Annotated in this window: 47 protein-coding genes and 1 other RNA gene (1 of these 48 running past the window's edge); 28 read left to right on the top strand and 20 right to left on the bottom strand. The window is 49.3% G+C overall.

All coding sequences use genetic code 11. From position 1 onward, the window contains the following. From BZG77_RS08945 to BZG77_RS08920, 6 genes are all read left to right on the top strand, one after another. On the top strand, positions 1–4,023 hold the 3' portion of the coding sequence (locus tag BZG77_RS08945) for an Ig-like domain-containing protein (RefSeq protein ID WP_443216238.1). 789 nt of this gene lie to the left of the window's left edge; the window shows 4,023 of its 4,812 coding nt (coding positions 790–4,812); the start codon falls outside the window, past its left edge; its stop codon occupies positions 4,021–4,023. Between the two features lie 93 nt (positions 4,024–4,116). Beyond that, positions 4,117–6,252: a type I secretion system permease/ATPase gene (locus BZG77_RS08940; protein WP_077646985.1), complete on the top strand. Its 2,136-nt coding sequence runs from the start codon at positions 4,117–4,119 to the stop codon at positions 6,250–6,252. After that, positions 6,249–7,643 (top strand): HlyD family type I secretion periplasmic adaptor subunit, encoded by a 1,395-nt coding sequence (locus BZG77_RS08935; RefSeq protein WP_077646980.1) that lies wholly within the window; start codon positions 6,249–6,251, stop codon positions 7,641–7,643. The genes BZG77_RS08940 and BZG77_RS08935 overlap by 4 nt, the downstream gene beginning before the upstream one ends. A gap of 25 nt (positions 7,644–7,668) precedes the next feature. After that, positions 7,669–9,060: a TolC family outer membrane protein gene (locus tag BZG77_RS08930; RefSeq protein WP_241844136.1), complete on the top strand. Its 1,392-nt coding sequence runs from the start codon at positions 7,669–7,671 to the stop codon at positions 9,058–9,060. Next, positions 9,057–9,659 (top strand): OmpA family protein, encoded by a 603-nt coding sequence (locus BZG77_RS08925; RefSeq protein ID WP_077646979.1) that lies wholly within the window; start codon positions 9,057–9,059, stop codon positions 9,657–9,659. The genes BZG77_RS08930 and BZG77_RS08925 overlap by 4 nt, the downstream gene beginning before the upstream one ends. Positions 9,660–9,696: 37 nt before the next feature. Continuing rightward, on the top strand, positions 9,697–11,625 hold the full coding sequence (locus tag BZG77_RS08920) for a bifunctional diguanylate cyclase/phosphodiesterase (RefSeq protein ID WP_077646978.1): 1,929 nt from the start codon (positions 9,697–9,699) through the stop codon (positions 11,623–11,625). A gap of 2 nt (positions 11,626–11,627) precedes the next feature. Here BZG77_RS08920 and rimI read toward each other — a convergent pair whose 3' ends face one another. Genes rimI through BZG77_RS08905 form a run of 3 tightly spaced genes read right to left on the bottom strand, consistent with a single transcriptional unit; the run spans position 11,628 to position 12,892 of the window. Next, positions 11,628–12,089 (bottom strand): ribosomal protein S18-alanine N-acetyltransferase, encoded by a 462-nt coding sequence (rimI, locus tag BZG77_RS08915; protein ID WP_077646977.1) that lies wholly within the window; start codon positions 12,087–12,089, stop codon positions 11,628–11,630. After that, positions 12,082–12,474, bottom strand: coding sequence for a DNA polymerase III subunit psi (locus tag BZG77_RS08910; protein WP_077646976.1), 393 nt, complete (start codon positions 12,472–12,474; stop codon positions 12,082–12,084). Before BZG77_RS08910 ends, rimI begins: the two co-directional genes overlap by 8 nt. Positions 12,475–12,490: 16 nt before the next feature. Then, entirely contained in the window at positions 12,491–12,892 is a 402-nt protein-coding gene (locus tag BZG77_RS08905; RefSeq protein ID WP_021023634.1) for a hypothetical protein, read from the bottom strand. A gap of 333 nt (positions 12,893–13,225) precedes the next feature. Between BZG77_RS08905 and BZG77_RS08900 the strand changes: the two genes are divergently transcribed. After that, a complete protein-coding gene (locus BZG77_RS08900) occupies positions 13,226–15,322 on the top strand; it encodes a sensor domain-containing protein (protein ID WP_077646975.1) in 2,097 nt (698 codons plus the stop codon). A gap of 79 nt (positions 15,323–15,401) precedes the next feature. On the opposite strand, the gene nlpI is transcribed toward BZG77_RS08900, so the two are convergent. Next, positions 15,402–16,280: a lipoprotein NlpI gene (gene nlpI, locus BZG77_RS08895; protein WP_077646974.1), complete on the bottom strand. Its 879-nt coding sequence runs from the start codon at positions 16,278–16,280 to the stop codon at positions 15,402–15,404. Positions 16,281–16,348: 68 nt separating this feature from the next. Beyond that, a complete protein-coding gene (gene pnp / locus BZG77_RS08890) occupies positions 16,349–18,496 on the bottom strand; it encodes a polyribonucleotide nucleotidyltransferase (RefSeq protein WP_077646973.1) in 2,148 nt (715 codons plus the stop codon). Positions 18,497–18,912: 416 nt separating this feature from the next. Here pnp and prfC point away from each other — a divergent pair, with 416 nt between their 5' ends. The 7 genes from prfC to deoB all read left to right on the top strand — a co-directional run bounded on the left by prfC (position 18,913) and on the right by deoB (position 27,025). Continuing rightward, positions 18,913–20,502: a peptide chain release factor 3 gene (prfC, locus tag BZG77_RS08885; protein ID WP_077646972.1), complete on the top strand. Its 1,590-nt coding sequence runs from the start codon at positions 18,913–18,915 to the stop codon at positions 20,500–20,502. Between the two features lie 158 nt (positions 20,503–20,660). Beyond that, positions 20,661–21,431, top strand: a complete 771-nt coding sequence (locus BZG77_RS08880) for a TatD family hydrolase (RefSeq protein WP_077646971.1) — start codon at positions 20,661–20,663, stop codon at positions 21,429–21,431. A 210-nt stretch (positions 21,432–21,641) separates the two neighbouring features. Further along, positions 21,642–22,928 carry a NupC/NupG family nucleoside CNT transporter gene (locus tag BZG77_RS08875; protein WP_077461821.1) on the top strand — a complete coding sequence of 429 codons (1,287 nt, stop codon included), beginning with the start codon at positions 21,642–21,644 and terminating at the stop codon, positions 22,926–22,928. Positions 22,929–23,061: 133 nt separating this feature from the next. Further along, a complete protein-coding gene (locus BZG77_RS08870) occupies positions 23,062–23,232 on the top strand; it encodes a XapX domain-containing protein (protein WP_021023640.1) in 171 nt (56 codons plus the stop codon). Positions 23,233–23,601: 369 nt separating this feature from the next. Beyond that, positions 23,602–24,378 (top strand): deoxyribose-phosphate aldolase, encoded by a 777-nt coding sequence (deoC, locus tag BZG77_RS08865; RefSeq protein WP_077646970.1) that lies wholly within the window; start codon positions 23,602–23,604, stop codon positions 24,376–24,378. Positions 24,379–24,461: 83 nt separating this feature from the next. Beyond that, positions 24,462–25,793 carry a thymidine phosphorylase gene (gene deoA / locus BZG77_RS08860; protein ID WP_077646969.1) on the top strand — a complete coding sequence of 444 codons (1,332 nt, stop codon included), beginning with the start codon at positions 24,462–24,464 and terminating at the stop codon, positions 25,791–25,793. Positions 25,794–25,804: 11 nt separating this feature from the next. Then, complete coding sequence (gene deoB, locus BZG77_RS08855; RefSeq protein ID WP_077577110.1) at positions 25,805–27,025, top strand: phosphopentomutase; 1,221 nt, start codon at positions 25,805–25,807, stop codon at positions 27,023–27,025. A gap of 98 nt (positions 27,026–27,123) precedes the next feature. On the opposite strand, the gene BZG77_RS08850 is transcribed toward deoB, so the two are convergent. After that, positions 27,124–27,717, bottom strand: a complete 594-nt coding sequence (locus tag BZG77_RS08850) for an AhpA/YtjB family protein (RefSeq protein WP_077646968.1) — start codon at positions 27,715–27,717, stop codon at positions 27,124–27,126. Positions 27,718–27,848: 131 nt separating this feature from the next. Between BZG77_RS08850 and serB the strand changes: the two genes are divergently transcribed. After that, positions 27,849–28,823, top strand: coding sequence for a phosphoserine phosphatase (gene serB, locus BZG77_RS08845; protein ID WP_077646967.1), 975 nt, complete (start codon positions 27,849–27,851; stop codon positions 28,821–28,823). On the opposite strand, the gene BZG77_RS08840 is transcribed toward serB, so the two are convergent. Continuing rightward, positions 28,820–31,177, bottom strand: a complete 2,358-nt coding sequence (locus BZG77_RS08840) for a PilZ domain-containing protein (RefSeq protein WP_077646966.1) — start codon at positions 31,175–31,177, stop codon at positions 28,820–28,822. The two genes, serB and BZG77_RS08840, sit on opposite strands and share 4 nt — an antisense overlap. Positions 31,178–31,300: 123 nt before the next feature. Here BZG77_RS08840 and radA point away from each other — a divergent pair, with 123 nt between their 5' ends. After that, positions 31,301–32,677: a DNA repair protein RadA gene (radA, locus tag BZG77_RS08835; protein ID WP_077577104.1), complete on the top strand. Its 1,377-nt coding sequence runs from the start codon at positions 31,301–31,303 to the stop codon at positions 32,675–32,677. On the opposite strand, the gene BZG77_RS08830 is transcribed toward radA, so the two are convergent. From BZG77_RS08830 to ettA, 3 genes are all read right to left on the bottom strand, one after another. After that, positions 32,672–33,697, bottom strand: a complete 1,026-nt coding sequence (locus tag BZG77_RS08830; RefSeq protein ID WP_077646965.1) for a peptidoglycan DD-metalloendopeptidase family protein — start codon at positions 33,695–33,697, stop codon at positions 32,672–32,674. The two genes, radA and BZG77_RS08830, sit on opposite strands and share 6 nt — an antisense overlap. Before the next feature lie 48 nt (positions 33,698–33,745). Then, entirely contained in the window at positions 33,746–34,126 is a 381-nt protein-coding gene (locus tag BZG77_RS08825; protein ID WP_021023649.1) for a PilZ domain-containing protein, read from the bottom strand. 209 nt (positions 34,127–34,335) lie between these two features. Further along, positions 34,336–36,003, bottom strand: coding sequence for an energy-dependent translational throttle protein EttA (gene ettA, locus BZG77_RS08820; protein WP_021023650.1), 1,668 nt, complete (start codon positions 36,001–36,003; stop codon positions 34,336–34,338). A gap of 207 nt (positions 36,004–36,210) precedes the next feature. Here ettA and sltY point away from each other — a divergent pair, with 207 nt between their 5' ends. Next, positions 36,211–38,217 carry a murein transglycosylase gene (gene sltY, locus BZG77_RS08815; RefSeq protein ID WP_077646964.1) on the top strand — a complete coding sequence of 669 codons (2,007 nt, stop codon included), beginning with the start codon at positions 36,211–36,213 and terminating at the stop codon, positions 38,215–38,217. Positions 38,218–38,258: 41 nt separating this feature from the next. Further along, positions 38,259–38,573, top strand: coding sequence for a trp operon repressor (gene trpR / locus BZG77_RS08810; protein ID WP_077646983.1), 315 nt, complete (start codon positions 38,259–38,261; stop codon positions 38,571–38,573). 71 nt (positions 38,574–38,644) lie between these two features. Here the strand turns inward: trpR and yjjX are convergent, their stop codons facing one another. Both yjjX and BZG77_RS08800 read right to left on the bottom strand, forming a co-directional pair. Further along, positions 38,645–39,160, bottom strand: coding sequence for an inosine/xanthosine triphosphatase (gene yjjX, locus BZG77_RS08805; protein ID WP_077646963.1), 516 nt, complete (start codon positions 39,158–39,160; stop codon positions 38,645–38,647). A gap of 5 nt (positions 39,161–39,165) precedes the next feature. After that, a complete protein-coding gene (locus tag BZG77_RS08800; RefSeq protein ID WP_077646962.1) occupies positions 39,166–40,005 on the bottom strand; it encodes a sterol desaturase family protein in 840 nt (279 codons plus the stop codon). A 270-nt stretch (positions 40,006–40,275) separates the two neighbouring features. Here BZG77_RS08800 and BZG77_RS08795 point away from each other — a divergent pair, with 270 nt between their 5' ends. Then, a complete protein-coding gene (locus BZG77_RS08795; RefSeq protein ID WP_077646961.1) occupies positions 40,276–41,520 on the top strand; it encodes a dicarboxylate/amino acid:cation symporter in 1,245 nt (414 codons plus the stop codon). A 45-nt stretch (positions 41,521–41,565) separates the two neighbouring features. Here BZG77_RS08795 and BZG77_RS08790 read toward each other — a convergent pair whose 3' ends face one another. From BZG77_RS08790 to smpB, 4 genes are all read right to left on the bottom strand, one after another. Next, complete coding sequence (locus BZG77_RS08790) at positions 41,566–42,624, bottom strand: alanine/ornithine racemase family PLP-dependent enzyme (protein WP_077646960.1); 1,059 nt, start codon at positions 42,622–42,624, stop codon at positions 41,566–41,568. Continuing rightward, positions 42,621–43,838: a DUF1611 domain-containing protein gene (locus tag BZG77_RS08785; RefSeq protein ID WP_077646959.1), complete on the bottom strand. Its 1,218-nt coding sequence runs from the start codon at positions 43,836–43,838 to the stop codon at positions 42,621–42,623. The genes BZG77_RS08790 and BZG77_RS08785 overlap by 4 nt, the downstream gene beginning before the upstream one ends. 195 nt (positions 43,839–44,033) lie before the next feature. Beyond that, positions 44,034–44,400, bottom strand: a transfer-messenger RNA (tmRNA) gene (gene ssrA, locus BZG77_RS08780). A gap of 46 nt (positions 44,401–44,446) precedes the next feature. Next, complete coding sequence (gene smpB, locus BZG77_RS08775) at positions 44,447–44,932, bottom strand: SsrA-binding protein SmpB (RefSeq protein ID WP_077461835.1); 486 nt, start codon at positions 44,930–44,932, stop codon at positions 44,447–44,449. A 154-nt stretch (positions 44,933–45,086) separates the two neighbouring features. Between smpB and BZG77_RS08770 the strand changes: the two genes are divergently transcribed. Beyond that, positions 45,087–45,518, top strand: coding sequence for an SRPBCC family protein (locus BZG77_RS08770; RefSeq protein WP_021024346.1), 432 nt, complete (start codon positions 45,087–45,089; stop codon positions 45,516–45,518). Then, the gene (locus tag BZG77_RS08765; RefSeq protein ID WP_077646958.1) at positions 45,511–45,858 is read left to right on the top strand and encodes an RnfH family protein; all 348 of its coding nucleotides are present in this window, start codon (positions 45,511–45,513) and stop codon (positions 45,856–45,858) included. Before BZG77_RS08770 ends, BZG77_RS08765 begins: the two co-directional genes overlap by 8 nt. Positions 45,859–45,956: 98 nt before the next feature. On the opposite strand, the gene bamE is transcribed toward BZG77_RS08765, so the two are convergent. From bamE to nadK, 3 genes are all read right to left on the bottom strand, one after another. Next, on the bottom strand, positions 45,957–46,313 hold the full coding sequence (bamE, locus tag BZG77_RS08760) for an outer membrane protein assembly factor BamE (RefSeq protein ID WP_077646957.1): 357 nt from the start codon (positions 46,311–46,313) through the stop codon (positions 45,957–45,959). Between the two features lie 242 nt (positions 46,314–46,555). Continuing rightward, the gene (recN, locus tag BZG77_RS08755; RefSeq protein ID WP_077646956.1) at positions 46,556–48,223 is read right to left on the bottom strand and encodes a DNA repair protein RecN; all 1,668 of its coding nucleotides are present in this window, start codon (positions 48,221–48,223) and stop codon (positions 46,556–46,558) included. A 192-nt stretch (positions 48,224–48,415) separates the two neighbouring features. After that, positions 48,416–49,297: an NAD(+) kinase gene (gene nadK, locus BZG77_RS08750; RefSeq protein WP_077646955.1), complete on the bottom strand. Its 882-nt coding sequence runs from the start codon at positions 49,295–49,297 to the stop codon at positions 48,416–48,418. A 171-nt stretch (positions 49,298–49,468) separates the two neighbouring features. Here nadK and grpE point away from each other — a divergent pair, with 171 nt between their 5' ends. From grpE to dnaJ, 3 genes are all read left to right on the top strand, one after another. Beyond that, entirely contained in the window at positions 49,469–50,113 is a 645-nt protein-coding gene (gene grpE, locus BZG77_RS08745; RefSeq protein WP_021024341.1) for a nucleotide exchange factor GrpE, read from the top strand. Positions 50,114–50,340: 227 nt separating this feature from the next. Then, on the top strand, positions 50,341–52,263 hold the full coding sequence (gene dnaK / locus BZG77_RS08740; RefSeq protein WP_021024340.1) for a molecular chaperone DnaK: 1,923 nt from the start codon (positions 50,341–50,343) through the stop codon (positions 52,261–52,263). A gap of 119 nt (positions 52,264–52,382) precedes the next feature. Next, positions 52,383–53,534 (top strand): molecular chaperone DnaJ, encoded by a 1,152-nt coding sequence (gene dnaJ, locus BZG77_RS08735; RefSeq protein ID WP_021024339.1) that lies wholly within the window; start codon positions 52,383–52,385, stop codon positions 53,532–53,534. Positions 53,535–53,583: 49 nt separating this feature from the next. Here the strand turns inward: dnaJ and BZG77_RS08730 are convergent, their stop codons facing one another. After that, complete coding sequence (locus tag BZG77_RS08730; RefSeq protein ID WP_077646982.1) at positions 53,584–54,081, bottom strand: type IV pilin protein; 498 nt, start codon at positions 54,079–54,081, stop codon at positions 53,584–53,586. Between the two features lie 99 nt (positions 54,082–54,180). Between BZG77_RS08730 and BZG77_RS08725 the strand changes: the two genes are divergently transcribed. Genes BZG77_RS08725 through BZG77_RS08715 form a run of 4 tightly spaced genes read left to right on the top strand, consistent with a single transcriptional unit; the run spans position 54,181 to position 57,253 of the window. Beyond that, complete coding sequence (locus BZG77_RS08725; RefSeq protein WP_077646954.1) at positions 54,181–54,765, top strand: pilus assembly FimT family protein; 585 nt, start codon at positions 54,181–54,183, stop codon at positions 54,763–54,765. Further along, positions 54,752–55,402, top strand: coding sequence for a PulJ/GspJ family protein (locus tag BZG77_RS08720; RefSeq protein ID WP_077646953.1), 651 nt, complete (start codon positions 54,752–54,754; stop codon positions 55,400–55,402). The genes BZG77_RS08725 and BZG77_RS08720 overlap by 14 nt, the downstream gene beginning before the upstream one ends. Then, entirely contained in the window at positions 55,399–56,817 is a 1,419-nt protein-coding gene (locus BZG77_RS14835) for a hypothetical protein (RefSeq protein ID WP_158011430.1), read from the top strand. The genes BZG77_RS08720 and BZG77_RS14835 overlap by 4 nt, the downstream gene beginning before the upstream one ends. Position 56,818: 1 nt before the next feature. Continuing rightward, positions 56,819–57,253, top strand: coding sequence for a type II secretion system protein (locus BZG77_RS08715; protein ID WP_158011429.1), 435 nt, complete (start codon positions 56,819–56,821; stop codon positions 57,251–57,253). Positions 57,254–57,671 lie beyond the last annotated feature (418 nt).

Raw genomic sequence — 57,671 nt, 5'->3', positions numbered from 1 at the left:
GAGGAAAGAACCGCGGGTGAAGTGAATGTCGAGGTCGCTCCAGAAGAAACGATCACAGCCCAAATCACGGATGCAGCGGCGACGAAGGACACCTTGACCATTAACGGTGAGACACACACCTTGACGGCTGAGGAAAGAACCGCGGGTGAAGTGAATGTCGAGGTCGCTCCAGAAGAAACGATCACAGCCCAAATCACGGATGCAGCGGGTAATGTCTCTGAAGAGGCGAGCGCAACAGCCCTTGAATCAGACACCGAGGTGCAAGCGCCGACGATCAGCATCGCAGGCGACACCAACGAAGACGGCGTGTACAACGCAGAGGAGCTTGGCGAAGACGGTACAGTCACCGCAAGCATCAGCTTGCCAGACGACTTCGACGCGACGAAGGACACCTTGACCATTAACGGTGAGACACACACCTTGACGGCTGAGGAAAGAACCGCGGGTGAAGTGAATGTCGAGGTCGCTCCAGAAGAAACGATCACAGCCCAAATCACGGATGCAGCGNCGACGAAGGACACCTTGACCATTAACGGTGAGACACACACCTTGACGGCTGAGGAAAGAACCGCGGGTGAAGTGAATGTCGAGGTCGCTCCAGAAGAAACGATCACAGCCCAAATCACGGATGCAGCGGGTAATGTCTCTGAAGAGGCGAGCGCAACAGCCCTTGAATCAGACACCGAGGTGCAAGCGCCGACGATCAAGGCGATTTGGGGGAATGACTCCAATACTGGGCTCAAAGTGGAGGCTGAGCCGAATACAGAGCTATCGTTTAAAGATCAAAATGGCGACGCTATCCGTGATAAAGATGGGGACATCCTCAAGGTCAGTGTTGATGAATCAGGCCAAGTGACATTGAATGGCGACAATTTGCCTGATGGCGAAGTGCTTCCGCTTGATATCGTGGTGGTATCGACCGATTCAGCTGGAAACAGCGCTGAGGCAACAGCCCCCGCGCAGCCCACGCTGACAATCGAAGACACGGGGAGCAGTGACCATGATAGGATAACCAATCAGGGTGAAGTGACTGTAAGCGGCATTGAGCCAGGTAATAAATGGTTTTATACCTTTGAGAATGCAGGAGATTACAAGCCGTTTGAGGGTAACACTGGTAACTTTATTGAAGGTGAGGGAACAACTTTCACGCTGCCAGAAGGCGAGTATGAGTGGTCAGATATTCGTGTCTATCAGCAAGACGAAAACGGCAATGTTAGTCCGCATCAATGGATGTGGCACCCGGGGGGAGTAGTCGATACGACAGCCCCAGAGCAAAATGATGGCTCGAATAGCATCACGTTCGATGATGATGTCGTTAATAGTGCAGTTCACAACGCTGTGACGCTCAGTGGTCAAGTAGAAAAGGGAGCAACGGTTGACAGTATTGTGATCACTAATAGTGCTGGAGGCAGCGGCAGCATTGGGTCGATTGGTGGCATAGATATTAATGACACCAATTCAGGTCGAAGCATCACTGTCGACAGTGGTGACATTAACGTGGATGGTAATGGCAAGGTAACGGTCACAGGCCAAGACCTGAGCGGCCTGGCCGATGGCGAGCTGACCGTGACCATGACGGTGACCGACAAAGCAGGGAATACGGGTCACGTGAGCAACAACGCCGACTACCTTGCTTCTGATGGACTAACGGTCTCGGCTTCCTTGTCTGAATTTGCCGGCGGTTCGCATCCAGCCGATGAATTAATAGCGCATGTTAAACAAGAGAATCCGAAATTAGATCAAGTCACTGAAACGACAACTGATACCGGAAAGCCTTTGCTTATTGGCGGTACATCGATCGTACCATATCGATTAGGTGATAGCAGAGGGACTGAGGATATTACCTTTATATCACAACAAGCTGATGCGACTACCGCGTATTATGGTGGTAGTGGCGAAGATACGGTTTATCTACAAGGTAATCGCAGTGATTATGGCGACCTAGAGCAATTAGAGAATCAACAAGGTGCAGATAGTGCAGTTGGTTTATATCATCAAGCAGGCCATGATGAAGTTGCCTATCACGTACCGCATGCTTTCTATAATATCGAAACCATCTACTTTGCCGATGGTAAATATCAAGTAGATAACGGCGAGCTGACCAAAGTTGCGGATATTGTCCAGCTGGACGTTGACGTTACGTTGAACGATAACGACGGCTCTGAGCAAATCACATCAGTAATTATATCGGGCATTCCTGAAGGGGGCAGCGTACCAGATGGTGAGCAGCTTGATTTAGGTGACTGGCAAGTGCCGATTGATGCACTGCAGCCAAACCCAGGCTCAGATGCTGGTTTCTCTGTCACGCTTGAATTACCAGAGGGAAGTGCTCCTGATTTATCCGTGACCGTCGGTGCGGCTGAAGTCGATGAAAACGGCGATCCTGTTGACTTGCGTGAATATGCAACAGCGCAACCAGGCACAACTGTGCTGCCATCGAGTGATCCTAATGGTGATAACACGGTTGAGGGTGGCTCAGGCGATGACGTGCTGCTCGGTGATATTGGTGGGGTAGAAGTTAACTCAACCGAGCCAACAAACTACAATATCGCGTTGATTGTTGATACATCAGGCAGTATGGGGGAATCACTAGAGCCGGGAAGTTCTGAGTCGAGACTCGATGTGTTGAAAACCTCGTTGAAGTCGATGTTGGAGAATATTTCTGATCATCCAGGCACGATCAATCTGGCGTTGGTAGACTTTAACTCCTCAGCGAGCTTAAGCATCAACCTTGATAACTTTACCCAGTTAAGTGAATGGGAGCATGATAGATATGTTGATTATGTTATTGACTCTCTTCAAGCTAGTGGGGGAACTAACTACGAAGCGGCCTTTAATCAGGCGTCTTCATGGCTAAATACGCACTCGGACACAAACAGTGAAAACTTATCTTTCTTCCTAACTGATGGTAATCCAACTGTCTCGAATAATAGCAATTACTGGGGAAATACGACTCAGTCTTTTGAACTAAGGGATTCGATTAGAGCATATGAGTCACTTGCTGAGAGCTCTTCTGTTCATGCTATCGGCGTTGGAAACGGAGTGAATGCTGATATCCTTAGGTTTTTTGATAACACCAATGTGTCTGGCTCAAGAACGTGGAGCGACTACTGGGGAAGTGTTAGTGCGCCAACTGGGGATGTTGAAATCGTTAATACAGCCAATGATCTGAATACGGCACTGGATGAAGGCGTCAGAGAGATCAACGTACTCCCTGTTGGCGATGATGGGGTAATAGGTAATGCCGGTGACGACATACTCTTTGGCGATACCATTAACACTGACAATCTGCCTTGGGATGAAAATGGTCTGACACGGCCTGAGTCGCTACCAGATGGATCGGGCGTGGACGCGTTAACCACATTCCTTGAAATGAAAAATGGCGCAGCGCCATCCGATATCGAGCTGTATCAGTACATTAAGGACAACCACGCGTTGTTTAATGTCGAAGGGGATACCCGCGGTGGCGACGATACCCTAGAGGGGGGAGAAGGTAATGACATCCTCTATGGTCAAGGCGGTGATGACACCCTCAGTGGTGGCCGAGGTGATGACACTCTTATTGGTGGACGAGGTGAAGACACCTTAATTGGTGGAACCGGTAGCGATAAATTCCAGTGGTCGTTGGATGATATGCCATCGTCTGCCGATGGGACTGAAACCGATGTCATTGTCGATTTTGACAACCAAGGTGACACGCAGGACACCCTCGCGTTTGTCGAGGATTTAACCCAGCTCATTAAAGATGGGCAGGTATCTATTTCATGGCAAACCACTGACAGTGATGAGGCTGAGGGCACCTTGACGATTGGCCTTGATGCCGATGGTGATAGCCAAATGGATCAGCAGATTGACATTGAAAGCTTGAGCGTCGTTACCAACGGCGGTCAGCAAGAAGTGGTGATCAATACCTTGATTGGTAGCCAAGAAGGGGAGCTAAGATTGACGCAAGATGGTAATAATACTGAACTTTCAGTAGGAGATGGCCAAGACTTAGAAATCGACGTCGATACAGACTGGTAATCTCCCTCAGGCAGCGGCTATGATGTTGCTGCCTGCTATTTTTCGGTCAAAAGAGAGATGTAAGTGACTGACCAATCAAATAATAATCAATCCATGCAATGGAAGATAGCCGCGGGTGAGCAGCCTACCGACGATCCCTTGCTAGATTGTTTGGTATTGCTGACCGAACACTATGGTACACCCTGCTCGGGTGATGCGCTCGTCGCAGGTCTGCCAATGACCAATGCGCTACTCACGCCTGATATGTTTCCACAAGCGGCAGGACGTGCCGGTTTAGCCGCGCGCCTATCACGCCGCAATTTGGATAATTTGGGGCCACTGCTCTTACCCTGTGTGCTCTTGCTCGCCGATCAAAAAGCCTGTGTATTACGTGAGATCGATAATCAAGCCGGTACTGCATTAATTCAGCTTCCAGAAAATGGTGGCGAACAAACCATGCAGCTTGAAGCCCTTGAGGCGACGTATGTCGGGTATTGCTTTTTGATCAAGCGCCAGTACCGCGGCGATCAATCAGTCGATTTACACCTGCACGACAATAAAATCCACTGGTTTTGGCAAACGGTCAAAGACGCTGCGCCTATTTATCGCGATGCGTTGCTCGCCTCCGTGTTGGTGAACCTCTTTGCTTTAGTGTCGCCGCTGTTCGTAATGAACGTCTATGACAAGATCGTTCCTAATTTGGCGTTTGAATCCTTGTGGGTGTTAGCTAGCGGCGCCACCTTGGCCTACTGCTTTGACTTTATCATGCGCAAGTTGCGCTCCTACATGATTGATATGGCCGGGAAGAAAGTCGATATTATTGTTTCGTCTCGACTGTTTGCACGGTTGATGGGTACGCCGCTGGCCAATCGTGGCGGCAGTGTGGGGGCCACGGCCAAACAGTTGGGTGAGTTCGACTCTGTGCGAGACATGCTCACCTCGGCGACTATCACCACCTTGGTTGATTTGCCGTTTGCCGTTTTCTTTGTCGCTATTATCTATCTGGTGGCCGGGGATCTCGCGATCGTCCCGGTTGTAGCTGGTTTATTGATTTTGGGTTATACCATTTCCGTGCAGCCCAAACTGCGTGCCGCTATTGAAGAGAGTAACAAGTACGCCTCCGAGCGCCATGGTCACTTGATCGAGAGCCTCTCGGCACTTGAGGGCGTAAAAGCCAGTGGGGCGGAAGGGATTGTACAGCGTAGCTGGCAACAAATGACCGCGCATACGGCGAATTGGAACTTTAAAGTCAAACAAATCACCAACAATGTTTCTTACATTGCCACCTTCATCACCCAGATGATGGCGATTGCCGTGGTGATCCTGGGGGTATACCGGGTGGCGGATGGCGACATTTCCATGGGCGGGATCATCGCGGCAGTGATGCTTTCTAGTCGCGCGGTGTCACCGATGGCGCAAATGGCGAGTTTGCTCAATCGTTGGAATCAAACCAGCACCTCGCTGCGCCAACTGAATGCGATGATGGAGCAAGAGGATGAGTTTGCTGATAAAGGGCACCTTGTCAGTCGTAAACGCCTTAAAGGTGAACTCAGTGCCGATAACTTGGCCTTTAATTATCCAGAGACGGAAAAACCGGCGCTTTATCCATTGAATTTTCGCGTTCAGCCGGGTGAAGTAATCGCCATCTTAGGTAAAAATGGCTCGGGTAAAACCACGTTACTCAAACTGTTAGCCGGCCTTTTTCAGCCCAACCAAGGCAGTTTACGGTTTGATGGCGTCGATAGCCGTCAAATCCATCCTTCAGATTTGCGTCGCAACGTGGGCTATTTGGCACAAGATGTGACGCTGTTTCATGGCACTATTCGCGAAAATATTATGTTTGGTACGCGCSAAGTCACTGAGCACCAGCTGATGCGCGCCGTGCAGCTGTCAGGCGTGAGTTTGTTTACCGCGCAAGACCACGAAGGCCTAGATAAACAGGTGGGAGAGCGTGGCGAACGCCTTTCTCGCGGTCAGAGGCAAGCGGTGTCTTTAGCACGGGCGTTGCTTAATGAGCCGCCTGTGTTGGTGATGGATGAACCGACGGCCAGTTTAGACGCGCATGCCGAAAACCAATTTATCAAAGCCATGGAAGTGGCGGCCAAATCACGAACACTGGTGATGGTGACCCATAACATGTCACTGCTCAACCTCGCGCAGCGGGTGATTGTGATGGACAAAGGACGCATTGTGATGGATGGTCCGCGCGATAAAGTCCTCAGTAAGCTCAACAAAGGAAATGCGTCATGAGCAAGGTCGTTAAAAAGGCCAGCCAACCCGCTGATCTCGACATGATTGACGATGTTTATGGCGCGATGATGACAGATACCCCGCTCAAGTACCGTGCGGTGGTTTGGGTTGCCTTGCTGCTGATTGCAAGCTTTATTGTATGGGCCGCGGTGGCGGAGCTGGATCGGGTCACTCGGGGCAGTGGTAAAGTCATTCCTCCTTCTCATGTCCAGCTGATCCAAAGCCTAGATGGTGGCATTTTGCAGGCGATGTATGTTGATGAAGGGCAATTGGTTGAAAAAGGGATGCCTCTCGCGCGTATTGATGCCACCCGCTTTCGTTCCGATCTGGCTCAGCAAGAGCAAGAAATTGACAGTTTGCGAGCTTCGGTCACGCGCATGTACAGTGAACTTGATAGTGTCATTCTGCAGCCACCTAGCCAGCCATGGCAGCAACAGATTGAGATTGTGCCGCGTCCCATCAGTTTTCCTGACTCACTCACCAGCCGTAAACCCCAGTTAATTGCACGGCAACAGTCAGAATATCGAAGCCGACTGGACAGTCTGCGTAATCAACTGGAGATTCAGGGTCAACAAATCGTTCAGAAGCGTCAAGCCCTGGAAGAAGTGGCGTCCAAAATAAAAACGCTGACGAGCTCAATGTCTATAATGGATCGTGAGATCAATATCACACGTCCTTTGGTGAAAAAGAAGATTGTCTCAGAAGTGGAGCTTCTCAAACTGGAAAGACAGATCAATGATATGCAGGGTGAGCTGACCAACGTAAGACTGTCACGGCCTAAAATTAAAGCAGCGTTAGATGAATCTATCTTAAAACGCCGTGAGGCTGCTTTGCAGTTTATTGGTGAGACACGGGCCAAGCTGAGTGAAAGCGAGGCACGGCTGTCTCGACTCACAGAGGCGACCGTCGGGGCACAAGACAAAGTGAACAAAGCCGTGATTACTTCACCTGTCGATGGCACGGTGAAAACGGTGCACATCAACACATTGGGTGGTGTCGTGGGCCCCGGGGAAGATGTGATAGAAATTGTGCCGACAGAAGATCAGCTGCTCGTCGAAGTGAAGATTTTGCCAAAGGACATAGCGTTTTTACATCCGGGTTTACCTGCCGTTGTGAAGGTGACAGCCTATGACTTCACCCGTTACGGCGGCCTGGACGGCACCGTCGAGCACATCAGTGCCGATACGACGCAGGATGAAGAAGGTAATAGCTTTTATTTAGTACGGATTAGAACGGAATCATCACACTTAACTAGGGAGGATGGCACACCGATGCCGATTATTCCTGGCATGCTGACCTCGGTTGATATTATAACCGGCAAGCGAACAGTACTGGAATACATACTCAATCCTATTTTACGAGCAAAAGAAAACGCATTACGTGAGCGCTGAGGAATAGACTAATAGGAGCAATAACGTGCTGAATTTCTCGCATGTAGTCAAAAAAAAGCGTGTTGCGACGCTTATCCTGGCAATGAGCTTAAGCTCGCCTGCAGCCATGTCGCAAACCTTAGAGCAAGCGGTGGCTCGCTCACTCGAGTCACATCCACAAATACGTGAAGCCTTTGCGCGCTATAAAGCGCGTGAGCAATCTATAGACCAAGCCAAAGCTGGTTATTATCCCACACTGGATGCGACCGCTGGTGTGGGGCAGGAGTGGACGGACTCACCAGGCACTCGCCGTGATACCAGCACGGATGATGAAGTAGACCTAACTCGTCGTGAGCTTGGGTTATCATTACGCCAAATGCTTTTTGATGGCTTTGGTACCCAACATGAAGTGGCGCGGACACAAAACGAAGCCACGGCCGAGCAGTGGGGCTTGATTGCCACCGCAGAAGATAAAGCGTTGGAAGTGTCACGCATTTATCTGGATGTGCTCGTAGCTGAAGAAATTGTGATCCTGGCAGAAAAAAACCTAGATAACCACCAGGAAATCTACGATGCGATTGAAGAAAGCAATCAAGGTGGATTTGCCAAAGCCAGCGACTTGTCTCAGGTGACAGGACGCTTAGCGCGTGCGAACGCAAACTTAATGTCGGCGCGCAATAACCTCGCCGATGCCCGTAGTGCCTTTATGAAGGTCGTCGGTATCGCACCTGAGGACTTACACTTACCTAGACCCGATGCCGCGATGTTGCCTCAGTCGCTGGATACTACCTTGGATATGGCGTTAGATAACCATCCGCGTTTGCAATCCGCACAAGCAGATATTGCGGCGGCGAATGCGGCCCGTGATGGCTCTCGTGCCGCGTATTTACCGACCATCAACGTAGAAGTCGATGCTAATTGGAACGAAAACATTGGTGGCGAAGACGGTGCGGGTCCGCCAGATGTCGGTGGCGAGAATAATAATATCCAAGCCATGGTACGCATGCGCTACAACTTATTTAATGGTGGTGCCGATCGTGCCCGAGAGCGACAAACGGCTTATCAAACCATCGAGGCGCGAGAAGTTAATGAGATGACCCATCGCCAAGTGGTTGAAGGGGCCACTTTAGCCTGGAACGCGCGAACCTATCTTGAACAGCAGCGTGACTTTATGCGCCAACATGTCGAAGCCGCTACCGATACCCGAGATGCCTATCGCGAAGAGTTTCGCCTCAATGCGCGGACGCTTTTGGATGTATTGGACTCGCAAAATGAATTGTTTGAAACACGCCGTGAATACCTAAGTAAAGAAGCCGATGAGCGGTATGCACAATATCGAATATTAAACGCTACTGGGCAGCTGCTCGCATCGCTGCGGGTCGATATGCCTGCAAGTTGGGATACAGAGTCTTTAACGGGGCAGGAGCGTGAACAATGAAACAGCTAGCCATCGTTTTAATCACTGGGCTATTGCTTGGTGGTTGTGCCCCACAAACTGTTCAACCCATGGAAGACACGGTGACGCAAGGTCGTGATTTAACGGATAGCGATAAAGACGGCGTGATTGCCGCTCGCGATCAATGTGGTGATAGCGTTGCACAAGCCAAGGTGAACAATGAGGGGTGCCCAAGTGAGCGTATCGAACAAGAGGCGTCTGAACTCAACGTTCAGTTTGCCACTGGGGCTGCCCAGGTTCGTGAAGATCAGTATTCGGATATTCGAAGCCTTGCGGACTTTATGCGCCGTTACCCCAAAGCCAGGGTGACGATAGAGGGTCATGCGAGTAAAGTGGGCAATGCAGAATACAACATGGCGCTGTCTCAGCGACGGGCGGAAGCTATTGCCAATGTGCTAGTGACACAGTTTTATATTGAAAAAAATCGTGTGGATGTCCAAGGGTTTGGGGAAACCCAACCGTTGATTGATGACGAGAGTGATCGAGCGAATGAACAGAATCGTCGTGTGGTAGCGTCTGTGTCAGGCGAGCATGGGATAACAGAGAAACGATGGACTATATACTCGTCAGAAGAGCAATAGTTCAGCGCGATAACCTAGACATAAAAAGAGGCGTGGAATGACGCTCCATCAACGTGTGCTCTCGTTTGTCGTAACCACTGCCGTGGTCATCCTTTTGATGACCACGGCAGTGGTCTTTCATTTTGGCGTACAACAGATAGACCTAGAGCAGCAGCAACACTCACGCTTATCAAGCCAGTCACTCGCAGAGGCGTTACCTGTGGTACTTGAACAGGGCGACACGCAAAGGCTCAATAAACTGGTTTCCCACTTTATTACCATGCCTCAGGTGGAGAGGATTGTTGTCAAGCCGATGCTCTCGGGAGATCGTCAAGTGTGGGAGTCCGACTCTCCGACTCTGGATGCACCGGGGTGGTTTATACAACTGACGGGGCTCACAACCCGTACCCGATCTGTTTCGGTGAGCAACGGCTGGACACAGTTAGCGAAGCTGACCATGACGTTCGATCCTCATCAAGATATTGCTGAGTTATGGCAACGACTGGTGCGATTAGTCGGTTGGTTATTGGCTGCGGGTGTGGCCGTTATTGTCGCCGCGTCTTTTATGTTCCGTCGTGTTACCGTCCCTCTGGGGGAGCTCAGTCAGCGACTGACGTCGTTAGGACATGGTGATTTTCATCCGACGCAAGTGGCAACCAGTGTGAGTGATTTATCGGCACTGCAAAACGCCTTTAATCTTGCTGGGCAACAAGTCGCACGGATGCAGCAATCACAACAAGACGAATTGGCACGCTTGCGCGATAAACTCATGGTTGATCCGGTATCACGCTTACCGAACCGTGGCTATTTTCAGCACCAGCTGCAAAGCTTTATCAACGATGAAGTCGGTTGCAGCTTAATTCTGTTAGAGGCGGATTGGTTATCACGTTTACGCGCTCGCTATGGATATCAATACCGGGATCAATGTTGGCGATTACTAGGAGAAGCGTTAACGCAAGAGAGCTTAGCCAGCACGCATCAAGTCGTGGCAAGGTTGAGTCATAATGAAATCGCGATCTTACTGGTTACCGATGAAGAGAAAGCATTACGGCGTTACTTACGCCAGTTATTACGGGTGATCAATCAAGAGCTAGAGAATATCTCGCTACCGGTCAATCAAGGCTTTCACTTAGGTATTGCGCAAACGCGTACCGACGAGACGGTGAGCCTGATGACGAAAGCGGATAATGCATTACAACACGCGAAGCGCCAAAACGAGGTTTACTTTTGGCCAACGGATGAACAAGTTGATAGCCGGACCCGAGAGCAATGGCGGCATGTTTTGCTTGATGCGTTGCACAAAAATCCATTAGCGCTTTATGCCCAACCGGTTCGTCATCGTGATAATCAATATAATTGGCATCAAGAGGTGTACGCACACCTTTGGGTGGACGATAGCTGGCTATCTGCGGGTCAGTTGCTCAACCGTATTGAGATGTATGCATTAGGCGAAGAGTTTGATATTCACGTGTTAAATAGGGTGAGTGACTACCTCAATAAAAATCCTCACAGTGACAAGCTTGCGATCAATCTCACCATCGAAAGTGTCCAAAGCCAAACATTCTATGGTTGGTTAAGTCACTTTTTACTCAAAACCCATCTCGCCGATAAACTGGCGTTTGAAGTGTCAGAAAAAGCGGTACATGCTGATCCAGAAGCTTGCAAAGTATTGTTTCGTTTAATCCGTGGTCAAGGATTTGCCGTTGGGGTTGATCACTTTGGCCGTAATATGGATAACGTCGACTACATCAAAAATATCGAGCCTGATTATGTCAAATTGGATATCGGGTTTGGTCAGCAGTCGAGCGATGTGGATGATGTATTCATTCGCATGCTAGTCAATATTGCGCTGGGACGAGAGATCACTGTCATTGCCACCGGGATTGAACAATCAGAGCAGCACCAGTATTTTCATCAGTTAGGTTGTCAGGGCTATCAAGGCTATATTATGCCACCGATCAGGTTAGATAGTGGTGAGCAGCCTTAGTTTCAGTCGGCTACTTTTTGCATCACCCACGCATCTTCTCGTCGACCGTCGGCACACGCATAATAGTGTTTTCGGCGGCTGACGGGCTTAAAGCCATATTTTTGATACAAGACTTGCGCCGCGATGTTGCTTTCGCGTACCTCCAGCCAGATACTCTCCGCACCGGCTTCATTCAGGCGTTTGATCATCGCCTCAAGTAAAATACTTCCCCATCCTTGCCCTTGATAGGTGGGCTCAATCGCAATGTTCAATAATTCTCCCTCCCCGGCGACACAGCGCGCGTAAAAATACCCAATCAGTAATGGGTGTGGCTGCATTAAATGAAGCCCATACGCGTGGTCAAAACGGCCAGTTGGCGCCGCCAGTTGGATACCTGACCAGGGTGAACTGTGGGCGCGCTGCTCGATTGCGCTGATGGCTGTGATGTCATCGTGCGCCAGCGGACAAAGATAATAATCAGTCATATTGGCAAATCTGCCGCCACAGATCGCGTTTGGCGGTTGGGTTGTCGTGCATCTGCGCTAAGGGAATCGAATCTAAACGTCGTACGCCATCAATAATTACATCCGGTGTGTCAATATACCAGCACCAGGTTAAGCGATGTTCACCCAGTGCCGACAACGCTGCATGCGGTAATTGACGCGCCTGCTCGGGGTGCAATTTCATGCTCTTGAGTATATTGCCGAACAACCACGCATCTTTTTCACTGAGCGGCGTATCACAGACCAGCAATAATTGGCAGGCGTCTGGTAACTGGATAACTTCGTGCGTTTGGTTATAAATGGCTGGATGACGTAACTGCCAGACGTCGAGGCCCATCGCTTGTAAACGTTGAATGTCGGTTAACATCGTTTTGGCATCCGTATTAAGCGGTCGCGGCGGCTAATTGCTTATACCACCAGGTATCGTTGGTCTGTATCGGGGCAAACTCAGCGCGCGCTGCCTCAGCACTGGGCATTATTTTAAGCCGGGTATAGCCAAACTCAAAGAGGGTGGATTCCGCTTCGTCCAAGAGTGGCATTAAAAGGTCGGGATCTGGACTGTGCCATAACGCGATTTCTTGGCTGTTGTTATCCATTTGCGCATCAATCACTACAATATGGCCCTGTACCTCTCCCATATCGCTGGTCGCGAGCAACGACAGAGAAATAAGCCCGGCTTCACGCCATTGCTTGAGTTGGTCGGCTTGATAAGGACGCGTGATATCGTCGCGCCACCAACGATCCAGTTTAACCAAGTCGGCGGGCGCTTCTGAGCGAATAAGCATAAGACATACAGCGGTGAGTAAATGTTGTGGTCAGGATAACCGATTCCCGATCCGGTGCAAGAGTGACAGTGAGTCTCGCACAGATTGTTACGCAGCTAAATGCATAAATAGCCGCCAAATTGTGCAGTTTGGCAACACACTCTCGCTTTTTTACTGATTTTGAGTGCCTTTTCTCTTTTTACCGATAAATGTGCGGTATATAGTGAGAAAAGCTTGAACCTATGACGTGTGCCTCATAAAGTGCTACTGACAATGAAGTTAAAAGTGTCTAATATATGAGACGCTTGTCTCGATGATGATGTAATCGAGCGTGATTACCCAATGTGAGCCCCCATGCCAATATCGTCGTTAAATGATTGGTTTTACTGCTTAACCGATAACAGTCCGTTCCTTTTTGCCATTCTAGATAGTACCGATCGCTACGTGTACGCTAACCCGCGCTATTGTGAGTTGGCGGGTCTTTCCTCTGTCTCGTTGAAGGGGCTTTGTGACAAAGACACGCTAGGCGAGGCGTTTTATCAAGCGGTAAAACCGCATTATGAGAAAGCAAGACGCGGGGATGGCGTGGAAGGAGAAGTGGTGATTGCGGATGAGTATCATAGCTCAAGCTTTCATTTCAGTGTGGCACCGCTTAAAAACTATAAGGATGAGCAAGGACAGCCTTGTGTTATTTTCCATGCAGTTGACACCTCGGAACGTCAAATTTTAGCCAGTGCGCTGGAAGAAGCGGATGAAAAATATCATCGTTTAAGTTCATTGATCGACGATGGCTGTTGCCTGGTGGAGGACGGTTGTATTCTCTCCGCGAACCCTGCTGCAGCGACCTTGCTAGGGGTGGCATCCGCAGACGACTTGCTCGGTGAGCCGGTGGCGAATTATTTAGCGCTTGCCGATCAAAACCATTCGGTGATAGAGCGCTTAGCGAGTGCCAATGATCGCGAGTGCATTGACGCATTGAGTAGTAAAAAAGGTGCGTCTGTGCGCCTTTCTCAGTCGCCGATTCAGGTATTAGGTAAACAAGCCACTATGTTGCGCTTACACGCACCTTATACAGAGGTGAAGCGGCTGCAACCCGCACAGCACGATGAAATAAGCAAAGTGGGCGAGCCGCAATGGGCCAATATTGATGCCTTGACAGGATTGTATAATCGCTATGGCTTTAGCAGTGAACTGGATAAACTGATCCGTGCGCAGACGCCTTTAGCCATGTTATATCTTGACGTGGATAATTTTAAAAACATCAATGACTCGCTAGGCCACCACGTGGGTGATCGGGTGTTGCAAGATATCGCACAACGTTTACGCGCACTGCTTTCCGCCGACACCATTATTGGTCATTTGGGGGGCGATGAATTTGCGGTGATCCTACCCAAACCTGCCACTGAAGACATGGTCGAGCAGTTAGCTGACAAGGTTGTTGGCGCGATTAGCCAGCCTTTTGAACTGCACTACTTTAGCAAATATTTGGCCTGTTCCTTGGGGATGGTGCGCTACCCTGAAGACGGTAAAGATGCCAGACAATTACTGCAAAATGCCGACACGGCAATGCATGAGGCGAAAGAGCAAGGCCGAAACCGTGTGGTTGAGTATAACAACAGTATGAGCAAAGAAGCGCGGATGCGTCTGTGGCTGGAAATTGAGCTGCAAAAAGCGTTGCAAAGCAAAAGCCTAGAAGTCTGGTATCAGCCCAAAGTGAATGCGGGTGATTTTCGTATCAATGGCGCAGAGGCTTTGGTGCGCTGGAAGCATCCAGTGGAAGGTTACATCAGTCCAGGGCGTTTTATCCCTGTGGCTGAGCGCTGCGGCTTGATAGAGGCGCTTGGGCGCCATGTGATGCGGGAAGTGTTTCAAAATGTTCATCGTTGGCGGCAACAAGGATTATTACCGGGCCGGGTCGCGATCAATTTATCGCCAGAGCAATTTAGTAGCCCTAAGTTAATTGAACATATGGAAAAGCTATTAAAAGCAACCGGCGCCAATCCTGAAGATATTACCTTTGAACTTACCGAAAGCGCGGTAATGAGAAATGATGAGCACGCGCTGACCATGCTGAATGCGATTAAATCATTAGGGTTTGCGTTATCGATTGATGATTTCGGGACAGGGTACTCGTCGTTGTCCTATCTCGCGCGCTTTCCGCTTGATGAGCTCAAAATCGATCGCGCCTTTATCCATGAGATGGATGCGCTCAGTAAGCAGGTGACGCTGGTGGAAAGTATTATCCACCTTGGGCGAGCGATGGAGATGACGGTGGTGGCTGAGGGCGTCGAAACTCGCCAGCAAGCATCGATGTTGACCAACTTACATTGCGACACCATTCAAGGCTATTACTTTCACTCTCCGATGCCGAAGCGAGAGTTTGAACAATTGCTACATAAAAATAAGCCGCAAAATCAACCGCCACAGCTATTAGCGCCCACCCACCCGTGATGATTATGTGTCAGTGAAAATAAAAAAGAGCAGGAAAACCTTGCTCTTTTTAGTGTGGTATATGGGTCGCAAGCATGGGCTATGGCTGACGGTAAGCCAGGCGGTTGAGTTCAAGTAGCGCGTAACGATGCTCAACAAATTGATAGACATTACCTGACATGGCGAGCTTATAAAGCGCGACAGCGCGATCGTTATCGCCTTGATATTGGTACCGTTTGGCGAGATAAAAATACGCTTCACACAGGCGCTCTGCTAATTGTTGGTTATCTTTGCCCTGAGCGGCTAATTGTTCAAGCAACTCGCGTTCGCTGATCACCCCCAGATACATGTCTACCAGTTGCCAGCCCCAGCCGGTTGTCTCGGCGTTTGCTTTGCGGGTTAACAAGGCTTGTTGAGCTTGGGATTCACCTTGCCAATCGCGCTCCACTAAATAAAGCCAAATCAGGCGATAAGGGTCGTCGCGATCTTCTTGGTAGTGATTAAGTAAGTCTTGATAGGCCAGACGATAGCGCCCGCCATAATACAGGGCAATACCGCGGTTACGTTCGGCATAACTATGGCTATCATCAAGCTCTAACGTTGAGTCAAACGCTTCGTAAGCCGCATCGTAATGGCCATTTTGAGTAAAATAGACACCGAGAATATTGAATACATTGGGTTGGTCAGGCTTTAAAGATAAAGATTGGTTGAAATCTAATCGTGCTAAGTCGCGCATGCCAAGATTATCGTGCATTAATCCACGTTCATAATGCAGTTGCGCACGTGCCTCGTCGCTTAAATCCTTTCGTGCGAGTAATTGATCGATGCGTGCCAAATGGACTTCCTGTTGCAGTGTTGGCTGCAAGGGAACGGCCATCGGTGGGAAAGTCCACTGACTGCTACATCCTGCCAGCAACAATGACGCCATCATCAGCAATAACAGCGCCACATTGGTCAGTGGTTTATAAAAAACGGTCATGAAGGCGCATCTCCGTGTAAAAAAAAGGGGGCCTCAGCCCCCTTTATATCATGAATAACTCGATGACTCTAAGCGTCAGTACTTGGCGCTTGCTCCGCAGGTGCGGCGTCTTCTGAAGGTTTGTCTGTGCCTTTCTCAGATGCGGCCTCTTTCATGCTTAGGCGGATGCGTCCTTGGCGATCAACCTCGAGCACTTTGACGTCCACTTCTTGGCCAACTTGAAGGTAATCGGTCACTTTCTCAACACGCTCATCGGCGATTTGAGAAATGTGAACCAGGCCATCTTTACCGCCAATCACAGAGACGAAGGCACCGAAATCAACGATACGCTGAACCTTACCGGTATAGATACGGCCCACTTCGACTTCTGCAGTGAGTGCCTCGATGCGTGAAATGGCATCTTTGGCTGCTTCACCGTCGGTGGCCGCAATTTTTACCGTACCATTGTCGTCGATTTCGATCGTGGTGCCGGTCTCTTCGGTCAGCTGACGGATCACTGCGCCGCCTTTACCAATCACATCACGGATCTTATCAGGATTGATGCTCATGGTATGGATACGAGGGGCAAACTCAGAGATGTCATCACGAGCTGAACCAATCGCTTGATCCATCACATCCAAGATGTGCAGACGCGCGCCTTTTGCTTGGCTCAGGGCGATTTGCATGATCTCTTTGGTGATCCCTTCGATTTTGATGTCCATCTGCAAAGCAGTCACACCGTCGTCGGTACCGGCCACTTTAAAGTCCATATCACCGAGGTGATCTTCGTCACCCAAGATGTCTGAAAGAACAACAAACTCGTCGCCTTCTTTCACCAGACCCATGGCAATACCGGCCACGGATTTTTTCACCGGTACACCGGCATCCATCAGCGCAAGGGATGTACCACAGACAGATGCCATGGATGACGAACCGTTAGATTCGGTGATCTCAGACACCACACGGACGGTGTACGGGAAATCGTCCTGGCTTGGCATCACCGCAGCGATACCGCGTTTAGCGAGACGGCCATGGCCAATTTCACGGCGCTTTGGTGAGCCAACAAATCCAGTTTCACCCACACAGTATGGAGGGAAGTTGTAATGCAGCATGAAGCCTTCTTGGCGCTCACCCATGATCGAGTCAATGGTTTGCGCATCACGCTGGGTACCCAAGGTCGCCGTTACTAGCGCTTGCGTTTCACCACGGGTAAATAAGGCACTGCCGTGTGTACGTGGCAATACGCCGGTACGGACATCAAGGGCGCGAACCATGTCTTTTTCACGGCCATCAATGCGCGGTTCGCCGGCGATAATACGCCCACGAACCACGGTTTTTTCTAGGTCGCCAAGCATGCCGAGGATTTCACGTTCATTGAGGCTTTCGTCTTCACTTAGCAAAGCGGCAACCACGTCTTGCTTCACCTGGCCAACTTGCTCGTAACGGGCCATTTTTTCAGTGATCTGGTAGGCCTGAGCCAATGGACCTTGTGCCATTTCAGCTACACGGGTTTGTAGCGCAGCGTTCACTTCTGGCGCTTGCCAATCCCAAGTAGGCGTTCCCACTTCGGCGGCAAATTCTTTAATGGCGTTGATCGCGGTTTGCTGTTGCTCGTGACCAAACATTACAGCTTGCAGCATTTGCTCTTCGCTCAAGCGATCAGCTTCTGACTCAACCATCAGTACTGCGCCTTCTGTCCCTGCAACAACCAGGTCCAGTTTACTTTCGTCGAGTTGCGCTGGGCTTGGGTTAAGAACCAACTCGTCGTTGATATAACCCACGCGTGCAGAGCCAATCGGGCCGTTGAATGGGATGCCTGAAATCGCTAAGGCGGCAGAGGTACCCAGCATGGCGACAATGTCAGGGCTAACGGCTGGGTTAACAGACACAACCGTCGCAATGACTTGTACTTCGTTTTTGAACGAATCAGGGAAAAGCGGACGGATTGGGCGGTCAATTAAGCGTGCGGTGAGGGTTTCTGACTCAGATGGACGGCCTTCGCGTTTGAAGAAACCACCTGGGATTTTACCTGCTGCGTACGTACGCTCTTGGTAGTTGACGGTTAGAGGGAAAAAGCTTTGGCCTTCGGCGGCTTCTTTTTTACCGACAACAGAGACGAATACCGAGGTATCGTCCATGCTGACCATGACGGCACCATTGGCTTGGCGTGCCATGACGCCCGTTTCCAATGTCACAGTATGATTGCCGTATTGGAATGTTTTTACGATTGGATTCACAGATTATTTCCTTGTTGCTGAGGGATAAACCCTTTGATTTATCTCACTAATTGTCGGCTTTCAGCTGTTCACCATCGCGACTAATGAAAGCACGCTGCGCGGATGGTTGATCTTGATGGGCAGTATGCTGTCAATAGTCGCGACCTAATGGTCGACGTTGTTGACTGTTTTACAGCTGAAAGTGGCACTAATTATACACGTGCTTCACCAATAACGACACCACAGGGCCGTCAATTGACGACATTTGTGATGGATTTGGCAAGCAAACTTGACCCTAACGTGTGCAGATAACCGTGCCAAGTCAGATTTGTGAATTGAAGCTGGCTACAAGATCAGCGAAAATACGCCACCTTTGTGATTTACTTCCTCAGTTGGCGCTCGATTGCCGCCTGAATCAAACAAGAAGATAACCTGCTATGTCAAATACACCGCTGCAACAGGAAGTTGATAAACGACGCACCTTTGCAATTATCTCCCACCCGGATGCGGGTAAAACTACCATTACTGAAAAAGTGCTGTTGTTCGGACGTTTGATTCAAACAGCCGGTACGGTCAAAGGGCGCGGCTCTAACCAGCATGCCAAGTCAGATTGGATGGACATGGAAAAAGAGCGTGGGATCTCGGTGACCACCTCGGTGATGCAATTTCCTTACAACAACTGCTTGGTAAACCTGCTTGATACCCCAGGGCACGAGGATTTCTCGGAGGATACCTATCGAACATTGACGGCGGTTGACTCTTGTTTGATGGTGATTGATGCCGCGAAAGGGGTTGAGGACCGGACCCGTAAGCTGATGGAAGTGACTCGCCTTCGTGACACGCCGATCATCACCTTTATGAACAAATTGGATCGAGATATTCGCGATCCGATGGAGCTGCTTGATGAAGTCGAAAGTGAGCTCAATATTGCCTGTGCGCCAGTATCATGGCCAATTGGCTGCGGCAAAGGCTTCCAAGGTGTTTATCACATTCACCGTGATGAAAGCATTCTCTATCAGTCTGGTCAGGGGCATAAAATCCAGGATGCCCGTATCATCAAGGGCTTGGAAAACCCTGAGCTGGATGATGCAATTGGCGCTGACATAGCGCAAGATTTGCGTGACGAGCTGGAGTTGGTAATGGGGGCCTCGCATGAATTTGATCGTGAGCTGTTCTTAAGCGGTGAGCTGACGCCGGTATTCTTTGGTACCGCACTGGGTAACTTCGGTGTGGATCATATGCTGGACGGCTTGACCGAGTGGGCGCCTAAGCCGATGGCGCGGTCAACTCATGATCGTGAAGTAAGTGCCGATGAAGATAAATTCTCAGGCTTTGTGTTTAAAATCCAAGCCAATATGGATCCACGTCACCGTGACCGTATTGCTTTTATGCGTATTGTCTCCGGTAAGTATCAGCAGGGAATGAAGCTGCGCCATGTACGTTTAGGCAAACAAATCAATATTTCTGATGCGGTGACCTTTATGGCAGGGGATCGGTCACGGGCTGAAGATGCGTTTGCCGGCGATATTATTGGCCTGCATAACCATGGCACCATTCAGATTGGCGATACCTTTACCCAAGGAGAAGATCTTAAATTTGCCGGGATCCCGAACTTTGCGCCTGAGCTATTCCGTCGCATTCGTCTCAAAGATCCATTGCGTCAAAAGCAACTATTGAAAGGCCTCATTCAGTTATCTGAAGAGGGCGCAGTACAGGTATTCCGCCCGATGCAGTCGAACGATCTCATTGTTGGCGCGGTCGGTGTCCTGCAGTTTGATATGGTGGTGGCGCGCTTGAAAGCCGAGTATAACGTTGACGCACTCTACGAGCCGATCAATGTCGCCACCGCGCGTTGGGTTGAGTGTAAGGATGAGAAGAAGCTGGATGAATTCCAGCGCAAAAATCAAGCTAATCTCGCGCTGGATGGCGGCGATAACCTGACCTATATCGCGCCGACGATGGTCAACCTCAACCTGACGCAAGAGCGTTTCCCAGACATTGATCTTAGAGCCACCCGTGAGCACTAAGTGATCTTGGCGTATGTCAAAGACATCGCAGTGAGGTAGGCAAAGTGTCTTGTCCCACTGTGAATGAGGGGTAAACCTTCTATAATGCCGTCTATATAGAGACGGCATTCTACTCTCGAGAGGACAGCGATGATGAAGGTGGTTTTGGCGGTTAAAGCATGATTGATACCCATTGTCACTTCGATTTCTCCCCTTTTAATCAGGCGCCGGATGAGTACTGGCAAGCGGCGCGTGAGGTTGGCGTTACGCGCATGGTGGTACCAAGTGTCAATGAACAAAACTGGCCGGCGGTATTAGCGCTGACGGAACGTTTTACTGAGATGTATGCTGGCTTGGGGTTACATCCATGTTTTATCGATATGCACACAGACAACAGCCTCGCCGTATTAAAAGATGCGCTGGTATCACGGCCATTGTCCTGCGTGGCGGTCGGCGAAGCCGGTCTGGATTATTTTGTCGCGCACACCCCAGAGATGAAGCAGCGTCAGCACGCCTTACTTGATGGTCAGTTATGGCTTGCGCGCCGTTATGACTTGCCCATTATTTTGCATAGCCGTCAATCTCATAACGACTTGCTGCGACTGGTGAAAGCGTATCCTGGCGTGCGCGGTGTGCTGCATGCGTTTAGCGGTAGCGAGCAACAAGGCAAACAATTTATTGATGCTGGGCTAATGCTTGGCGTGGGGGGCACCGTCACCTATGAGCGGGCGAATAAAACGCGTCAAGCTATCGCGCGCTTACCGCTCAACCATTTGCTCTTGGAAACCGATGCCCCTGACATGCCACTTGCGGGATATCAAGGAAAACCCAACACACCCGCCCAGGTATCTCGGGTGGTCGATGTGGTCGCAGCGTTAAAAAGCTGTGATAGAGATCACCTGGTGGCCGAAACATCAGGCAATGCTGAAAGAATGTTTGGCTTTCACTAAGCGCGAACGTGCGTGAGACAAACGTTTGCAGTTGTATAAGCTCACAAAACTAGATCAAAGTCATACTTATTGATGCATTGCAAAATAGTTTTACAGAGAACTGTGATTGGAATATTACTTTAATGTGACTGCTCTGCGTATAATCCCTCCCCGGAAGCCAAATTCCACTCTGTCGAGACGCCAACTTTTTACTTTGAGGATGCCAATACTATGAGCCTGCTGATGAGCGTAATCGGGATGGTTGTACTGCTAGGAATAGCTGTTCTCCTTTCTGACAATCGCAAAGCCATTAACCTCCGTACCGTGGGTGGCGCATTTGCTATCCAACTCTTTTTCGGTGCTTTCGTACTGTATGTCGACGTGGGTCGTGACATTCTTTACGGCGCATCACAATACGTTGCCAACGTCATCGCATATGGTGACGAAGGGATCAGCTTCATCTTTGGTGGACTGGTTTCTGACAAAATGTTTGAACTGTTCGGCGGTGGCGGTTTCGTCTTCGCACTGAAAGTTCTGCCTGTTATCGTATTCTTCTCATCACTGATCAGTGTGCTTTACTACCTGGGTATTATGCAGGTTGTGATTAACGTACTCGGTGGGGGGTTGCAAAAGGCCTTGGGTACATCGCGTGCCGAATCCATGTCTGCGACGGCGAACATCTTCGTGGGTCAAACAGAAGCGCCTCTCGTGATTCGTCCCTTTGTCCCGCGCATGACCCAATCAGAGCTGTTTGCCGTGATGTGTGGTGGTCTTGCCTCTGTCGCCGGTGGTGTATTGGCCGGTTATGCGTCAATGGGTGTACCGCTTGAGTACTTGATTGCCGCTTCATTTATGGCGGCGCCTGGTGGTCTGTTGTTTGCTAAAATCATCAAGCCAGAAACTGAAGAGCCAGTTGAACAAATGGCCGATGCCACCGCAGAAGGCGTTGAAAAGCCTGCTAACGTCATCGATGCCGCTGCTGGTGGTGCCTCTTCAGGTATGCAACTGGCCCTGAACGTGGGTGCAATGCTACTTGCCTTTATCGGTTTGATTGCTCTTATCAACGGTATGCTAGGTGGTATCGGCGGTTGGTTTGGTTATCCAGACATTACGCTTGAGCTGATCCTGGGTTACTTGTTTGCCCCATTTGCGTTCCTTATCGGTGTGCCATGGGAAGAAGCAGTGGTTGCCGGCTCTTTCATCGGTCAGAAGATCGTCGTCAACGAATTTGTCGCTTACCTCAACTTCACCCAATATCTTGGCGATAACGCACAAGTTGTTGCGGCAACGGGTGTTGAGATGACGGAGAAAACCAAAGCGATTATCTCATTCGCATTGTGTGGTTTTGCTAACTTGTCATCGGTGGCCATTTTGCTTGGCGGTCTCGGTGGTCTGGCGCCTAGCCGTCGTCCAGAGATTGCACGCTTTGGTGTCAAAGCGGTGGTTGCTGGTACCTTGTCTAACCTGATGGCGGCAACAATTGCGGGTCTATTTGTGACGCTAACCATGGCTGGTTAATCGTTTACGCGCGAAAAAATCGTGCCACATAGAACGCCACACAGTGAATCTGTGTGGCGTTTTTTTATAGGGTGTATACTCAGGGAGTATCCGATAAATAAAGTGAAGCTAGTTAACAAAATAAGGAAAAACGATGCAGGAAGTGCTCCTTGCGGTAGTCGCCGGGTTTTTAGTCGGTGTTTTGTTTAGTGCTATCAAGTTACCTATCCCCGCGCCACCGGTTTTGTCGGGTGTGATGGGGATTGTTGGTGTCTACTTAGGTGGGATCGGCTACCAGTGGATTATCGAACGGTTTTTCAGCTAACCCGTATTGATTCTGCCAAGCAACACTGTATTTTCCAACAGAAACGGTAAAAACTAGTTTTGCCGAAACGGCGTTGGTAAAATAAGTGAAGGCCGTCAAAGTTTGGTGGCGCCACAATCTTTATTTTCCTCTTATGGTTAGCAACAAAGGTGTGGCTAGCCCCAATCGAAAACGTCCAATGGTAGAACTGCGAACACAAATGTGTTTGCACGCGGCAACAAGGATGGTTGGTTGAAGGCGGCGCAAGGTCCAGCCTCAAACTTTATGGAGCCAAGTCCGCTGAGCAGCAACCGGCTATAAGTGACGGTTGCCAACACAGTGGCCAACCCAATACCTGTTTGGCAAAAGAATGAGGACTGGAGATATCCAATGAACGAATTACATACCGCGGCCCTACGCGCACTCAAATTAATGGATCTGACCACGCTGAATGATGATGACACCGATGAAAAAGTGATCACCCTGTGTCAGAACGCGAAAACGGCTGTGGGTAATACGGCTGCTGTCTGCATTTATCCGCGCTTTATTCCGATTGCGAAAAAAACATTACGCGAACAAGGCACGCCAGATGTCCGTATCGCGACCGTGACTAATTTCCCACATGGCAATGATGACATAGATATTGCGGTGGCAGAAACCAAAGCTGCCGTTGCCTATGGCGCCGATGAAGTGGACGTCGTTTTTCCATACCGTGCGCTGATTGCTGGTGACGAAAGTACTGGCGCTGAGCTGGTGAAACAATGTAAAGCGGCATGTGGTGACAAGGTGTTGCTTAAAGTGATTATCGAAACCGGTGAACTCAAAACTGAGGCCCTGATCAAGCGCGCCTCGGAGATTGCCATTGAGGCGGGGGCCGACTTTATCAAAACCTCTACCGGTAAAGTGACTGTCAATGCCACGCCTGAAGCGGCTGAGATCATGCTGAATGTGATCAAAGACAAAGGCGTTGCAGAACGTGTTGGCTTTAAGCCAGCCGGTGGCGTGCGCACCGCAGAAGATGCGCAGCAATACCTGGCTATGGCCGATCGCATTCTCGGCGACCAATGGGCCGATAACCGCCACTATCGTTTTGGCGCATCTAGCTTGTTGGCGAACTTACTCCACACCTTGGGTGAAGGCGAAAAAGCGGCTGAAGGTGGCTATTAATCAAGTTGCCACTCACCCAAACAGTGGGGCGATCGAGGGTCGTGTCCTCGGTCGCTCACGTATTGAGCTAGTAAGGAGGATGCATGATCTTACCTCAGGAAATTATTCGTAAGAAGCGCGACAACATCGCGTTAAGCAAAGAAGAAATTTATTCGTTCATCCAGGGTGTTGCGAATGACTCAGTGTCGGAAGGCCAAATTGCTGCATTTGCGATGGCGATTTACTTCAATGATATGACCATGGATGAGCGTGTGGCTCTGACCTGTGCGATGCGCGATTCCGGTATGACCATCGATTGGTCACACATGCATTTTGATGGCCCCGTCGTGGATAAGCACTCGACAGGGGGCGTCGGTGATGTAACCTCGTTAATGCTGGGCCCTATGGTGGCGGCATGCGGCGGTTATGTGCCGATGATTTCAGGCCGTGGCTTAGGCCATACCGGCGGCACACTTGATAAACTGGAGTCTATTCCGGGTTATAACATCATGCCAAGCAACCAGGTGTTTGGTGATGTCACACGTGATGCTGGCGTGGCGATCATTGGCCAAACTGGCTCTTTGGCACCGGCCGATAAACGTGTGTATGCCACCCGAGATGTCACCGCCACCGTTGACAATATCTCATTGATCACAGCATCAATCTTGTCGAAAAAGCTCGCGGCAGGTCTCGATGCTTTGGTCATGGATGTCAAAGTAGGATCGGGGGCGTTTATGCCCACGTATCAAGATTCAGAGGTGCTGGCGAAATCGATTGTGGGCGTGGCCAATGGTGCCGGCACCAAAACCAGTGCGTTACTCACTGACATGAACCAAGTGTTGGCATCGTCGGCGGGTAATGCATTGGAAGTGAAAGAAGCGGTCGACTTTTTGACCGGTCGTTACCGCAACCCTCGCCTGTATAATGTGACCATGGCACTGTGTGCGGATATGCTGGTGGTGAGCGGGCTAGCGTCAGATGTGACGCAAGCGAAACAAAAATTGGATCACGCATTGGATAGCGGTCGTGCTGCCGAGTGTTTTGCCAAAATGGTCGCAGGCCTAGGTGGTCCCTCTGACTTTGTCGAGTCGCCGGATCAATACCTGGCCAAAGCGTCAGTCATTAAGCCTGTCTATGCCGACCGTGCTGGAACGGTCAACGCGATGGATACGCGGGGATTGGGCATGGCTATTATAGAAATAGGTGGCGGCCGTCGGGTTGCCAGCGATAAAATTGATTATGCCGTTGGGTTGAACGAAATGATTCGTCTGGGGCAAAACGTGGATGAGCAAACACCGCTCGCCATGCTCCACGCTCAAACTGAAGAGCAATGGCAACAAGCGGCCAATGCGGTGCGAACCGCAGTGAAAGTAGCTGATGAGGCACCCAGTTCTACGCCGGACGTATATCGTCGTATCAGCTTACAAGACGTCTAATGGAGGCGATCATGAAACGCGCAATTGTATTAGTTTTAGACTCATTTGGTATTGGCGCCACTGAAGACGCCGTAAAATTTGGTGACCAAGGTGCTAACACTCTTGGCCACATCGCACAAGCGTGCGCAAAAGGTGAAGCCGACAACGCCGATCGCAAAGGTCCACTGTCTTTGCCTAACATGACCAAACTTGGACTCGGTAAAGCCTGTGAAGAATCATCAGATTATTTCCCTGAAGGACTGGATCCTCACGCCGAGATCATTGGTGCTTATGCGCATGCCAAAGAGCTGTCGTCAGGGAAAGATACTCCATCTGGCCACTGGGAAATTGCCGGTGTGCCTGTCTTGTTTGAGTGGGGGTATTTTTCTGATCTGACCAATAGCTTCCCAGAAGTACTGCTTGACCGCATTGTTGAGCGTGCAGGGCTACCGGGTTATATCGGTAACTGCCATGCATCGGGAACGCAGGTGCTCGACGATCTTGGTGAAGAGCACATGAAAACCGGGAAACCGATCTTCTATACCTCGGCAGACTCTGTGTTCCAGATTGCCTGCCACGAAGACACCTTTGGGCTAGACAATCTGTATGATCTTTGCCAGATCGTGCGTGAAGAGCTGGAAGACTACAACATTGGCCGTGTGATTGCGCGCCCGTTTGTTGGTCCAGGTAAAGGCCAGTTCGAGCGTACCGGTAACCGCCGTGATTTATCGGTTGAGCCACCGTCAGCCACCGTACTGCAAAAAATTGTCGATGAGAAAGGCGGTGATGTCATTTCTATTGGTAAGATTGCTGATATTTATGCTCACTGTGGGATCACCAAGAAAATCAAAGCAACTGGCCTTGAAGCGCTGTTTGATGCCACTAAAGATGCGATCAAAGAAGCGGGCGACAACAGTTTAGTCTTTACTAACTTTGTCGACTTTGATTCCGCCTATGGTCACCGTCGTAATGTTGCCGGCTATGCAGCTGCACTCGAGTATTTCGACCGCCGCTTGCCTGAAATTATGGCGATGTTGGAAGACGATGATGTGCTGCTACTGACTGCAGACCACGGCTGTGATCCAACCTGGCCAGGTACGGATCATACTCGTGAGCACATCCCGGCATTGGTCTATGGTAAAAAAGTGCCAGCTGGCTCGCTAGGTCGCCGCGAAACGTTTGCGGATATTGGCCAATCGTTGGCACATTATTTTGATACCTCACCAATGGATTACGGCAAGTCATTCTTGTAATCGTCTCCGAGTGATCGCAATAAAAAGAGATGGCAGCGTGCCATCTCTTTTTTTGTTGCCTCTCTCTAACTGACTAGGTTGTCGATACTATGATGGCGTTACCAAGGCAGTATGCTTGATCGGTTGTCGCGCCGTAGTAGTATGGCCATCAATAGCGCGCCGAGAAACAGCGCCAATCCCTGTAGGGCACGAAGCTCAGTAATGGTCGATTGGATCTGTTGTTTGGCATGATCAATCACCGAATGGTGTTCAAGCGTGAGGCGTAAAAAGCCGATAATATCGCCATCACGGCTAATGGGCGTCATTAATTGCTGTCGTCCTTCGCTTTCGAGTCCAAGCGGCGTGGTGAGGCCCACGGCGGTTTCAAGCGGCAACGCATGGGTAGAGCGGACAACGGGGCGCCCGTTAAGTTGATAAAAGCTGGCATCGCGAATCAAAGGCTCGGTCGCTAGCTGGTCGGCGAGGGTTTGCAGTGGCTGGTAATTTTTGTCGACCAATGCATCATAGGCTTGCGCGCCGATTTGACGTGTCATTAACTGGGCGAGCTGATCGGTTTGCTGATAAAGCGCTTGATACTGGCGTTGGCTTAAGGTCGTACTATAGAGCATTAACGCCGCAATGGCACTGAATGCACTGATCAGAATTCCCCACCGAGTGGTTCGCCGTAGCGCTTTGCGCGAAATTGAAAACATACCTACCTCAAAGCCGTGTTGACGGCGTAATTAGCACTGGAGCTGAGTACACTTTTTATGGTATCACAGCCTCAACTCGATTGTTTTATTGACGAGGCTCTGCTTGAGAGCTGAAAAGGAAAATACTGACCATGGATAAGGCTAAGCCCTTGGCAATTTACCGCGCATCCGGACTGTATCGTCGCTTTCCCACTGTTACCCGCACGCTTCCCTATCGACGCCGAAACGGTGGCTGGATTCTCTTCGCTGAGACCATTAGCGTTGATCATTTAGACAATATTGCTTTTTTTACCGGTCACGCAGTCGACGTCATGGATGCGTGGTGTGTCGGCCCGTATCAGATTTTATTAATGAGTGGTGAGCTCACGCCCGATCACCGAGCCGTGATTGATGCTCTCGGATTAGATTGTGCAGATCTGCACGCATTGCCAGATTTAAGTAAACCTGGATTGGCTGTGTTTGATATGGACTCAACAGCCATTGAGGTTGAATGTATTGATCAAATTGCCGCACTTGCAGGTGTAGGTGAGGCGGTCTCGGCGGTGACAGAGCGGGCAATGCTCGGAGAGCTTGATTTTGAGGCGAGCCTGCGCCAACGTGTGGCTGCGCTTAAAGGTACAGATATTGCTGTTCTTGATGAGGTGAAAGCGCATTTACCGTTAATGCCAGAAATGGCGGCGTTAGTCGCAAGCTTAAAAGCACACGGCTGGTACGTGGCAATCGCGTCTGGCGGCTTCACTCACTTTTCTGATCACCTTCAGCATCAGTTAGGGTTAGATTATGCCGAATCAAACCAGCTTGGCGTTGACGAGGGCAAATTGACTGGCGACGTGGTAGGGGCTGTTGTCGATGCCCAGCGTAAAGCGGATATTTTAACCACACTGGCGCAGCAGTACGATATTGATCCTGAGAATACCTTAGCGGTCGGGGATGGCGCCAATGATCTGGCAATGATGGAGGCGGCTGGACTCGGCATTGCCTATCACGCCAAGCCAACCGTGAATGCTCGAGCACAAACCGCAGTGAAACATTGTTGGCTCGGAGGGGTGCTTTGCGTACTCTCTGCGAGCCTGCGAGCGGGGAAAATTAGCTGGCAACCGCGTTAACGGCCCAAGCGCATCAATACTTCGTCGGTGACATCCACTAACTCACCGTACGCACACAGCGAGATAAATTCGTCTTCGAGTTGGCGTGCTTTATGGCTGTCACGCTTGAGTAGCGCCGATAATTGTGATGGCTCAATGTCTTGCTCTGCGTGAGTCATAGGCGTCATGCGATTGCGTATCACGGCAAACGTGCCGCCTTTTTGTGCCAACTGAACGAATTTACGTCGTGCATCGTCCGATTCAAACTCGCTATCGGCAAAGGTATATACCGCTCGCACTTTGTCGGCTTGGATATCTATCCACACAAAGTACTCACGGACTAATTCATTGAGCGGTTGCGATGGGCGAGTGACTTCATGGGTTCGCGTTAAAATTTTATCGCCGAAAACCGGATAAAAAGATAATTGACGTCCGCCACCCGCCCGTTCGAGAAAACGGTATAAGGGGCCCGGTGGTAAGTTGATCCCAACAGCAGACACCGACAAAGCGCCATTATCTCGTTGGACAAAATAGGGCTGTACGGTCAAACGCGTCAGCAACAGCTGGTGCATGGCCCAAACCAGAGGCGGATCGGGTAAGCGTTCATCGAGTACTGTTAACTTATCCTGGTTATGTTCAATCAATCGGCGTAAGTATTGTCGGCGCCGGGTATTCGGTGACTCGGTGGTCAGTTTTAGCTGAATATTGTCTCTTTTCGGACTCACTCGAATCACTTGATACGGCATATCGACCAAGGGAGCGCGCGGGTCAATATTGACAAATGTATCGAGCGATACCGAGACAAGATCATCTCTTGCCCCTTGAAACGGTTGCGTCAGCGTCACATTGAGTCCTCCAGAGGAAAAGTCAATCAGCTGACCTTTCAGAGGCCCTTGTTCAGCGTGAACCATTGATACTTCCGATCGATAAACGTATCGGGGCTCCCGTCGTTGTGGCTGGCGATCGGATGAGATGAGCTGCGCACGGCAAACGGGGTTGCGCTGGTGTAAAAAACGTCGCAGGACCTGGCTAGAGCATTGAGGTTTTGGGTGTTCAAGGTAACTGCGTCTTCCGTCGGCATGAGTGACATCTTGTACCAGCGCAACATGGGTCAGCGTTTTGAGGGTGTTAAGCCAATCGGGTGACACATCTTGGAGGCGTTCAATATCTGTCGCATTAATGGCAGACATCGTCACTTTAAACACGCGCCACGAGGCGCGCTTGGCTCCCAGGTGCCAAAAAAGCTGGCGCTCTTCTTCGCTCATTTCACTGGGGGAGGCGGAGTAGAAAAAACGCTGTTTGTTTTTTTCAACAGAAAAGCAGTACAGCAACAGCTGGTTGGTGGAGGCACCGTCGAGTTGGAGCAGTGATAACCGTTCAGTGTTAAACAGATGATTGATCACGGGTTGATTACGGTTATCGTGCCAGTAGGCCCATAGCTCTTGATTCTGTCGCGTTTGTAGCACATATTCCATTTTATCTTGTGCGAAATAGAGCGGTAACACACTGGTATGATGCAAAAAAGATTGCTCGTAACTTTGTAGTTTTAACGTGAGCAGTTTGTCTTCGCCATCTTGCTTGCCGCGAAAATCTGGCGCGGTCATTTTTGCTTCTAATGCTTGTTTTATCGCGTCACTGCTCGTGTCTAGCCGCAGCCGCAGCCAGACATTGCTGGTCGAGTCTTTGTTGTCATCGACGCCGATAATCCGATAACTCAACCCCTGTTCAAGATCGGGGTCCGGGTATGTTTGTGCGAGAGTGGTAAAGCGAACCACCACCTCTGAGCTCGGTGGATAATCGAACGCAGCAGGCACACGAACCCGACAGCCCGAGTTCGATAAATCACTGGTCACTCCATGCACTTCATGGCCAGTGTTGAGCGTAATTAAGACTTGTGTAGCAAAATGAATGCGGCTTTCACTGCGTGATAAGTAATGACCAAATGTCAGCTTTTCGGGTAAGAGTGCCGACTGTGACGCATCGCTGACCGGCCCTTTTCCTTGTTGTTGGTGCTGTTTCTCTTTTTCGTGCTTCACCCGAAAGTTATTCGGTGTGTTATGCAAATCTTCCCATAATCCTTGGGTGAGTTGGCCGTTATACATAGGGAGGCGATCGTAGTAGCGGTTAATCGCCACATCATCGAGCCAGTGCTTTTGACCGTGCAGGCTGTATTCGTGGCAGTCGCCATCCACTTTCCCGCGTAAGTCGATGGCGCGATTGCATGGGGTTATCAGCCGTCTGATCTCCATTTTGATCAGCAGCTTTGCGGAGCTGGGCTCGTTAGCCGTGAGCTTATCGAGCAACACCTCAAATTTCGGGGTTTGGGACAGAGGAAGCAGTTGCTCAATCAGTCCCTGGTAATCATCCTGCTTCATGGCAAAGTCTGGTAAAGTAATCGCTTACTTTGTTAACGGCATCTTCTCTGAAAAGTGTCGGGATAATGAATAAGATAGCAATCATTTTGTGACTTAGCTGACATCATACGTATTGGAGAGCGAATGGCAAAAACAAAACGAGCCTACGTGTGTAATGACTGTGGGGCAGATTTTCCGCGTTGGCAAGGGCAGTGTTCTGCATGCGGGGCGTGGAACACGATTACCGAAGTGAGGTTAGCGGCCTCGCCTCAAGTCGCACGCAATGAAAAATACGCCGGTTATACCGGCAGTGCCGAGGGTGTCGTACAAACCTTACAAGATATTAACCTGCAAGAAGTACCGCGTCTAAGCAGCGGTTTTAAAGAGCTTGATCGGGTACTCGGTGGTGGCATTGTGCCGGGGGCGGCAATTCTTATCGGTGGTAACCCTGGCGCGGGTAAAAGTACCTTACTATTGCAAACCATGGTGGGCTTAGCACACCATTTTCCGACACTGTATATCACCGGGGAAGAATCGCTCCAACAAGTCGCGATGCGGGCTGACCGACTCGGGTTACCCAAAGATAAGCTTAAGTTATTGTCTGAAACGGGCGTTGAAACCATTTGTCAGGTTGCGAAAAAAGAGCAGCCTAAGATCATGGTGATCGACTCCATCCAGGTGATGCATGTCGCCGATGTGCAATCGGCGCCTGGGAGCGTGGCACAAGTCCGTGAATCTGCCGCCGCCTTAACCCGTTACGCCAAACAAAACAATGTGGCCATTTTTATGGTCGGACATGTGACCAAAGATGGTTCACTGGCAGGCCCGAAAGTGCTTGAGCATTGTATCGACTGCTCGGTGTTATTGGACGGATCGAGCGATAGTCGCTTTCGCACTTTACGCAGCCACAAAAACCGTTTTGGGGCGGTGAATGAGCTGGGCGTGTTTGCCATGACAGGTCAGGGGTTGAAGGAAGTGAGTAATCCGTCGGCGATTTTTCTCTCCCGTGGTGAGGAGCAAACTTCTGGCAGTTCGGTCATGGTCGTCTGGGAAGGCACGCGCCCATTATTGGTCGAAATACAGGCGCTGGTGGATTATTCGCAATTGGCTAATCCCCGTCGGGTGGCTGTGGGGTTAGAGCAAAATCGTCTAGCGCTGTTATTGGCGGTGTTACACAAGCACGGCGGGCTGCAAATGTCTGATCAAGATGTGTTTGTGAATGTGGTTGGTGGCGTCAAAGTGACTGAGACCAGCGCGGATCTGGCCTTGTTGCTTGCGTTGATCTCAAGCTTTAGAGACCGGCCTTTGCCAAGAGAATTAGTCGTGTTTGGCGAAGTCGGTTTGGCCGGTGAAATTCGCCCGGTACCCAGTGGGCAAGAGCGGTTAATGGAAGCGGCGAAACATGGCTTTAAAAAAGCGGTTGTCCCTAAAGCCAATATGCCCAAACAGACGCTTGAAGGCATGACCGTGTACGGTGTGAGCAAGTTGTCAGATGCGTTGGCAGTATTAGAAGAGTTATAGCGGCGGTTGCTTGAGCCACATAGCGGCATTAGCCGGGGCGCGATCATCCTCTGCGTCACGCTGCTGTGCGGTGCTTAGCGGTGGGTTAGGGGCGGGCATGTTGGCGACTTGGACCTGGGTTTGGACCAAGTTTTCCACCACGGCGACCAAATGTCCCCAGCTCACGCGTTTTTCGTTTTCGAGTAAGGAATCGAACTCTTCAGTGCTCCATTTTATAAAGCGACGTGGGTCAAGGGCGCGGCCCAAAAAGCGCACTTCATAATGCAAATGCGGGCCAGTTGATAATCCGGTGTTACCCGACCATGCAATTAAATCTCCTTTTTTCACAAATTGCCCGCTCCGGACATTGAATTTATCCAAATGGGCATAGAGTGTCATAAAGCCAAAGGCGTGGTCGATTTTGATAAAGTTACCATAGCCTTTGCGGCGGCTGGGACGGACATATTCGACGACGCCATCCGCGGGGGCATACACCGGCGTGCCGACGTCTGAGGTCAAATCTAAGCCCATATGGAATTTTTCTTTCCCTGTCACAGGGTGAGTTCGTGAGCCATATCCCGAGGAGCGTCGGTAGCTTTCAAGCGGTTTACCATTCGGGATTAGCTGGAGCATGGTGTAACGCACCGCTGAGTTAATCGCTGCGACATCGAGACGGTGAGTGAGCGAGGCGTCTTTAGCCACTGATTCTAGCCCGAGCATATCTTCAACCGTGACCACGCGTTGTGTCAGGGCGGTGAGTTCAACATCTTTGTTCTCGATGGTTTGTGACAGCGCATCACGTTTTTGTTGCAACATCGCCACCTCGTTATTTAAGGTCGCGCGCTCTTGGCGTAATCGTTCAACAGCCGCTTCGGCCTCGGTCGAACGCTCAGAAAGCAGGTACAGGCTAGCAAAGGTGATGGTGAGAGCCGCGAGTATCACTAATGCAAGGGTTTGCACGACCTTTTTACGGGTCGGGCAGAGGGTATAGTGTTTCACCCCGTTCGGGTGCGTTACGGCAATATGGATATGGTCTGTCATGACTGGTTACTGCTGGCCTGCATTAAATACCGTCCATGACCGTGCGGATTAAGCGTTCGGTTCCGCCATGTGGTCAGTCAATTGCGCAAGCTCGCGATGAAGCAGTTCATCGTTACCCACGTTCAGTTCAACGAGCCTTTTTAAATGACTGGCGCTATCAATGTCAATGTGATCGATGTAAAGGTGGAGATAATTTTCGCAGTTATTTACCAGAATGCAGTCCATGTCTAATTCTACATCTGAGTCATGGAGGTAAAACACCAGTAGAAACGCGTTATGTTCGGGATCAGCTTGCCAGTTCTCAGGACGGCTGAGCAACACGCCTTTGAGAGATAGATCCAGTACCTGTGCGTGCCATTGCTGCTCGTTTTGTTTGAGTATTGCCGGCACACGATACATGACGCGGGAAAATTTTCTACGCTCTGTCATGATGACATCTCCTCATTCACTGTCTCTAGTGTAGGTGATATGGGGCAATCACAATACTGATTTAGTGGCTTGTCTCACATTTAAAACGTTTTCGTGGTTCTGCTGAGCTAAGTACAGGCGGCAATACGGTTTATTGAGATGACGAGTGAGAAGATGAAGAGTGGGAAGGTAAAGGGCAGCCGTCGCTGCCCTTACCGTGGTATGCGTTATTATTTGACTGCACGCTTGTACTTGATCCGGTGCGGCTCCGCCGCTTGTGCACCCAGTGTTTTTTTCAACCAATCGGTGTATTCAGCAAAGTTACCTTCAAAGAAGTTCACTTGGCCTTCATCTCGATAGTCAAGAATGTGGGTCGCGACACGGTCAAGGAACCAGCGGTCGTGCGAGATCACCATGGCACAGCCTGGGAACTCTAAGAGTGCCTCTTCAAGTGCACGGAGCGTTTCCACGTCCAAGTCGTTAGTCGGTTCGTCAAGGAGCAACACGTTACCGCCAGCTTTTAGCAATTTGGCGAGGTGGACGCGGTTACGCTCACCGCCTGACAAATCACCAATGCGTTTTTGTTGGTCACTGCCTTTAAAGTTAAACCGTGACACATAAGCGCGTGCCGGTAACTCAAAGTTATTGATGCGAATGATGTCCGCCCCTTCGGAGATCTCATCATAGACGGTGTTATTATCGTCCATACTGTCTCGGAACTGATCGACCGAGGCCAGTTGTACGGTATCGCCTACTTCAACGGTGCCGCTATCTGGGGTTTCTGTGCCACTGAGCATCTTAAATAGGGTTGATTTACCCGCGCCGTTCGGACCAACAATACCGACAATTGCCCCTTTGGGCACGCTAAAGGATAAGTCATCGATCAAGATGCGATCACCAAACGACTTGGTCAGATTATTGACCTCAATGACTTTTTCACCCAGACGTGGACCTGGTGGGATAAACAGCTCGTTGGTCTCGTTACGGCGTTGATAGTCCGTGGTGTTGAGCTCTTCAAAGCGGGCCATACGGGCTTTTGATTTCGCCTGACGGCCTTTTGGATTCTGGCGAACCCACTCAAGCTCTTTCTCAATGGTTTTCTGACGCGCTTTTTCTTGCGACGCTTCTTGCTTTAACCGTACATCTTTTTGTTCGAGCCAAGATGAGTAGTTGCCTTCCCACGGAATACCTTCACCACGGTCAAGCTCAAGAATCCAGCCCGCTGCATTGTCGAGGAAGTAACGGTCGTGCGTAATAGCAACGACGGTACCAGAGTAGTCGACTAAGAAACGCTCAAGCCATGCAACGGATTCAGCGTCTAGGTGGTTAGTTGGCTCATCAAGCAGCAGCATGTCGGGCTTTTCGAGTAGCAAACGGCAAATAGCAACACGACGACGCTCGCCCCCTGAAAGGTGCTTGATTTGCGCATCCCACTCGGGCAAACGCAGTGCATCTGCTGCACGCTCCAACGTATTATCGAGGTTATGCCCGTCTTTAGCTTGGATCAGTGCTTCGAGTTCACCTTGCTCTTGCGCTAAGGCATCGAAGTCGGCATCTGGATCAGCGTAAGCGGCATAGACACCATCGAGACGCGTTAATGCATCTTTGACGTCACCGACCGCTTCTTCAACGGTTTCCCGGACTGTCTTTTCTTCATCCAGCTTCGGCTCTTGCGGGAGATACCCGATCTTGATCCCGGGTTGCACACGGGCTTCGCCCTCAATCTCGGTATCGATACCGGCCATAATGCGCAACAGGCTCGATTTACCGGCACCGTTGAGACCCAACACCCCAATTTTGGCGCCTGGGAAGAAACACAAAGAAATATCTTTAAGAATTTGACGCTTAGGTGGCACGATCTTGCTCACCTGCGACATGGTATATACGTACTCAGCCATTTCTGCTCACGTTAATCGTTGTGGTATAAAAAACGCTATTCTAACGTTAACTTTGCCAAGTTTAACAGTGATTGTCATATTCGGTCATTAATATGGCGAGACGTGCCGACAAACAACGCTTACCACCTACAGGGAATTTGCGGGCGGAGCTGTTGTCTACTCGGTGTTACACAGTCGGTGTTGCATACAATAGGAGCGATCTTTGACATGGAACGATTCATCGCATTATCCGGGCCAATCAAGTCAGTATATCGAGCGACTTTTCGTCACGCCCGTGCCTTCTTTCCTGTATGGGTGTCAGGGTTCGTGTTGATTTCCAGCTTATCAGTCCCGATGGTTGAGGCTTCCGCCAGCCCTGATAGTCGTCAAATGACACCGCACCAGCGCCAGTATGAAGCGGCAATCGATGCGATTGAAAGCGGCGATTTGCATCAGTTTCAGCGCTTAAAAGCACAACTGCGTGATTATCCTTTGTATCCGTATCTCGATTATCGTGATTTCACTCGTAATCTTTCTAAAAAGCCTCACCACGCGGTCACTAACTTTATTCAGCGTTATAGCACCATGCCATTCGCGAATAGTTTGCGTGCGGATTATCTTACCCTGCTGGCGGACAGAGGAGATTGGAAGACCTTGATCGCGTTTCAGTCAGATGTGCCAAGAGGTGAACGTTATCAGTGCCAATATTATTATGCGCACAGTCAAGCGGGGAATCAGGCTTTAGCGCGCAGTGGCGCCAAATCGCTCTATTTGTCGGGTCAATCCGTGGATAGCAGTTGCAATGACTTATTCGATTTTTTATCGGAACAAGGGCTGCTGACCGGTGACTTGATATTGCAGCGTATGCTTCTAACATTCGATGCGCGCAACCGCAGTTTGATGCGTTATTTGTTACGCCAGTTACCCGAGGCGGATCGTGCGGTTGGCAAGCAGGTGTTGGACTTATATGACCAACCTGAGAACGTGGCCGACTTTTCGAAGCGCAGTTATGTGACGCCGTTTAATCAAAAACTGACTCGCTTGGCGTTTGAGCGTTTGGCTCGCAAGGATGAAGCGCAAGCCATTCGCCACTTTCGTCGCACGGTCGAGGGCCAGCATTACGATAAACGAGAGCGACAAGACATTGCCGATTACTTGATTGGCCAATTAATGAATGATGACGAGCCTGCATTGGCTGGCTGGCGAGATCGTATGCTGCGTCAGAGTCATGATGATGGTTTATTGGAAAGACGGTTTCGCCTTGCACTTATCGAGGGTGACTGGCACGCGCTGGATCAGTGGCGCGCATTGCTCAGCGAAGCGGCTCAGCAGTCTTTAAAGTGGCGGTATTGGCAGGCGAGAATCAAGCTAGAGCTTGGTGATAGTGCGTCAGCAAATCAAGCATTTGCTTCCATGCTTGGTGAGCGTAATTTCTATAGCGTGGCAGCGGCGCAGCATTTAGACAAACCGATTTCAATACCCTCACGCACAGCAGTCCTAAAAGAAGCAGGGTTAATGCCGATCAATGATGTAGTGGCAAGAGTGAATGAGCTTATCGCGCTCGATAAAATCTATGCGGCTAAGCGTGAATGGTATTATGTATTACAACGTGCCAGTGATGAGCAGATTGCCTTACTGGCGGCCTATGCCAATAAAAAACATTGGTACCACTTCGCGGTTCAAGCCACGATTGCGGGAAAAATGTGGGACCATTTGTCACTCCGCTTCCCGTTAGCACACCAGTGGTGGTTTGAGTTTTTCAGCCGCGAGCGTGGCGTAGACAAAACCACACTGATGGCCTTATCGCGTCAAGAGAGTGCCTTTTTTACCCGCGCAGTATCCCATGTGGGTGCAAGAGGCTTGATGCAATTAATGCCAGGCACGGCACGCGAAACCTCTCGTCAGCTGGGATTTGATTATCAAGGCCCTGCTAGCTTGAGTGATCCGGGCGTCAATATTCGTCTTGGCAGCGGTTACTTAAAAATGATGTTAGATCGTTTCGACAGTAATCGTATCTTGGCATTCGCGGCCTATAACGCCGGCCCGCATCGCGTGTCGCGTTGGTTGGAACGATCGCAAGGTCATATGGATGCGATTGCTTTTATTGAGTCGATTCCGTTTTACGAAACGCGCCATTATGTACAGAACGTCTTGATGTTCGACATTTATTATCGTCAGCTGTTAGGTGAGCCGGTGCAATTTTTAAGTGCGCACGAGCTGGCTCAGCGCTATTGATGTTATCATTGCTGTCATCACGTAAAGAGCGAGAGGAAACCATGTCGCAATCGCCTGCATTCTCTGGTTGGCAAGATGTTATTTCTTTAGTGCGTTTAGCAGGAAAAGACGATAACGATGATGCATTACTGACAGCACTACTGACGCCTGATGAGCGAGATACTCTGGTCGCTCGGATCAATATCTTGCACGAATTATTAGAAGGCAGAATGAGTCAGCGCCAGCTCAGTCAGTTACTTGGGGTAGGGATCGCGACCGTGACCCGAGGCTCTAACGAATTAAAGCGGATGGATGAGGATACCAAAATTTGGCTCGCCGACTTGCTCAAGCGCGAGGCGGAGCAAACCTGCTCTTGATCCCCTGTCTATCAAACAAAAACGGAGCCCACGGGCTCCGTTTTTAGTGCTGGGTTTTTAGCGCTGGGTTTTTAGCGATAAAGGTGTGGATGCATAAACGGGATCAGTGCCATGATCAAAGCTTGATGATACACGCTTGATCGCGTTAATCGGTATCCGGTAAGCATACCGATGGCGCCCCCTTTTTGTTTTACATTTTGTTGGCTAAACATTCGATCCATCACATCACCGAGCTCCTCGCCTTGATGCAATGCCTTGAGCGCGTCTGGTGGAAGGGGAAGTGACGCTGAGCGTGCTTCGCCGTGCGCGTCGTCTTTTGCTATGATCATCCAAGCAAAGGTATGTTGGCCATCCAAGCCGGCTTCTATCCCCACATAATAATCGCCTTGATAACGTCCTTGTGCATGCCGAACCCGATTGCATGCGCCTGAATAGGTTTCTTTCTCTGTCATGGGTTGGTCGGCGACATCACTGGGTACGGACACGCCGGTAAACGTGAAGTCGGTATTGGGAAAAACGTCATAAAATGCTGCTTTAACGGCAGAAATCTTGGCAGGGTTTTGTGAGGTAACGATTACGTGGGTCATACGCCCTAGCGCTCCTTATCATGTTGGTAGGCGCGCTGCAGTATACGCCAGCGTAAAGGTAAGCGCAGCATGCCTGTTATGCGACTCGCATCATTGGCTTGCGCCACTTCATTTAAGCCAATTCGCATTCCCTGATGCCCTTTGCGAGGCTGAGCAACATAGGTATTAAACCAGCGATCCCAGCAAGACAAATTAAAGCCATAGTTGGCATTGCACTCATGAAAACGAGTGGAATGATGAACGCGATGCATGTCGGGCGTGACGACGATACGGCGCAGCCAGTCATCGAGACGCAGCGGTAAACGGACGTTGCTGTGGTTAAACATCGCCATGCTGCTTAATACGGTTTCAAACAGAATCACGCCTAAAACAGGGGCACCTAATAAGGCTACCAGTGCACATTTTATCGCCATTGAAAGCCAGATTTCGACGGTGTGAAAGCGCGCGCCAGTGGTGACATCAATATCCATGTCGGCATGATGAACTAAGTGCAATCGCCATAACCAAGGGAGCTCATGGAACAGCTTGTGTTGATACCAAATCGCTAAATCCATGACAATTAGCGTGAGGACTACCGTTGCCCAAAGCGGCAAAGAGAGCTGATTAAGCAGTCCCCACCCTGATTCATCGACAAGGCTGGCAACACCAACGGCTGTAAGCGGTGCCAGTAGCCGAAGCGTTAGCGTGTTAAACGCGGTGAGCGCAATATTGCCCCGCCAGCGTTCACGTCGAGTACGGGTTAACTGACGTTTGGGCCATTGCCACTCGGCGACCAGCATGATCACGAGTACGAGCATGAATAGACCAAGTCGAAATCCCGCTTCATGTGTTTCAATCCAGTTCATTATCGCTCCTTATTCGCCTTTATATTACGCGAAAAGCAGATAATACGTTTAGTCAAACAGCAAAAATTGCCGAGTGAGTGACGATAGTGCTGCTCTCCAAGCAAGATATTAATCGCATCCAACCAACTATTTTGTTACTAGATATTCCAGAATGTTCATAAATTTTACATGAGTTAAACGCCTCATCTTGCTATGATTTTCCGTCATTAAACCCCAACAAGCTAGACAAAACATCAGCAGGTAGATCCGTCTGCAGCGAGGGAAAAGACGATGTGGAAAAAAGTTAAACATTCTTTACCATTGCAAATTGCATTGGCAGCAGCACTGGCTTGGCTGGTGGGGACTGTATTGGGTCCCATAGAAAATGCGGAGCAGACCACTTGGTATCCGTTGCTCATGTTGGCCAAAGTCAGTTATATCGGTTTACTGAAAGCCGTCGTCGGCGTGATGGTGTTGCTCTCGCTGCTGGAAGGGATCAGTAATATTGGCAACGTTGTCCGCTTAAAACGTCTCGGTGGTGCCACCCTTTTGTTCTACGGTTTTACCACCACCATAGCGATTATTCTAGGACTTGGCGCAGCGTTACTGATGCCAGAGTGGCAAACGCTTAACAGTGCGCCACCGGTGGATGAGAGCATTAGCTTTATCAATCAAGATGCGGCAGGAGCTGGCGCGATTGCCACCAAGCTTTTTAACATGGCGTTAGTGAATCCCGTTGAGGCGCTAAGCAGTGGTAATCTACTTGCGATTGTCGTTTTCACCATTTTGTTTGGTATTTCACTGATTGTAGCTTTGCCGGAAAAACACCCGCTATTTGATACCATTCGTGGTTTAAACCAAGGTATTAACACGCTGGTGGCCGGAATCATCAAACTGGCGCCGTTCGCCGTTTTTGCGATTGTCTTTCAGTTTTCGCATCAAGGCGACAATGACTTATTTGGTCAGCTGTTTAGCTTCGCGGCTTTAGTGTTTGCTCTGACGATGGTACATGGCGTCATTGTATTGCCACTGATCGCACGTGTCGCGGGAGGCGTTGGTTTTATCGCTTTATTTCGTGCAATCTCTGCGCCTCTGGCGATGGCATTTGCTACCTCATCAAGCGCGGCAACACTGCCGGTATCTATGCAGGCAGCCAAGGAAGAGCTCAAGGTCACCCCATCCACGGCGAGTATGGTATTGCCTTTGGGGGCGGTGATGAACATGGATGGCACCGCGCTGTTTGAAGGGATTGCTGCCGTGTTCCTTGCGCAATTGTTCGGGATTGATTTGTCTACGACCGGTGTTGTGATGATCTTCATTATGGCGATGGTGTCGTCGGTGGGCGCGCCAGGGATGCCATCGGGCTCGATGTCTGGGATGCAGTTGGTGCTGCTGGCAGCGGGGATCCCACTTGAAGCCATCGCTATCTTGCTGATCATTGAGCGCCCGCTTGATACGTTCCGTACCGCAGTCAACGTGCAAGGTGATCTGATTGGCGCCACGGTTATCGATAAATGGCAAAAGCGTGTAGGTTAATCTTGCTGTTACCCGCTTAAGAACAGGATGCGATGAAGCTAGCGGCTATCGATAAACTTTATCGACAAACTCGGACGTCATGGCTGAAAGAAAAGCACTATAGTCCAACCCAAATGTGACGGTTTCACCGACCGCTAGCATTTTTTCTGGTGTCTCAACCATTAAATGATCACTGCATGATGAAACGATTGTCATGCCGCTGGGAGGATGTAATCCGTCAATACATACATCCTGTCGGCCTAAGGCAAGAATGGCCTGGTTGACCTGACCCCTATTTTGTAGGCTGATGGTTTCACCAAAGGCATTAACGCCTCGTTTTCCCCATGGATATGAGGGTTTTTGGCTCGACTCTATGACCTCGGCTGTTAATGTGATCGCTGTGGATGATAAGCCCGATATTTGTGGCTGATTTTTTGGGACTAGGCCTAAAAATATTGCTTCGCCAAGCCGTAAATGGTTAATACGGGTTTGGCCTTGATGGGCGAGTACCCAATTGATCGAGCCCGAGTTACCGCCCGAAATGATGTCTAGCTTTATCGAAAACGTTGTCTCGATGTGTTCAGCAAGATCCGATAAAAGCTGCATATTGATATCGTCTGGCTCAACACCGTAGCGGCAGGTTAAATTCGTACCTATGCCTTTGAGTGTAATGTTGGGCAGTTTAATGACATCGTTGATCAGATTAATAAGGTTGTCGGGCATGACACCTTCTCTTAAATCTCCCAGCTCAACCATAATGATGATCTGGTGAATACGATTACATCGCCCAGCGGCATCAGAGAGTTTTTGGATCACGGTAATTTCAGTATTCAGACTGATATCGCAGTCAATGACGACGCGCTCTATTTGGCTTAGCATCGGGGAACGTATTAATAGAGTGGGTACCGTGACACCTGCCTCTCTCATCCGTTTTATATTATCTACTCTTGAGTCAGCGAGCATCGTTGCGCCGGCATCAATGAGCGTATTGGCAATGATAGGGTGGCCCAAACAGCTTTTGGTCACGGGAGTGACAGTCACGCCTTTTAAAGTCAGTTGTTCAATCAGCCGTTGGGTGTTGAGGGATATTTTAGCGCAATCGAGTTCTATTTTTGGGTAGCTCACTGCTTTGCTTCAATTTTATCTTCTAGCAGTGGGAACGCTGAAAGTAGGATCTGTACTAATTGCTCTTTCGGTTGCGATAAGGGATCGGTGACCGGGAGTTTAAGTTCATGTGTATACGCATTGATATAAGATAAAGTCTCTCCCATCGACATCCCCTCGTGGTTGAGAGTGATCCCAATGACATGCGTATTGGAAAATGTTTCGATCAGGTTAATTTCGCTTGCGAGCGTCGGTATCGCCATGTTGGGAAAATCGACACGATACAGGCGTTTCGGTGCATGCTGTAAGATAACTGCGGTCGGGCAACTTCCTCGCAGTATGAATGAGCTCGTGGAAAAGGCTGGGTGACTCAGAGCACCTTGGCCTTCCACTAAAATAATATCTGGGTTTTCTTGGGTGTAGGCATCGACGATCACGGCCTCTAATTCGCCAGCACAAAATTGAGAAGGAACAGCATCGAGTGCCACACAATAACGTTCACCCTGAATAATACCGGTTTGTCCGGTGGCGATCATGACGACGTTTAACCCTACCTTTCTGAGCTCTTGAGCCAATATTGTCGTAGTGGTCCGTTTCCCGAGCGCACAATCTGTTCCCAAAATAGCGACAATGGGACAGGTCACACTATGGACTTGCCCAGTAAATGTTTTTAACGCCTCTTTTTTCTTGGGTTTGCGAATATCCAGTATGTGGACGTTGTTCTTCTTGCTCGCATCAACAAAAATGGCATCGTCATTGAGAAATTCATGTAAACCATTAACGATATTGAGCCGTTTTGACATGGCGTCGAGGATGACATTTTTATCTAAATCAGACAGTAAGCCTGTGGACGGCGCGACACCAAAAATAAAATAATCTGGTCGTGTAGACTCATGATGTAAAGCCTCTTCGAGGTCGGCGAAAATAGGGATGTTGTTTTTGGTTTTGTCGAGAACGTCGCCCGCGTCTTTGTTTGCAAGGGAGCTGTCTATAACGGAGAGAATACGATATTTTTGAGAGTGTCGGACAAGACCATTGGCAGTTTTCCCATCAATTTTACCAAAATGACCTTCACAATAAACAATTGCCGTCGGGGTTAATGCCCCTTGGCTCTCGAGTAATGTTTCTTGGTTATCGAATCGAGTCGTTGGTGATGCTAAATCGACGTCTTCGTGCGACGTTTTACCTGCTACTAATCGAGTTGAAGTGTGTGCTGATTTTGGTGATATGGACATTATTGAAGCCTGGTTAGGCTTAGAAGGGCCGCTAAGGATTGCCGAGTCTTTCGCCCGGTAAAGAAAAGAGCTCCTACTAAGCTGTAGGAGAGAACTAAACAGTAGCACAGTTTCTGAGAAGGCAAAGGGTTATTTGTTTAGGGACGAGTTTTTAGGCAATAAAAAAGACGCCCTAAGGCGTCTTTTCCAATCGATTGGTGGAGCTGGCGGGAGTTGAACCCGCGTCCAGAATCAGTCTAACCGATGGCGCTACATGCTTAGTTTGTCTTTAGTCTCGTCAGAGTGCTGCGGACAAACACGCCACACAAAGACATACCCAACTTATGTTTAACGCTTCAGCTCTTGGGTCAAAGCCTCCACGCGATCCTGTTTGGTTTTGACTATCCTGATTCCCCGTCCTACAGGCGAAGGCTAGAGAGGATAGGCACTCAGCAGGTTATTAAGCTGCTAGTGCGTAGTTTTCGTCGTTTGCGACTATTTTTTTGCGGCTTTTTACGAGGCCAACCGCCCCTCGGCATGCTCCACGGGCCTTCTCAATCCTGTCGAATCCTGAATCAGCCCCAGAGTGTTGCGGCAGAGTCTAACACATTGATCTGCCGCGTCAACGATTACCGCGCTGAGTGTTTCATGATCCTGGATTTTTGACGCTGCCAGTCTCTGTCTTTCGCGGTATCACGTTTATCGTGTAATTTTTTACCTTTCGCTAAGCCTATTTTGAGCTTGGCAAATGATTTTTTCCAGTATAAAGACAATGCCACCACGGTGAAACCGTCTCGATTAACCTTACCCAGTAAGGTATCAAGCTCCCGCCGCTTGAGCAAGAGCTTACGGGTGCGCTGTGGATCAGCGACCACATGCGTGGAGGCGACATTCAGCGGGGTGATCGTTGCCCCGAACAAAAAGGCTTCCCCGTCTTTGAGCAACACATAGCTTTCGCTGATATTGGCTTTGCCCGATCGAAGTGCTTTCACTTCCCAACCTTGCAGCTCTAGCCCCGCTTCAAAGTCATCTTCAATAAAGTACTCAAAGCGTGCTTTTTTATTCAGCGCAATGGTGTTGCTATTTGCTTTGTTCTTTGCGTTTTTCTTAGCCATAGTCCGCGCATTATAAAGGCGATGTGTCGAAGAATGAAAGGATTATCGCACGCTGTTAGACAAACCGCATGACTTTCTTAGATATGCTAGCCGCTAACATTGGTGAAAGGCGACCTCAGTGGTATTATCTCGCGGTTAACTTTAAGGAGTCCCTATGCCGCAAATCATCCGCTCGGCTTTAGTGCCGTTCAGTGCTGAGCAAATGTTTGCCTTGGTGAACGATGTTGAAGCGTACCCCGAGTTTTTGCCAGGATGTGTGAGCACTCGATTGATAGAGCACACAGACTCAACCATGGTCGCTTCACTGGACGTGGCCAAAGCGGGCATAAAGAAGACGTTTACAACAAAAAATTACTTAACCGACAATGCGCGTATTGATATGACCTTAGTTGACGGTCCGTTTAAGCGTTTAAGTGGGGGGTGGCAATTTACGCCGTTGTCGAGTGATGCGTGTAAGATAGAGTTAAATCTTGAGTTTGAATTCACTAACCGTCTGGTGGAAGCAGCGTTTGGGCGCATTTTTAGTGAGTTAACCAGCAGTATGGTAAAAGCGTTTACAGAGCGAGCGAAAGCGATTTATGAATGAAGAGACTCTGGTGCATGTGGAAGTGGTGTACCCGCTACCGAATGAGCAACGCATCTTTAATTGTGTCGTTAAGGCTGATGCAAGTGTTGAAGAGATTATCCGCCAGTCGGGTATCTTGAGCGCCTATCCTGACATTGATTTATCCACCAACAAAGTGGGTGTTTTTAGCCGACCGGTGAAGCTTGACGCGCAAGTAAGAGAGGGTGATCGGATTGAGATCTATCGGCCACTCCAAGCTGATCCGAAGGAAATTCGCCGCCGTCGAGCTGAACGAGCGAAGCAAGAGGGCAAGGCCGATCCTGTGACAGGTGGACGGGTTGATACCAAGCGTAAGCGCTAACCGTTGAACACCGATGCTTGGCCTTGATCGAGCGATAAATGATCACAGTAAAGGCACCAATATCCGGCGCCTTTTAACGAGCCAATGGCTGTCACTGCTTATTGCACAGCCTCAAAAAACTGGTCGCTCGGCTCATAGTCACCACTCATGCTGACTAATTGATTATTATCATCAAACGAGATCACTAAATCTTTTTTCGTTGGGTCTTGGTGGCCTGGCTGTTGCCACTGTACGAAGTACCAAGTGTTTGGATAGCCAGACTCAACCAACATCGGTGGGCCGAGAAGGAATTTGACCTGCTCTTTCGTCATGCCAAACTTCAATGAGTTTACGGCCTTTTCTTCAATATAGTTGCCTTGATTGATATCTACACGATAAACCAGTTTTTCGGCATAAGAGCAACCCATAATGGCAATCGCCATTAGAGAGGCAACGGCGGCTTTTTTCCAACCCATAGTTAATATCTTCACTGTCTCGTTGAGGGCAAATCACGTCACTCAGTACGTTTTGCAAGCGGTGCCTGCAGTGCATAGCGCGTCGAGTATAAACAAGCAGAGAATATATGTAAAAAACCTGCCAACGACTAGCGTTTGGAGGGGCATAACGTGAAAAAGTTCGCAATGGGAAAAGAAATAACCGAGGAAAGTGAACGTTGCACACTTCCCTCGACCAAGCATGTGATGAATGCCGTGTTTTTTTAAGCGGCAATGAGCAGATCTTCGGCATTTGCTAAAGTACGCTCGGTAATTTCACTGCCACCAAGCAAACGGGCCAGCTCATTAATACGGGCCTGGTAATCGAGTGGGTACATGCGAGTGGTCGTCGTGCCTTGGTCAGTCTCTTTGGCGACAAACATTTGTTGATGACCACAGCCGGCAACTTGTGGCAAATGGGTGACACACATAACTTGGGTCGATTCGCCAAGCTGACGTAATAATTGACCCACAATGGCGGCGGTTGGCCCGCTAATACCGACATCAACCTCGTCAAAGATAAGGCTAGGTGTTTCCACTTTTTGTGCTGTAATCACTTGAATAGCGAGGGAGATCCGCGATAACTCACCACCTGATGCGACCTTTGCGAGTGGTTGTAAAGGCTGGCCGGGGTTGGTCGAGACCAAAAATGCGACCGCATCGCCGCCTAGAGGACTTAGGTGGGTCTGTGCTTTATTTTCGACTTGGATTTCAAAACTGCCGTGTTCCATGCTGAGCTGATGCATGCTTTGGGTAATGAGTTTATTGAGCTCTTTGGCATAACGACGACGGCTTTTACTGAGCTTTTCTGCTGTGTCTAAACAGTCTGCGAATTGCTTGTCGACTTCGGCTTGAAGCTGCTCAATGGCCTCATCATTGTGCGCGAGTTTTTCTAGTTCCGTTATCAACTGTTGATGTGTGCTATACAGCACCTCTGGTTGAACATGGTGTTTGCGTGACAAACTCATAATGGTAGCCATGCGTTGATCTAAATATTGTAAACGCTGCGGATCCATGTCGAGTTGATCAAGATAACGGGCGATCTCCTGACTGGTTTCTTGAGTTTGAATTCTAGCTTCTTCGAGCATTTCAGCCAGCGGAGAGAAGTGATTGTCTAGTGTCGCTAATTCATTCAAACGTTGTTGCGCAGCAGTTAGTAGGCCAAGTGTATTGCTTTCTTCGCCATCGCAGAGCAGATCAACCACTGCTTGGCTTGTTATCGCGATATCACCACTGTTGGATAAGCGTTTATGCTCTTCTTCAATTTGCTGGTATTCGTCTTCACCAAGCGCAAGTTCATTGAGTTCGCCCACTTGATACTCAAGCAGCTGTTGTTGCGCCTCAATATCGTCCTTTTTCTTTATCAGTGCTTTTAGCTCATTTTTTGTGCGACGCCAACGTTGATAGCGCGTTGCCATTTTATCGATCAACGATTGATGACCCGCATATTGGTCAAGCAACGTAATTTGGTGCTCAGGGCGTAACAGTTGTTGATGTGCATGTTGACCGTGAATGTTGATCAAAAGTTGCCCAAGTGCTTTTTGCTGAGAAGCAGGAACCGGATTGCCATTGATATAAGCACGTGATCGCCCTTCTTTAGTGATTACGCGTCTTAAAATACAATCGTCACCGTCTTCTAATTCGTTATCTTGTAACCAGCGTCGCGCCGCACTGTTTTGTTCCAAGGTGAAGCTGGTCGATATTTCAGCGCGCTTTTCCCCTGGGCGCACCATATTGGCATCGGCGCGGTCACCTAAGCATAAGCCTAGCGCATCAATAGAAATAGATTTACCTGCCCCGGTCTCACCGGTTATCGCCGTCATGCCTTTACTAAACTCCAACTCCAAGGATTTAACGATGGCAAAGTTTTGAATGGTTATATCGGCTAACATAGGAAAACACCTGTATCTATCAACAACTGTGTATAGATACAGTATATACTGTTTTTTCATCCAGTGAATACTGTTCAGTGAGAATTATTGTGAATGGGATGAGGCGCACAAAAAATGGACAAAAAGTGGCTGGCCTGTTTTGCATACCAACAGGAAGCAGGGAAATAACGTTGATATGAAAAAACAGCCGCGTCAGAACAGCTTTGAAGACCAACCCAGCTTTTTACGTAACGTATTGTAATAATTATAGTCTTTGGGGTGGATGAGTTTGAGTGTGGCAGGGCTTTTGTAAATATGGACCTCATCGCCCGGATTCACTGGCAAAGAAACTTGCCCATCACAACTGACTTCCAGCGTGCCGCGGTTATCGGGAGACACTAATAATTTTATCCGGCGATTACCATCTACCACTAAAGGCCGGCTTGATAGGGTATGGGGGAACATAGGGACTAAAGAAATAGCGTTGAGGCTGGGGGATAAGATGGGGCCGCCACCTGATAAGCTATAGGCTGTTGATCCCGTCGGCGTTGAGATAATGATCCCATCTGAGCGCTGCGAAAAAGCGAAATGCTCGTTAATATAAACTTCAAACTCAATCATGTGAGCCACTTGCCCTGGGTGTAAAACGGCCTCGTTGAGCGAAGCGTTATGGCTTTTAACCTGATCGTGACGATGGATCTCTGTTTCAAGCAAAAAACGGTCTTCTTCCATGTAGTCGCCACTTAAAACGGCGTCTAGGGCATTTTCAAAGGCATCGGGATCCAGGTCAGTCAAAAAGCCTAAATTACCACGGTTTACACCAATCACTTTTATATCGCTTCGTGACAGTACGCGAGCGGCGCCGAGCATATTACCGTCGCCACCGATAACAATCGCGAGATCAGCGTGCTGACCAATATTAACCAAATCCAGATAGTGCGCGTCGGGTAGCCCCAAATTGGTACTCAAGCGTGTATCAATGCACACCTCGTAACCGCGCTCGATGAGCCAATGATAAAGGCCGATGTGTGTATTCACTGCGTCTGGGTTGCGAGGTTTACCAATTAAGGCAATGCGCTGGAATGGTGTCGACATAATCAGGATCCCATCGTTATTTGTGCCCAGTATAACGCGATAAAAAAAGGATTGTCGTGATTTGCGTTATGTGGGCGGTTGAATCATAAAGATTCATCCCCATAATACTTCCACAATCAAGTTAAACAGTCCCAGTGCGCGCTGGGCAATGCCATTTGTGTCGGAGTGATCATGAGCGAAGAACAGAAAGTTAAGCAAGAGCAAGAAGCGATGAAAGATGCGCAAGCTGCTGAAGGCAAAGATGCAGAGCAGACGGTTGAGCAACAGGCAAGCGGTAGTGCAGACATTGAGCAAGAGGAAACCGAAGCCATGATTGCACGCATTACAGAGTTAGAAGCAGCACTTGAAGCCAGTGAAGCCAAAGTGCAAGAGCAACAAGACAGTGTGCTTCGTGCCCGTGCTGACGTAGACAATATGCGTCGTCGCTCAGAGCAAGAAGTAGAGAAAGCGCGAAAGTTTGCACTGGAGAAGTTTGCCAGTGAGTTGCTGCCAGTTATCGACAACCTTGAGCGTGCTGTCGAGATGGCAGATAAGGAAGATGAATCGATCAAGCCTATGGTTGAAGGGGTAGAGCTGACGCTAAAAACCATGATGGATACCATTGATAAGTTTGGTTTGAAAGCGATTGACCCACAAGGCCAACCTTTTAACCCTGAGCTTCACCAAGCGATGACGATCCAAGAAAGCACTGAGCATGAGCCAAACACCGTAATGATGGTGATGCAAAAAGGCTATGAGTTAAATGGTCGCGTGGTACGTCCAGCGATGGTGATGGTATCGAAAGCCGCACAAGGCAACGTCGACGAAAAAGCGTGATTTTAATAAGGGCATAGCATCAATAGTTAATTTGTTACTCCGCTTGTTATACGTGAGTGACGAACACGGATTTTTTTGCTGCTAGCCCTTGAAAAGTGTCGTGCTGCCCTTATTTAAACGGCAGCAACAAATAAAAATTTGCGGTGAGGGGGTTGAACCTCTCACAGTTACCCCCCACATAAAGGGTAACGAACTACAGCCACAGAACGAATTTCGGAGAGCACCAGATGGGTAAAATCATTGGTATTGACTTGGGTACAACCAACTCATGTGTCGCCGTGCTAGACGGTGAAAAAACGCGCGTAATTGAAAACGCAGAAGGTGATCGTACAACGCCATCCGTTATCGCTTACACACAAGATGGTGAAACACTTGTCGGCCAGCCTGCGAAGCGCCAGGCAGTGACAAACCCAGAAAACACCCTATACGCGATTAAGCGTCTGATCGGTCGCCGCTTCGAAGATGAAGAAGTACAGCGTGACATCAGTATCATGCCTTTCAAAATTGTGAAGGCAGATAACGGTGATGCTTGGGTTGAAGCGAAAGGCCAAAAAATGGCCGCGCCACAAGTGTCAGCTGAAGTGTTGAAGAAAATGAAGAAAACCGCTGAAGACTTCCTCGGCGAAGAAGTGACTGGCGCGGTAATCACTGTTCCTGCTTACTTTAATGACTCTCAGCGTCAAGCGACTAAGGATGCGGGTCGTATTGCGGGACTAGAAGTTAAACGTATTATCAACGAGCCTACAGCGGCAGCATTGGCTTACGGCCTTGATAAGAAAGGTGGCGATCGCACTATCGCGGTTTATGACCTGGGTGGTGGTACGTTCGATATCTCTATCATCGAAATTGATGAAGTCGATGGTGAGCAAACCTTCGAAGTACTGGCAACCAACGGTGACACCCACTTGGGTGGTGAAGACTTCGATAACCGTTTGATCACCTACTTGGTCGACGAATTTAAGAAAGAGCAAGGCATCGATCTGCGTCAAGACCCGCTCGCGATGCAGCGTGTCAAAGAAGCGGCTGAGAAAGCGAAGATTGAACTGTCTTCTGCGCAGCAAACAGACGTGAACTTGCCTTATGTGACTGCGGACGCAACCGGTCCTAAGCACATGAACATCAAGATTACTCGTGCCAAGCTGGAATCACTGGTTGAAGATCTGGTTCAGCGTTCACTCGAACCAATGAAAGTGGCCCTGGCTGACGCCGAGCTGTCTGTTGATGAAATCACGGATGTTATCTTGGTCGGTGGTCAAACCCGCATGCCTATGGTTCAGTCAAAAGTTGCAGAGTACTTCGGTAAGGATGCACGTAAGGACGTGAACCCGGATGAAGCCGTTGCAATGGGTGCGGCTGCACAGGGTGGTGTACTGTCTGGCGATGTTAAAGACGTACTACTGCTTGACGTTACGCCACTATCGCTAGGTATCGAAACCATGGGCGGTGTGATGACCAAGCTGATTGAGAAAAACACGACGATTCCAACTAAGGCGAATCAAGTGTTCTCAACCGCTGAAGACAATCAAAGCGCGGTAACGATTCATGTGATCCAAGGTGAGCGTAAGCAAGCCATGCATAACAAATCACTGGGTCAGTTTAACCTAGAAGGTATTCAGCCAGCGCCACGTGGCACGCCACAAATTGAAGTGACTTTCGACTTGAACGCGGATGGTATTTTGAACGTGTCTGCGGCTGATAAGCAAACCGGTCAAGAGCAGAAGATCACCATCCAAGCGTCTGGTGGCCTAAGCGATGAAGACGTTGAGAAAATGGTACAAGAAGCAGAAGCTAACAAAGAAGCGGACAAAAAGTTCGAAGAGTTAGTCACTGCCCGTAACCAAGCTGATCAGCTCATTCATGGTACACGCAAGCAAATGGACGAAGCGGGTGACAAATTGCCTGCTGAAGACAAAGAGAAGATCGAAACAGCTATCTCTGAGCTGGAAACCGCACGCAACGGTGAAGATAAAGAAGACATCGATGCGAAGGTTCAAGCACTGGTTGCGGCTTCATCAAAACTGATGGAAATTGCCCAGCAGCAAGCTCAAAATGAGCAGGCGCAGCAAGACGCCGGTGCCGATTCAGCAAAACAAGACGACGACGTTGTTGATGCTGAGTTCGAAGAAGTTAAAGACGACGACAAGAAATAAGCGAAAGCACTGTCGTTAATAAGCACGGGCGTAGGGGAGCGATCTCCTTCGCCCGTCGTTTTATCAAACAGTGATTTGAACGTCTTTGTTTTGTTGACGTAAACAGGTGCAGTCAGACCATGTCTAAAAGAGATTTATATGAAGTGCTCGGCTTAAGCCGCGATGCAAGCGAGCGCGATATTAAAAAGGCCTATAAGCGGCTGGCGATGAAGTATCACCCAGACCGTAATAAAGGCGATGATGCCGACGAAAAATTTAAAGAAGTGAAGTTGGCATACGAAATACTGACCGATCCGCAAAAACGTGCAGCCTACGACCAATATGGTCATGCAGCCTTTGAACAAGGTGGCATGGGAGGCGGCGGCTTCGGCGGTGGCGGCTTTGGCGGCGGTGGTGCTGACTTTAGCGATATTTTTGGTGACGTATTCGGCGATATATTCGGCGGAGGTCGTCGTGGTGGTCAGCAACGCGCACAACGTGGTGCCGATTTACGCTACAACATGGAGCTAACGCTTGAAGAAGCGGTCCGTGGCGTCAGCAAAGAGATCGAAGTGCCCACCTATGTCGGCTGTTCGACGTGTGATGGTAGTGGTGCGAAACCGGGGACTAAGAAGCAAACCTGTGGGACCTGTAACGGTATTGGCCAAGTACAAATGCGCCAAGGTTTCTTTGCGGTTCAGCAGGCCTGCCCAACGTGTCACGGCAGCGGTACCATTATCAAAGACCCTTGTAATAGCTGCCACGGTCAAGGTCGCGTCAAAGAGACCAAGCACTTGAATGTGAAAATCCCAGCAGGGGTTGATACAGGCGATCGTATTCGCTTATCAAGTGAAGGTGAAGCGGGAGAAAATGGTGCGCCAGCGGGCGACTTATACGTTCAAGTACACGTTCGTGAACACCACATTTTCACCCGAGATGGAAACAATCTATATTGTGAAGTACCGGTGAGTTTCACCATGGCCGCGCTAGGTGGCGAGGTTGAAGTGCCTACCCTTGATGGCCGTGTAAGCTTAAAAGTGCCAGCAGAAACGCAAACAGGACGCATGTTCCGTATGCGCGGTAAAGGGGTGCAGTCTGTTCGTGGCGGCGGTATGGGTGACCTGATCTGTAAGATGGTTGTCGAAACGCCAGTGAACTTAAGCAGCCGTCAAAAAGAGCTTCTACAAGAGCTAGAAGAGTCTTTTAGTGGCACTGAAGCGAAAAAACACAAGCCAAAATCAGAGGGCTTCTTTGACGGTGTCAAAAAGTTTTTTGATGATTTAACTGGATAAGCAACTGGGCCTCGTGCATACGGGATAGCCAGTATTGAATCTTCAGTCATCATAGAAAGGCCAGCTTTGTGCTGGCTTTTTTTATACCTGACGAAAACGTATTTGTTGATCGATCATGCGGTAAAGGACAAGATGCACTTGATGAGGTCGACGTTATCAGTCCGTTCGCATGGAGCACCAAGGTAGCACATGCGTCATCGATTTGAGGGTAACTTGTTCGAGGGTGAGCAAGGATCTTATAGGCTGCCTTCCCACCTTGGATTTCGAACCGGTAATCCGGTGAGAGCTGACAATCCGCACATAGCACCTCTTCTAACTTAGCGACATCTGATACCGACGGATATTGCTCAGCCATCGTAAATTGCTGCTCTACCCACGCTTGTAACTGAATTAAATGTCGAGTCGCCGCTTGCCGCGTCTGTCGTTGTTGGTGCTCGGCATAGCTGGGGATGGCAATCCCTACAAGTGTTGCGATGATGGCCAGTACAAGCATCATTTCGATCAGTGTCACGCCATGTTGTAAATAGCGACAAAAATATAAACGCATTTCTACGTGCCCCTCGAAGACTCAATCACCAAACGCATACAGAGCTTATGAGAGTGGTAATCTGCGCTCAATCGGCAGGCGGCGATCTTGGGAGGCAGTATGCGTTTTCACCGTGCCCAATTCACGCCAAGTAGGCTACAGCAACATGGCGTAACATTGATTGAATTATTGATTGTATTGAGTGTGTTAGCGGTTATTTGTGCCATCGCATTTCCTAGCTTTACCTATTCACGCCAAGTGGCCGTAATGGCCAGTCGCAGTGCAGAGCTGACAAGCTTATTCCAACTGACTCAAAGTCGTGCGATCAATCAGAGCCAAGCATATCGTCTTATTTTGCATCAAGACGAAAATACGCAATGCATTATTGCTCAACCGGTCAACGAAAAAGCGAACAGTGTGAGTAGAACGGACGCGATGGCTAAAATATCGTGTCAACAAACCACATTAGCTATGGTCAGGCTACCTAAAGCAATTCAATTAAAAAAGAAAGTGAGTGAGGGGTGGGTGTTATTGCCTGACGGGGATCTATTTACTATCGATTTTCGCACACAGCGACCCAGTCATAATCTCACGCTTGGTCTAAGCCGCGATCTTGCCAGCACACCGGATTACATTGTCACCGTTCGCCAGTACCTTGGCTTTGATGTTTGTCCGTGGCGGGAGGTAGCCAGTGCGTGCAGCTAACTGTAAAGGCCATTCATTGGTTGAACTCTTGGTGGGGCTGACGGTGAGTATGATAGTCACTATCGCGGCACTGGCGGTGATGACAACAGCGACGGCGACACAAACGCGTCTGGATAATAAAACGTTTTTATCTTTAGAAATGAGTCGCCTTCTTTCCTTTATGGAGGCGGATATTCGCCGTGCAGCCCTCTGTTATCAATGCGGTAGGACTTCCCCTTACGTGTTTAAAAGCGGAGATGAGGCGCACATTGTGTTAATTGATGAAGTGCCTGAGCAATCTAGCGGGCAATGTTTGCGATTTGCGTACCAACAAGGGCGTACTCACTCCACGCAAACTATTGATAAAGACGATGCCAAAGGATTTCGTTTCGATGCAGAATCACAGGCGATAGAGGCTTATGAAAATCACCAAGACACCAAAAATTGGTCATGTGAGTCAGGGTACTGGCGAGATATTTCATCCCGAGCATTGAAGGTAACGCATTTAGCCTTTTCTCGTGATGAGACGCGGACGGAGACAGGGCGACGTATTACCGAGTTAACTATCGAACTCTCCGCCTCATTAAAACGCCAACCTAGCGAACGTGAACAGGTGTCGAGAACCTTGGTTTTAGCTAATACGGTTGTTTCACCATGAAATACACCAGAAAACATGAGGACGAGCAAGGTATAGCCACGCTCGCGGTGGTTGCGAGTGTTGCACTGATTACACTTCTCATTGTGTTAGGAGTCAGTCGACGTGCGGTTAATGATATCCAACAGACGCAAGCGAGAGTCAAAACCGAACAATCACTTTCCAAAGCTTGGGCCGCTCTCGACTGTGCGGTGGCTAAAATTCAACATGATGGCATTGAGTTATCCAACAATGATATCGCCCAAGCACTAGAACAACTTTTTCCCTGTCAAAACGTCGCGCAAAGTCAATTATGGTTGGCACCATGGCCAAACAGTGAGCGCCGAATGTGGCATCTTTACGCAACTCATGCACAGCAACAAGTTGGGGTGACTTTGGCAAAAGCCACCGGCGCGCGAAGGAGTTCGTTTGTTACTTCTGGATCCGCCGCGTTTTACGGTGGCAATACATGGCGACCGGTAAAAGGAAAAAAGCGAGAGGATGGTTTATATGAATGCCATTCAATTATGGCGGGGGGCGATGTCATGATTCGTCCGCGCACGCTCGGTGAGAATCAGTCAAAGAGTTCAGAGAGCTCAAAGAATGAAGAGGAAAAAAGTCAAAACAGATTTACCGTTCGCTTAGATGGTAGCGATGAGTGCGCCCCCGAATATAAAACGGAGGTTAGCGAGTACACAGTGGCAGATAGTCGCGATGAAACCGGTGCACGACTAAAAAAAGATGTGCAAACCAACGTTGAGAATATGAACTTGTTCAACGATTACTTTGGTGTCCCTCGCGCGCAGTGGAAAACAGTAAAAGCGCAATTTGAGCGACAAGGCGGCACAGTTTTTAGTACCTATGGCGATCCCTCTGAGTGCTATGAGCCATTGTTGAATGCGGTTTTAAGCAGTCCATCATCAGAGAGCGCGAATATTAAAGTATGGGTGGAGGGGCCTTGCGATTTGAGTCGGGAGCAAAATGCGGCGTTAAAAAGCGATGTACCTATTCTCCTGGTTGTTCAAGACGGTATTCTGGCATTACGAGGCGGCATGGATACATTTAACGGTGTGATTTATCAATTCAACCCAACACTTACCGCTTATGGGTTTGCTAATCAATGGGGAATGCACATCTCCGAGACTGGACAGATATCTTGTTCGCACCCCAATAACAATATCCAAGAACTTTGCGAAATGATCACATCAACAGTCACCAATCCTGATCAAGCAAGCCGTGTCCCTTTTTGGTTTCACGGTGGTTTCATCACCAAAGGCGCATTTATTACTGATGTGCCGGATGGCCATTCTGTGGTGTATGGTTCATTTCAACCAACCTATAGTGATGAAACGGTACAGCAGAGTTTTAAAGGTCTTAAGCAGTGGCGTCCACTCGGTAATAGCTATCATGACATCAAACCGCCTTATGAGGAGGGGTAGTATGTTGCGAGCGCGAGGCTTTTCCTTTATAGAAATATTGATTGCGTTAGTGTTAGTAGCGGTTACGGGCGCAGGTATTTATACACTCACTGTCGATATTCAAGCTAAGCAACACAATGCGCGCTTGGCAGAAGGGGCTATGCATGTTGCTAGTAACCAACTGGCGCATTGGCGTTTAATGAACACGGATACGCCCTGCAGTGCAAGCCATACTGTAGTCATGAAGTTGAGCCGTTTAGCAAGATGCTTGATAGATACTGAAGATACTGGTTACCAACTGGCAGTGACTGAGATTAAAAATGTGCTCACCGATGATGACGGTGTTTATGCGAAAACACTTGTATTAGAAGTTCGCTGGCAAGATAACCGAAATAAGGCACAGACGCTGAGATTTTACTTCACAGGGTCAACGCTTCGACACCAAGGTATGAAATAAGCGCCTATGAGCGCCGCAAACGAGTGAGTTATCACCCGTTTGGTTGGTTTTTAATCGCTTGTGCTGTTTTTATCAAAAACCCCTTGCGCCAAAAAATTACCTCTCTATAATGCGCTCTCGTTGGCACGGCAAGCCGAGCTAACAACGGCAATACAGACAAGCAAAACAAAATGCTTGACTCAATGCTAAAGTGGCGTATTATGCCACTCCCGCTCAACGATGAGCGGCGCTCTTTAACAATTTGACCTATGCAATCTGTGTGGGCACTCGTTGAGAATAGACAAAAAGATTTATTCGATGAACTGAGTGACCAATACATGTTGGTACAGCCTTGAGCTGTTTTGATTTCACTTTTTTAAAAGTGGATGCCAACAAGAGCACAGTCAATTCGTTTGTCTCGCAAGAGACGAACAAAACA

The sequence above is a fragment of the Salinivibrio sp. IB643 genome (genome assembly GCF_001996105.1).
Classification (GTDB): Bacteria; Pseudomonadota; Gammaproteobacteria; order Enterobacterales; family Vibrionaceae; genus Salinivibrio; species Salinivibrio costicola.
This window is presented reverse-complemented; position numbering and strand designations above follow the sequence as displayed.

Excerpts from the sequence above, each read along its gene's own strand:
- BZG77_RS08900 (WP_077646975.1), top strand. The coding sequence starts at position 13,226 with ATGCCAATATCGTCGTTAAATGATTGGTTTTACTGCTTAACCGATAAC.
- prfC (WP_077646972.1), top strand. The coding sequence starts at position 18,913 with ATGTCAAATACACCGCTGCAACAGGAAGTTGATAAACGACGCACCTTT.
- BZG77_RS08795 (WP_077646961.1), top strand. The coding sequence starts at position 40,276 with ATGTGGAAAAAAGTTAAACATTCTTTACCATTGCAAATTGCATTGGCA.
- smpB (WP_077461835.1), bottom strand. The coding sequence starts at position 44,932 with ATGGCTAAGAAAAACGCAAAGAACAAAGCAAATAGCAACACCATTGCG.
- deoA (WP_077646969.1), top strand. The coding sequence starts at position 24,462 with ATGATCTTACCTCAGGAAATTATTCGTAAGAAGCGCGACAACATCGCG.
- bamE (WP_077646957.1), bottom strand. The coding sequence starts at position 46,313 with ATGGGTTGGAAAAAAGCCGCCGTTGCCTCTCTAATGGCGATTGCCATT.
- BZG77_RS08850 (WP_077646968.1), bottom strand. The coding sequence starts at position 27,717 with ATGTTTTCAATTTCGCGCAAAGCGCTACGGCGAACCACTCGGTGGGGA.
- BZG77_RS08935 (WP_077646980.1), top strand. The coding sequence starts at position 6,249 with ATGAGCAAGGTCGTTAAAAAGGCCAGCCAACCCGCTGATCTCGACATG.
- BZG77_RS08825 (WP_021023649.1), bottom strand. The coding sequence starts at position 34,126 with ATGACAGAGCGTAGAAAATTTTCCCGCGTCATGTATCGTGTGCCGGCA.
- rimI (WP_077646977.1), bottom strand. The coding sequence starts at position 12,089 with ATGACTGATTATTATCTTTGTCCGCTGGCGCACGATGACATCACAGCC.
- BZG77_RS08770 (WP_021024346.1), top strand. The coding sequence starts at position 45,087 with ATGCCGCAAATCATCCGCTCGGCTTTAGTGCCGTTCAGTGCTGAGCAA.
- dnaJ (WP_021024339.1), top strand. The coding sequence starts at position 52,383 with ATGTCTAAAAGAGATTTATATGAAGTGCTCGGCTTAAGCCGCGATGCA.
- BZG77_RS14835 (WP_158011430.1), top strand. The coding sequence starts at position 55,399 with ATGAAATACACCAGAAAACATGAGGACGAGCAAGGTATAGCCACGCTC.
- BZG77_RS08875 (WP_077461821.1), top strand. The coding sequence starts at position 21,642 with ATGAGCCTGCTGATGAGCGTAATCGGGATGGTTGTACTGCTAGGAATA.
- BZG77_RS08920 (WP_077646978.1), top strand. The coding sequence starts at position 9,697 with ATGACGCTCCATCAACGTGTGCTCTCGTTTGTCGTAACCACTGCCGTG.
- BZG77_RS08830 (WP_077646965.1), bottom strand. The coding sequence starts at position 33,697 with ATGACAGACCATATCCATATTGCCGTAACGCACCCGAACGGGGTGAAA.
- BZG77_RS08925 (WP_077646979.1), top strand. The coding sequence starts at position 9,057 with ATGAAACAGCTAGCCATCGTTTTAATCACTGGGCTATTGCTTGGTGGT.
- BZG77_RS08730 (WP_077646982.1), bottom strand. The coding sequence starts at position 54,081 with ATGCGTTTATATTTTTGTCGCTATTTACAACATGGCGTGACACTGATC.
- BZG77_RS08715 (WP_158011429.1), top strand. The coding sequence starts at position 56,819 with ATGTTGCGAGCGCGAGGCTTTTCCTTTATAGAAATATTGATTGCGTTA.
- BZG77_RS08725 (WP_077646954.1), top strand. The coding sequence starts at position 54,181 with ATGCGTTTTCACCGTGCCCAATTCACGCCAAGTAGGCTACAGCAACAT.
- grpE (WP_021024341.1), top strand. The coding sequence starts at position 49,469 with ATGAGCGAAGAACAGAAAGTTAAGCAAGAGCAAGAAGCGATGAAAGAT.
- BZG77_RS08840 (WP_077646966.1), bottom strand. The coding sequence starts at position 31,177 with ATGAAGCAGGATGATTACCAGGGACTGATTGAGCAACTGCTTCCTCTG.
- nadK (WP_077646955.1), bottom strand. The coding sequence starts at position 49,297 with ATGTCGACACCATTCCAGCGCATTGCCTTAATTGGTAAACCTCGCAAC.
- BZG77_RS08910 (WP_077646976.1), bottom strand. The coding sequence starts at position 12,474 with ATGTTAACCGACATTCAACGTTTACAAGCGATGGGCCTCGACGTCTGG.
- radA (WP_077577104.1), top strand. The coding sequence starts at position 31,301 with ATGGCAAAAACAAAACGAGCCTACGTGTGTAATGACTGTGGGGCAGAT.
- deoC (WP_077646970.1), top strand. The coding sequence starts at position 23,602 with ATGAACGAATTACATACCGCGGCCCTACGCGCACTCAAATTAATGGAT.
- recN (WP_077646956.1), bottom strand. The coding sequence starts at position 48,223 with ATGTTAGCCGATATAACCATTCAAAACTTTGCCATCGTTAAATCCTTG.
- BZG77_RS08880 (WP_077646971.1), top strand. The coding sequence starts at position 20,661 with ATGATTGATACCCATTGTCACTTCGATTTCTCCCCTTTTAATCAGGCG.
- serB (WP_077646967.1), top strand. The coding sequence starts at position 27,849 with ATGGATAAGGCTAAGCCCTTGGCAATTTACCGCGCATCCGGACTGTAT.
- BZG77_RS08870 (WP_021023640.1), top strand. The coding sequence starts at position 23,062 with ATGCAGGAAGTGCTCCTTGCGGTAGTCGCCGGGTTTTTAGTCGGTGTT.
- BZG77_RS08785 (WP_077646959.1), bottom strand. The coding sequence starts at position 43,838 with ATGTCCATATCACCAAAATCAGCACACACTTCAACTCGATTAGTAGCA.
- sltY (WP_077646964.1), top strand. The coding sequence starts at position 36,211 with ATGGAACGATTCATCGCATTATCCGGGCCAATCAAGTCAGTATATCGA.
- yjjX (WP_077646963.1), bottom strand. The coding sequence starts at position 39,160 with ATGACCCACGTAATCGTTACCTCACAAAACCCTGCCAAGATTTCTGCC.
- BZG77_RS08765 (WP_077646958.1), top strand. The coding sequence starts at position 45,511 with ATGAATGAAGAGACTCTGGTGCATGTGGAAGTGGTGTACCCGCTACCG.
- ettA (WP_021023650.1), bottom strand. The coding sequence starts at position 36,003 with ATGGCTGAGTACGTATATACCATGTCGCAGGTGAGCAAGATCGTGCCA.
- trpR (WP_077646983.1), top strand. The coding sequence starts at position 38,259 with ATGTCGCAATCGCCTGCATTCTCTGGTTGGCAAGATGTTATTTCTTTA.
- BZG77_RS08905 (WP_021023634.1), bottom strand. The coding sequence starts at position 12,892 with ATGCTTATTCGCTCAGAAGCGCCCGCCGACTTGGTTAAACTGGATCGT.
- deoB (WP_077577110.1), top strand. The coding sequence starts at position 25,805 with ATGAAACGCGCAATTGTATTAGTTTTAGACTCATTTGGTATTGGCGCC.
- BZG77_RS08800 (WP_077646962.1), bottom strand. The coding sequence starts at position 40,005 with ATGAACTGGATTGAAACACATGAAGCGGGATTTCGACTTGGTCTATTC.
- nlpI (WP_077646974.1), bottom strand. The coding sequence starts at position 16,280 with ATGACCGTTTTTTATAAACCACTGACCAATGTGGCGCTGTTATTGCTG.
- dnaK (WP_021024340.1), top strand. The coding sequence starts at position 50,341 with ATGGGTAAAATCATTGGTATTGACTTGGGTACAACCAACTCATGTGTC.